Here is a 43,737-nt window from a genome sequence, read left to right on the forward strand (position 1 = left end):
CGGGCAGATGGGCCGGCCGCAGCGGACGCAGGAGACCCCGGTGGCCCGGTCGGGGTGCCGGTAGCAGGTGGCCGGGGGGGGGGGGGGGGGGGGGGGGGCGGGCCGCCCCCCCCCCCCCCCCCCCCCCCACTCCACCTAGGGCTGCACGTGGCGCAGCGCGAAGTCCAGCGCCAGCTCGACCTGCCGGATCGTCTCCTCGATGACCAGCGACCCGTGGCCGGCGTCGAACCGGTACACCTCGTGCGGCTTCCCCAGCCGGTCCAGCTCGCCCAGGTAGTTCTCGATCTGCCGGATCGGGCAGCGTGGGTCGTTGGCGCCGGCCACCACGAGCACCGGGGCGCGGACCTCCTCGACGTAGGTGATCGGCGAGGAGCGGACGTAGCGGTCGCGCACCTCCTCGGGTGACCCGCCGAACAGCGCGCGGTCGTAGGCCCGCAGGCCCTCCATCTCGTCCTCGTAGGCGGCCAGGTAGTCGGCCACCGGCACCTCGGCGATGCCGGCCGCCCAGCGCTCCGGCTGCGTGCCCAGCCCCAGCAGGGTGAGGAACCCGCCCCACGAGCCACCGGTCAGCAGGGCGCGCGACGGGTCGAGGAAGCCCTCGGCGACGAGCGCGTCGTAGACGGCGGCGACGTCCTCGAGCTCGGTCGGGCCCGGCCGCCCGGTGAGGGCGTCCCGCCAGGCGCTGCCGTACCCGGTGGACCCCCGGTAGTTGACGTGCACGACCGCGTAGCCGGCGTCGACGTACGCCGCCCGCCGGGCGCGGTAGGAGTCGTCGTCGGCGGCCTCGGGCCCGCCGTGCACCAGGAAGGCGGTCGCGTACGGCGGCTCGCCGGCCGGCCGCACCAGCAGCGCGTGGACGTCGCCGCCGGGCCCGGGCACCCAGCGGTCCTCGACCGGGTAGGCCGCCGGTGGCTCCTCGCCGGGCGCGGCCAGCACGACCGGCCCGTCGGCCCGCCGGATCACCGGGGGCCGCTCCGCGGAGGACCAGGCGAGCTCCACGGTGCCGTCCGGCCGCGCCGTGGCCCCGCGGACGACGCCGCGCGGGGTGTCCAGCTGCTCCAGCGCCCCGGTGGCCAGGTCGTAGCGGTACAGCTCGCTGCGGGCGGCGTGGTCGTGGCCGACCAGCAGCGCCGACCCGTCGGGGTACCAGCCGGCCGTCACGTCGCCGGGCAGGTCGAGCACGACCTCGGTCTCGGTGTCGGTGCCGACGTCCCAGACCAGCAGCTCCTCGCGCCCGCGCCGCTCGTGCCCGACCAGCAGCCGCCGGTCCCCGGCCAGCGGCGCGAACTCCAGGGCGTGCAGGCCGCGGCCCTCGCCGTCCCACTTCTCCGCGACGACCGCCGGCTCCTCGAGGGTGGTGTCGGCGGTCCGCAGCACCCTCAGCGCCGGGTAGCGGGGGTCGCCGTGCTCGGAGTGCGACACGACCAGCAGGTCCTCGTCGTAGGTCAGCGCGTCGACCGAGGCGGGGTCGGGGTGCCGGTAGACGACGCGGGCCGGACCGTCCGCCGGGGCCAGCCACAGCTCGCTGCCGTCGTCGGTCGACCGGCCGACCGCCACGACGGTGTCGCCGATCTCCAGCCCCGCGGGGTAGGCCGGGCCGACGTCGGGCAGCGCCACCCGGTCCTCGCCGCCGGTGAAGGGCTGCACCATCCAGACGCCGAACTCGTCGCCGTCGGTGTCGGCGAACCACCAGATCGTCTCGCCGTCGGGGGAGAGGGTCGCGATCAGCGTGCCGTTGGGCCGGTCGGTCACCTGCCGGTGGACGTCGGTGGTGCGGTCCCACGCGTACTGCTCGACGACCCCGCTGACGTCGGAGGAGTACAGGCTGCGGTGCGGTGCCTCCAGGGCCCAGTCGGGCAGGCTCACCCGCGGCGCGCGGAAGCGGGCCTGCCAGCGGGCGGTGACCTCCGGCGGGAGGGCGGACGCGGAGGGAGACGACGGCGAGGGGGACGACGGCGAGGGGGACGGCGAGGCGGGGGACGCCGGGGAGGCACTCACCCGGTCATCTTCCCCCGGCACCGGCCCCCGTCCCGGCGCCGGCCCGGGGTGCCGCGGTGGACGCGAGGTCGGCCGCGGCGTCCCGGACGTCGCCGATCAGCAGCTCGAGCACGTCCTCCAGCGCCACGATGCCCACCGGCGCCCCGGGCGGGCCGACGACGCCCAGGTGCGCCCCCTGCGTGCGCATCTCGGAGAGCACGTCGGGCAGCCCGCTCCCCGGCGCCAGCGGCACCAGCGGGACCACGTCGGCGTCGGGCACCGGCCGGTCCCGGGCGTCCCCGGTGACGTCGAGGACGTCCTTGACGTGCACGAAGCCGGCCAGGGCGCCGTCGGCACCGCGCACCGGGTAGCGGCTGAAGCCGTGCTCGGCGACGACCTCCTCGAGCTGCCGCGGCGTCGTCGTCCGCGGGACGGTCACCACCTCGGAGATCGGCAGGAGCACGTCCTCGACCGCGTGCTGCTCGAACGTCAGCGCGCCGGCGGCCAGCTCGCCGACCTCCCGGCCGAGCCGGCCCTCGCGCCGCGACTGGGTGATCATCGAGCGGATCTCGGCCTCGTCGAAGCTGGCCGCGACCTCGTCCCGGGGCGTCACGCCGAACAGCCGCACGAAGCCGTTCGCCGTCGTGTTGAAGAACCAGATGACCGGGGTGAGCAGCCGGGCGAAGGCAGCCAGCGGCGGGCCGAGGACGAGCGCGGCCCGGTCGGGCCCGGCGATGGTGATGTTCTTGGGCACCATCTCGCCGAGCACCATGTGCAGGACCGTCACCAGCGACAGGGCGATCACCAGCGCGATCGGGTGCAGCAGCCCCTCGGGGACGTGCAGGGCGTGCAGCGGCTTCTCGATCAGGTGCGCCACGGCCGGCTCGCCGACGGCGCCCAGGCCCAGCGAGCACAGCGTGATGCCCAGCTGCGCGGCGGCCATCATCTTGGAGACGTTGCGCAGCGCGGCGAGCGCCTTGGCCGCCCGCGGGGAGCCGGCCTCGGCCCGGGGCTCGAGCTGGTCGGCGCGGACGGAGACCAGCGCGAACTCCGCGGCCACGAAGAACGCGTTGCCCAGCAGCAGCGCCACCAGGACCAGCAGGCTGATGACGTCGCTCATGCCGCGACCTCCTCGGTCTCGGCGGCCTCGGGCACCCGCTCGGCGCGCACGCGGGCGACCCGCCGTCCGTCCAGCGTCTCCACGGTGAGGCAGGCGCCGGGGACCTCCACCCGGTCGCCGACCGCCGGCAGCCGCTGCAGCTGCTCGGTGAGGAACCCGGCGAGCGTCTCGTAGCGGCCCTCGGGGATGCCGATGCCGGTGCGGTCCAGGACCTCGTCGGGGCGCAGCAGGCCCGACAGCAGCCAGTGGTCCTCGTCGATGCGGCGCAGGGTGCGCAGCGGCCGGTCGGTCTCGTCGGTGATCTCGCCGACCAGCTCCTCGACGATGTCCTCGAGGGTGACCAGGCCGTGCGTGGCGCCCCACTCGTCGACGACCAGCGCCACCTGCAGCCCCTGCTCGCGCAGCATGTCCAGCAGGCGCTCCAAGTGCAGGGAGGAGGGGACCGCCAGCAGCGGGACGGCGAGCTCGCCCGCCGTCCGCCGGTCCCGCTCGGCCTCGGGGACGGCGACGGCGTGCTTGACGTGCACGATGCCGGTGACCTCGTCGAGGTCGGAGCCGTAGACGGGGAAGCGGGAGTTGCCCGACTCGGTCGCCGCGCGGATGACGTCGGCCGCGGTGGCGTCCGAGCTGACCGTCCACAGCCGGGTCCGCGGGGTCATGACGTCGGTGGCGTACTTGTCGCGCAGGCCCAGCGAGCGGGTGAGCAGCCGGGCGGCGACAGGGGAGAGGTCGCCCTCGGCGGCCGAGCGGCGGGCGACGGCGGCGAGCTCGTCGGCGCCGCGGGCGGAGTCGAGCTCCTCGCGCGGCTCGAAGCCCAGCCGGCGCACGATCGCGTTGGCCAGCCGCTGCAGCGCGTGCACGAGCCAGCCGGTGGCCGTGGTGAAGGCGCGCATGCCCGGCGCCACGGCGGCGGCGACCCGCAGCGGGTTGGCGATGGCCAGGTTCTTCGGGCCGAGCTCGCCCAGCCACATCTGCAGCGCGGTCGCCAGCGCGATGGCCAGGCCGTAGGACACCCCGGTCACCGCGCCCTCGGGCAGCCCGAGCGACTCCAGCGGGCCGTGCAGCAGCCGGCCGAGGGCGGGCTCGGCCAGGTAGCCGACGACCAGCGTGGTGATCGTGATGCCCAGCTGCGCGGCCGACAGCTGGGTCGACAGCGTGCGCAGCGCGGTGACCACGCCTCCGGCGCCGCGGTCCCCGGCCTGCGCGGCCTCCTCGGCCCGCCCCCGGTCCACGGTGGTGAGGGAGAACTCGGCGGCGACGAAGAAGCCGGTGGCCAGGGTCAGCAGCACGGCGGCGAGGAGGAGCAACCACTCGGTCATCGGGCTCCCCGGTGCCCGCCCGGAGGCCGTGCCAACCGGAACCGTCTCGGAAACCGGCCCGGGAACGAGTCAGGGGCCGCCTTCCGGCGGCCCCTGAACTGGTCGGGGTGACAGGATTTGAACCTGCGGCCTCGTCGTCCCGAACGACGCGCGCTACCAAGCTGCGCCACACCCCGAGGCGTGCGGCGACCACTCTACCTTCCGTCTGCTGCGGCCCCCCTGCAGGGTCCCCGCCGTCGGCCCCGTCCGGAGACCCGTCCCGAGCGGGCGAGGGACGAGGAGGACGGGGTCCTTCCTCAGGCCGGGCGCGCGGTCAGGGTCAGCAGCGTCGCCTCCGGCGGGCAGGCGAACCGCACGGGCGCGTACGGGCTGGTCCCGAGACCGGCGGAGACGTGCAGCCACGTGCCGTTGGGCCGCTGCGGCGTCGGCTCGGTCCAGCGGCTCACCCAGCGGACCCGGGCACGGTCCAGCCCGCAGTTGGTCACCAGCGCGCCGAAGCCGGGCACCCGCAGCTGCCCGCCGTGGGTGTGGCCGCACAGCAGCAGGTCGTAGCCGTCGGCGGCGAACCGGTCGAGCACCCGCGGCTCGGGGGCGTGCACCACCCCGATGCGCAGGTCGGCGGTCGGGTCGGCCGGCCCGGCCACCTCGTCGTAGCGGTCGCGCTTCAGGTGCGGGTCGTCCAGCCCGGCGAACACGATCCGCCGGCCGTCGACGGTGAGCTCGCCGCGGCGGTTGGTGAGGTCCAGCCAGCCGCGCCGGGTGAAGCCGTCGCGCAGGTCGCGCCACGGGAGCGGGTCGCCCAGCACCCGCTTGTGCTTCTTCTTGAAGTACTTGAGCGGGTTCTTCGGCTTGGGCGCGTAGTAGTCGTTGGACGACGTCACGAAGGCCCCGGGGACGTCGAGCAGCCCGTCCAGCGCCCGCAGCGTCGGGGGGACGGCGTCCTGCCCGGCGAGGTTGTCGCCGGTGTCCACGACGAGGTCCGGGCGCAGGCCCGCGAGGCCGGCCAGCCACTCCTGCTTGGAGTGCTGGCCCGCGGTCATGTGGACGTCGGAGACGTGCAGCAGCCGCAGCGGCGCGGAGCCGGGGGCCAGCACCGGGACGTCGAAGCGGCGCAGCGTCCAGCGGGTCCGCTCGTAGAGGCCGGCGTAGGCCAGCGTGGCCGCTCCGGAGCCCAGGGCCACGGCGGGGGCGGCGGTGTACCAGCGCATGTCCGACCAGGGTACGGGCCCCGCCGCACTCGGGCGTGTGACGGAGGGCGGGGCCGGCCGTGTCAGGCTGGTGACGTGTCCGACGCCGCAACCGACCTGAAGAACCGGCTCCGTGCCGACCTCACGAGCGCCATGAAGGCCCGCGACGAGCTGCGCACCGCCACGCTGCGGATGGTGCTCGCCGCGGTCAGCGCGGAGGAGGTCAGCGGCAAGGAGGCGCGGGAGCTCTCCGACGCCGAGGTCCAGGCCGTCGTCCGCCGGGAGGCGAAGAAGCGCCGGGAGGCGGCCGAGGCGTTCGCCGGGGCGGGCCGCGACCAGCAGGCCGAGCGGGAGCGGGCCGAGGAGGGCGTGCTGGCCGACTACCTGCCCGCGCAGCTCGACGACGCCGACCTGGCCGCCCTGGTCGCCGACGTCATCACGACGACCGGCGCCGGTGGCATGAAGGACATGGGCCGGGTCATGGGCGCCGCCACCGCGGCGGTCGCGGGCCGGGCCGAGGGCTCGCGGGTGGTCGCCGAGGTCCGTCGGCAGCTCGCCTGAACGACCGCGCGCCCCGCCGGGATCCGGCGGGGCGCGCGAGGTCGGGGGACGGGCAGCGGCGTCAGCCGCCGCCCCCGCCCGGGCCGCTGTTCCCGTTGCCCCCGCCGTTGCCGGGCCCGCCGTTGCCGCCGTTGCCGTTGCCACCGCCGTTCGCGGTGCCGCCCCCGCCGTCCGCGGGTGGAGCCGTGGTCGGGGTGGTCGTGGTCGGCTCCGGCGCCGGCTCGACGTAGGCCGAGCCGTTGCTCACCTGGATGGTCACGACCTGGTCCTCGACCGCGCGCGAGCCGGCCGACGGGCTGGTGCCGACCACGGTGCCCTCGGCCCGGTCGCTGTCGACCTCCTCGACCTGGAACCGGAACCCGGCCGAGGTCAGCGCCGACTGGCAGCCGCTCACCGTCGAGCAGCTCGGCACCGCGCGGGTGTTGCCGTTCTGCACCACCGGGTCGGCCGCCGGGAACGGCACCATCGGCTGGTTGCTGAGGATGGGCTGCATCGCGTCGTGCCAGATGGTCGCGCCCTTGCCGCCACCGAAGCCGCCGACGTTCTGGTTCCGCTTGGGGTTCAGCACCATGACGCTGGCGGTGTACTGCGGCGTGTAGCCCACGAAGGCCACGGAGAAGTTGCTCTGCGACGTCCCGGTCTTGCCCGCGATCTGGTGCCCCGGGACGTAGGCGCGGGCGCCGGTCTGGCCGCTGTGGCCCGGCTCGACGTCCTTGCGCAGCATCTGGTTCAGCGTGGTGGCGACGCCCGGCGGGATGGCCTGGGCGGTGCAGTTGTCGTTGCGCACCACCGGCTGGTCGTCGTCGTCGAGCAGCGGCTCGCCGTTGCGGTCGAGCACCTGCTCCACCGGTCGCGGGTCGCACTGGGTGCCGTTGGCGGCCAGCGTCGAGTACGCGCTGGCCAGGTCGAGCGGGCTGGTCGCCTCGGCGCCGAGGGTGAACGAGCCGCGGTTCTCCTCGATGATCTGGTCGGCCGGCGTCGCCAGGAAGTTCATGCCCATGCGCTCGGCCATCCGCACCGGGGCCTCCACGCTGCCCAGCGCGTCCTCGAGGGCGAGGAAGTAGGTGTTCGAGGACATGTAGAGCGCCCGCTCCATGTCCAGCGTGTTCGGGTAGTTGCCCGCGTTGCCGACCGAGTACGGCCGGCCGCCGTTGCGGTACACCCGCGAGACGTAGGGGTCGCTCGTGGTGATCGTGTAGTACTGCGAGTACCCCTGCTCCAGCGCGGCGGCCGCGGTGAAGGTCTTGTACGTCGAGCCCGCGCCCTGGCTGTAGGCGGTGTTGAGCACCACCGACTCGCACTCGGGCTGGTCGCAGCCGAACCGCCGGTTCACGCTCATCGCCAGCACCCGGCCGGTGCCCGGCTCGACGGCGGTGTACATGCCCGCCAGCTCGTCGCCCATCGGCAGCGTGTTGAGCACGGCCTGGTCGCCGGCGGCCTGCATGTCCGGCCGCAGCGTCGTCTGGATCGTCAGGCCGCCGTTCTGCAGCTGGTCCTGGCTGATGCCCAGCGTGTTGGTCAGGTACTGCTCGAGGTAGGCGCAGAAGAAGCCGCCGATCGCGGCGTCGATGCAGCCGTTGGGCGGCGACTGGCCGGGCACCACGGCGACCGGGGTGCCGGCGATCGCGTCGTGGTCGGCCTGCTGGATCAGCCCCTGGTCGAGCATCCGGTCGAGCACCTGGTCGCGGCGGACCTGGGCGTTCTCCGGGTTGTTGATCGGGTCGTCGTTCGTGGGGCTCTGCACCAGCCCGGCCAGCATCGCCGCCTGGGGGAGGGTGAGGTCGGCGGCGTTGACGCTGAAGTAGCGCTGGGCGGCGGCCTGGATGCCGTAGGCGCCGTTGCCGAAGTACACGATGTTCAGGTAGCGGGTGAGGATCTCGTCCTTGGAGTAGGTCTCCTCCAGGGCGAGCGCCAGGCGGGCCTCGCGCAGCTTGCGGGAGACGCCGGCGGTGCCGTCCTGCTCCTGGGCGGCGGCGATCTCCTCGGCGCTCTCGGCCGTCTCGATGAGCGTCTGCTTGACCAGCTGCTGGGTGATCGTCGAGCCGCCCTCGCGCACGTCCCCGGCGGCGACGTTGGTCACCAGCGCGCGCAGGGTGCCCTGCACGTCCAGGCCGTTGTGCTCGTAGAAGCGCGAGTCCTCGATCGCGACCAGCGCCTGCTTCATCACGGGCGCGATCTGGTCGTGGGTGACCACGGTCCGGTCGTGCTCGTAGAACATCGTGATCAGCGAGCCGTCCGCGGCCAGCACGCGGCTGTTGCCGGCCGGGGTGGCGTCGGTGAGCTCGACCGGCAGGGCGTCCAGCAGCGACGCGGAGTTGCGCGCCACGAGACCGGTTCCGCCCACGAAGGGCAGCAGCATGCCGGCCAGCAGGGCGCCGGCCAGGACGATGGACCCCGCGAGCTTCGCCAGGACGACGGAGCGCTGGGGGGCGGCAGTAGTCGACATCGCCGACGAATGTACGGTGCCGCGCCGCGGCGACGCCCGGATCAGCCGCGGCGCGCGGGCAGCACCCTCGTCCTCGGCACACCGGTCGGCGTGTCGCCGTCCGGCCCGGTCAGCTCGGCGGCCATCACCCGCAGCCCGCCGAGGTCGTGGACGTCGCCGGCGGCGGCCGGGACGGTGCGCACGGGCACCTCGGGGTGGGCGCTGGTGAAGCGGTCGGCCAGCCGCTGCTCGCGGGTGGCCAGCTGCATCCGCTCAGCGTGCACGCGCAGCGCGCCGGCGGCGAGCTCGGCGCCCTCCCCGCCGGCCTCGGCGACCTCCTCGGCCGCCGCCTCGGCGCGGGTGGCGCTCAGCGCGGTGCTGGCCGGCGGGTGCGTGCGGTTGAGCACGAGCCCGGCCAGCGGCATGCCCTCGGCCGACAGCCGGTCGACGAAGTAGGAGGCCTCGCGCAGCGCGTCGGGCTCCGGGGTCGCGACGACCACGAAGTAGGTGCCCGGCCGGCGCAGCAGCTCGTAGGTGGCGGTCGCCCGCTCGCGGAAGCCGCCGAACATCGTGTCGAGCGCGGAGACGAACGCGGAGATGTCGCGCAGCAGCTGCCCGCCGAGGATCTTGCTGATGATCCGGCTGAACACCATGAAGCCCGCGCCGACCAGCCGGATGCCCGCCCGCCCGCCGGCCCGGGCCGGGGCGGTGAGCAGCCGGATCATCGTGCCGTCGAGGAAGCGGCCCATCCGGTTGGGCGCGTCGAGGAAGTCCAGCGCCGACCGCGACGGCGGGGTGTCGACGACGATGAGGTCCCACTTGTCGGTGGCCCGCAGCTGACCCAGCTTCTCCATGGCCATGTACTCCTGCGTCCCGGCGAACGAGGACGACAGCGACTGGTAGAAGGGGTTGGCCAGGATCTGCTCCGCCCGCTCGGGCGTCGAGTGGGCGGCGACGACGTCGTCGAACGTCCGCTTCATGTCCAGCATCATCGCGTGGAGCTCGCCCTCGGCCCCGGGGACGTCGACCCGCCGCGGCTCGTTGTCCAGCTCCTGCAGCCCCAGGGACTGGGCCAGCCGGCGGGCCGGGTCGATGGTGAGGACGACGACGGTGCGGCCGGCCTCGGTCGCGGCCAGGGCCAGCGCCGCCGACGTCGTCGTCTTGCCCACGCCGCCCGCGCCGCAGCACACGAGGATCCGGGTGTCGCGGTCCTCGATGAGGGCGGCGAGGTCCATCGGCAGGGCGGGCCGCAGCGGGGCCTGCCGCCCGCCGGTCCGCCGCGCCGGCTCCGCGGCCTCCGTCGGCTCGGCGCTCACGCCGCCACCTCGGCGCCCAGGTGCTCCTCCAGCCGCTCGGCCAGCTCGTAGAGGCAGGACAGGTCGATCGGCCCGGTCAGCAGCGGCAGCTCCACGGTCGGGCGGCCGAGCGCGGCGACCTGGCCGCGCAGCGCGTCCTGCGCGGCCCACCGCTGCGCGTGCTCGACGGCCTCCGCCGCCAGCGCGTCGGCCAGGGCGGCGCCGTCGGGGAGGTGGGCGGCGGCCAGGGCCGGCGCGAGGTCGGCGCCGGTCAGCCGTCCGGCGGCGGCCGCGGCGAGGCTCCCGGCGGGCAGGACGGGCTCGGTCGCCATGTTCACGATCACCGAGCCGACCGGGAGCCCGGCGGCGGTGAGGTCGGCGATGGCGTCGGCGGTCTCCTGCACCGGCATGTCCTCCAGGAGCGTCACCAGGTGCACCGCCGTCTGCGGCGACTTCAGCACCGCCATCACGCCGTCGCTCTGGGTCTTGATCGGGCCGGAGCGGGCCAGGTCGGCCATCTCGCCGGTGACGCCCAGGAAGCGGGTGATCCGCCCGGTGGGCGGTGCATCGACCACGACGGCGTCGTACACGCGGTGGCCGTCTTTGCGGCGGGTGACCGCCTCCTTGATCTTCCCGGTGAGCAGCACGTCCCGCAGGCCCGGGGCGATCGTGGTGGCGAAGTCGATGGCGCCCATCTTCCGCAGCGCCCGTCCCGCGCGGCGGAGGTTGTAGAACATCTCCAGGTACTCGAGGAGGGCCTCCTCGACGTCGATGGCCAGCGCCTTCACCTCGCCGCCGCCGCGCGCCACCGCGACCCGGCGCTCCTCGTAGGGCAGCGGCGCGGTGTCGAACAGCTGCGCGATGCCCTGCCGCCCCTCGGTCTCGACGAGCAGCACGTGCCGGCCGTCGGCGGCCAGGGCGAGGGCGAGTGCGGCGGCCACGGTCGTCTTGCCGGTCCCGCCCTTGCCGGACACCACGTGGCAGCGCACGGGGAAGGGGTCGGTGGTCACCTGGGCAAGGGTAAGGACCCCCGTGCCCCCCAGCACTCGCGCGCTCGTGCCGGGCCCCTGCACCGGGGCCGGGGCCGGGGCCGGGGCAGAGTCGTGCGACTGCGCTAGCGTCGCGTCCCATGAGCGAAGCCCGGCAGCGGTGGGAGTACGCCACCATCCCCCTGCTGATCCACAACACCAAGGCGATCCTGGACTCGTGGGGGGTCGACGGCTGGGAACTGGTCACCGTGCTGCCCGGCCCGGGCGGTGCCGAGCAGCTCGTGGCCTACCTCAAGCGCCCGGTGAGCTGAGCCCGCCGTGACCGCCCCTCAGACCCGGAGCTGGACCGCGCGGCTGGCCGAGCTCGGCGTCCGGCTGCCCCCGGTGGCCGCGCCCGTCGCGTCCTACGTGCCCGCGGTCCGCAGCGGCCAGCTGGTCTTCACCTCCGGCCAGCTGCCGTTCGTCGACGGCGGCCTGCGGCGCACCGGCAAGGTCGGCGGGTCCGTCGACGTCGAGGACGCCGCCCACGACGCCAAGGTCTGCGCGCTCAACGCGCTGGCCGCCATCGACGAGCTGGTGGGGCTCGACTCGATCGTCCGCGTGGTCCGGGTCGTCGGCTACGTCGCCAGCGCCGAGGGCTTCACCGGCCAGCCCCGCGTCGTCAACGGCGCCAGCGAGCTGCTGGGCAAGGTGTTCGGGCCGGCCGGCCAGCACGCCCGCAGCGCCGTCGGCGTCGCCGAGCTGCCCCTCGGGGCGCCCGTCGAGGTCGAGCTCACCGTCGAGATCCGGTGACCGGGACGCCGACGCAGCCGGCGACACCGCGGCAGGCCGCCACCGTCCTGCTGGTGCGCGACGGCACCGCCGGGCTCGAGGTCTACCTGCTGCGCCGGACACGGGGCATGCCCTTCGCCGGCGGCATGACCGCCTACCCCGGCGGCGGCGTCGACCCGCGCGACGGCGACGTGGAGGTGGCGTGGGCCGGGCCCTCGCCGGCGGCGTGGGGCACCGCCCTGGGCTGCGACGAGCGGCTGGCCCGGGAGCTGGTCTGCGCCGCGGTGCGCGAGACGTTCGAGGAGGCCGGCGTCCTGCTCGCGGGGACGGCGGACGCCGTCGTCCCGGACGTGGCGGGCGACGACTGGGAGGCGCAGCGGCAGGCCCTGCTGGCCCGGGAGCTCTCCCTGGCCGAGCTGCTCTCCTCGCGCGGGCTGGTGCTGCGGTCGGACCTCCTGCGGCCCTACGCCCACTGGATCGCCCCGCCGAGCGAGCCGCGGCGCTACGACACCAAGTTCTTCGCCGCCGCGCTGCCGGAGGGGCAGGTCGCCCGCCACGTGTCCGGCGAGGCCGACGAGGCGGTCTGGCTGACGCCGTCGGCGGCGCTGCACGAGGCGTCGGCGGGCCTGCGGCCGATGCTCCCGCCGACCCTGCACACCCTCGGCCAGCTGGAGCGCTACCCCGACGTCGCCGCGGTCCTGGCCGGCGCCCCGCCGGAGCCGCTGCACCCGATCACCCCGCGGTTCGACAAGACCGCCGACGGCACCTGGGCCGTGCTCCCCGACGGGACACGCCTGCGCCTGGTGGTGCCACTGCCTTCGTGATCCTCCGGATCACACCGCGGCCAGGGGCCGTCCCCGGCCTGCGCTGAGCCCTGCGCGGCGTCCCGATCGGGAGCCCTCCGGGCCCCGCGATCGGTCCGCCGGGTCGAGCCCCTGTCTACCGGGCGCGGCGGCGCAGGCGGTCCTCGTCGAGGACGACGACCGACTTGCCCTGCAGCTGGATCCAGCCGCGGTGCACGAAGTCGGCCAGCGCCTTGTTCACGGTCTCGCGGGAGGCGCCGACCAGCTGGGCCAGCTCCTCCTGGGTCAGGTCGTGCTTGACCCGCAGCCCGTCGCTCTCGCGGCTGCCGAACCGGTCGGCCATCTGCAGCAGCGCCTTGGCCACGCGGCCGGGGACGTCGGTGAAGATCAGGTCGGCGACCGAGTCGTTCGTGCGGCGCAGGCGGCGGGCCAGGACCTGGAGCAGCTTCTCGCCGATCTCCGGGTGGCTGTCGATCCACGGCCGCAGCACCGTCTGCGGCATGCGGGCCAGCTTGACGTCGGTCACCGCGGTCGCCGTAGCGGTGCGCGGGCCGGGGTCGAACACGGACAGCTCACCGAACTGGTCGGACGGGCCCATCACGGCCAGCACGTTCTCGCGACCGTCGGGGGACCGCTTGGACAGCTTGATCTTGCCCGAGATGACGATGTACAGGCTGTCGCCCGGCTCGCCCTCGTTGAAGACGACCCGGCCCCGGGGCAGGGTGATCGTCTCCAGCCGGCTGATGACCGGTGTCACGGCCTCCTCCGACAGCCCCTGGAAGAGCCCGGACTGGGCCAGCACCTCGTCCACTACGCGTCCTCTCGACCGATCGCTCGGCACACACGGCGTTCCGCACCGGCGAGGGCCGCACACGGGCAGCGGTCGCCGATCTCGGGGCGAGTCTAGTGGGGCTGTGCGCGCGGTCACCCGATCGGGCACGGAGGCCCACCCCGGAGGGGTGAGCCAGGCCCCGTCCCGAGGCTCGCCCCGAGCTCGCGAGGGGTGAGGAGGACGAAGTCCTTCGTCAGACCAGCGGGGGAGTGGCGCGCTTCACGCGGCGGCGACGCCGCCAGCGGCCCATCGCCCGGCCCACGCCGGAGTTGGTCAGCGTCTCCACCTCGCCGGGCGTGGCGGTGTCGACGAAGTCCGCGACCTCGCGCGGGCTCGTCGGGCGCCGCAGCGGTTCCTCCACGCGCTCCATCACCAGCAGGAAGGCGATGAGCAGCGGCGGGAACAGGATCACGACGAGGGCGACCACCGGTACCTCCTCTTCCGGTCCGGGAACGACGACGCCTGTGACGCCCGTCCATTCCGTTACCCCCGTGTCGGGCCTCCATGCCCGGGGCGGTGCCGTCGGCGATGATCGCACGTCCGCGCCGTCAGCCCCGCCGCATACCCTCGATCGCGTGTCCTCGCCGGCCTACGCACGCCCCGTCCCGCCCCGATCCGCGCCGGCGCGCCGCACCGCGGCCCGCGGCGGCGTGCCGTACGACCCCGACGAGACGCCGCTGGCGCGCACCCGGCGGGCCCGGCGGATGGCCCGCGAGCTGGCCGTCATCCACCCCGACGCGCACTGCGAGCTCGACTTCACCAACGCCTTCGAGCTGCTGGTCGCGACCGTGCTGTCGGCGCAGACCACCGACAAGATGGTGAACAAGGTGACGCCGCGGCTGTTCGCCCGGTACCCGGACCCGGTCGCGCTCGCCGGCGCCGACCGCGCGGAGCTGGAGGAGATCCTCAAGCCCACCGGCTTCTTCCGGGCCAAGGCGAACTCGGTGCTCGGGCTGGCGCAGGCGCTGGTCGAGCGGTTCGACGGCGAGGTCCCCGGCCGCATGGCCGACCTGGTCACCCTGCCCGGGGTGGGCCGCAAGACGGCGAACGTCGTCCTCGGCAACGCCTTCGACGTCCCCGGCCTGACCGTCGACACCCACTTCGGCCGGCTGGTCCGTCGCTTCGGGTGGACGGCGGAGGAGGACCCGGTGAAGGTCGAGGCCGAGATCGCCGAGCTGATCCCCAAGCGCGAGTGGACCACGTTCAGCCACCGCGTGATCTTCCACGGGCGGCGGGTCTGCCACGCGAAGAAGGCGGCGTGCGGCGCGTGCGGGCTGGCCCGCTGGTGCCCCTCGTACGGCATCGGCCCGACCGACCCGGAGAAGGCGGTCGAGCTGGTGAAGACCCCGGCCGCCTCGGACACCGAGTGAGGCGCGCCCTCGCCGGGGCGGCGCTGGCCGCCGTCGCCGTCCTCGCCGGGTGCACGGCGGACGACGACGGCGGCGACACCCCACCCGAGCCGGCCTTCGCGGACACGGTGATGGCGGCGTGCGCCGAGCAGCCCGAGCGGCCGGCCCAGGGCGAGGAGACCCTCCCCGCCCTGGAGTTCGACTGCCCCGGCGGCGGCACCCTCGACCTCGCCCGCGCGCCCGGCGTCCCGACCGTGGTCAACCTCTGGGCCAGCTGGTGCGGCCCCTGCCGCGAGGAGCTCCCGCTCGTGCAGGGGCTGGCCGACCGGGCCGGCGACCGGCTCGGCGTGGTCGGCGTGATCAGCCGCGACGGCGCGCCGCAGGCCGAGTCCTTCGCCGAGGAGGCCGACGCCACCTTCCCCTCCGCCTTCGACGGCGACGGCGACCTGATGGCCGAGCTGGGCATCGGCGCGCTGCCCTACACCTACTTCCTCGACGCCGACGGCGGCGTGGCCTTCGTGCAGGTCGGTCCGGTCGACTCGGTCGACGAGCTGGCCGCACTGGTCGCCGAGCACCTCGGGATCCAGCTGTGAGCCACGGTGCGGGCGACGCGGTGAGCGACCCGGACGGCGACCTGCCGGAGTTCCTGCGGCGGCTGATGGCCTCGGCCCGGGACCTGCCGCTGCGCCACCGCATGCAGGAGCGCACCGCCACCGCCCGCCGCTCCGCGGTGCTGGTGCTCTTCGGCGAGGGCCCGCACGGCCCCGACGTCCTGCTCATCGAGAAGTCCGCGCACCTGCGCACCCACGCCGGGCAGCCGGCGTTCCCCGGCGGCGGCGCCGACCCCGGCGACGACTACCCGGTGGGCACCGCGCTGCGCGAGGCGGAGGAGGAGGCCGGGGTGGACCCGGCCGGCGTCCGGGTGCTGGGCACGCTGCCCGAGCTGTTCCTGGGCCCCTCGGACAACCTCGTCGTCCCGGTCGTCGCCTGGTGGGACGAGCCCTCGGAGGTCGTCGTCGGCGACCCCCGGGAGGTCGCCCGCGTGGCGCGCGTGCCGCTGGCCGAGCTCGCCGACCCGGCCAACCGCTACCGGCTCAAGCACCCCGCCGGGTTCCTGGGGCCGGCGTTCGCCGTGGCGGACATGGAGGTCTGGGGGTTCACCGCCGGGGTGCTCGAGGCGATCCTCGAGGCCTCGGGGCTCGCCCGCCCGTGGGACGTCACCGACGTCCGGCCGATCGACCCGGAGAAGATCCGGCCCGGCCGGGTGCCGGGCTCGGTGGAGCAGGGCGGGACCGAGGACGCCGCCGCGCCGACGGTCGCCGATCACGGGCAGGGCGACGCCGCGGCGCGTACGGTTCCCGGGCGATGAGCGAAGCCGGCCTGCTGCGGCGGCGCACGGCCCGGCGGGGGGCGGTGCTGGCCGCCGGCCTCGTGCTGTCCACGGTCGCGCTCGCCGGGTGCGGCGGGGACGACGACGGCGGCGGGGGAGCGGCGTCCTCCTCGGGCGCGGCGGCGCCGGGCTCGGTGACCACCGCCCCCGACGGGGTCCAGGAGATCACCCTCGAGACCCCCGACGACTACGTCTTCGTGCCCGACGCCTTCACCGTCTCCCCCGGGCGGGTGCGCGTCACCGTGCGCAACACCGCCGAGCAGATGGTGCACAACTTCCGCTTCACGCCCGGCGCCGGCGTCGCCGAGATCGACGAGGAGATCCCGCTGCTGCAGCCGGGGGAGAGCGACACGATCGAGTTCGAGGTCACCGCGGTCGGCGACTACCCCTTCGACTGCAGCTTCCACATCCAGCTCGGGCAGGTCGGCACCATGACGGTCGCGGGGTGACCTGAGGCCGTGTCCTTCGTCGACCTCGTCGTCATCGTCCTGGCGCTGGCGTTCGCGTTCTCCGGCTTCCGGCAGGGGCTGCTGGTCTCGGCCGCGTCCTTCCTCGGGTTCTTCGGCGGGGCGGTCGTCGGCGCCCAGCTGTCCGGGGCCGTGGCCGACAGCGTCGACGCCTCCCCGGTGGCGCGGGTGTTCGCCGCGCTCGTCGTCGTCCTCGCCGGGGCGCTGCTCGGGCAGCTGCTGGCCGGCGCGATCGGGCGGGCGGTGCGCAGCCGGGTGACGTGGGAGCCGGCCAAGGTCGTCGACTCCGTCGCCGGGGCGGCGCTGTCGGCGGTCGCGGTGCTGCTCGTGGCGTGGATGGTGGCCACCCCGCTGGCCACCGCCCCGTTCCCCGAGGTGGCCAACCAGGTGCGGCAGTCGGCGCTGGTCAAGGCGGTCGACGCGAGCGTCCCCGACGGGGTGCGGGCGGTCTACGACCAGCTGCGGGAGGCGATCGAGCGGCGCGGGCTGCCCGACGTCCTCGACCCGCTGACCCCCACCGAGGTGCGCGACGTGCCCGCCCCCGACCCGGCGCTGCGCGACAGCACGGTCGTGGCGGACGTGCAGGGGTCGGTGGTGCAGATCCGCGGCGTGGCCGGCTCCTGCTCGCGGCAGATCGACGGCTCCGGCTTCGTCTACGCGCCCGAGCGGGTCATGACCAACGCGCACGTGCTGGCCGGCGTGAGCGAGCCGGTGGTCACGGCCGAGGGCGAGGAGTACGAGGCCATCCCGGTGTTCGTGGACCCGGAGGTCGACGTCGCCGTCCTCGCCGTGCCGGACCTGCCGCAGGTGCCGCTGACCTGGGCCCCCGACCCGGTCGACTTCGGCGCCGACGCGATCATCATGGGCTACCCCGGCGGCGGCGGGCTGTTCGTCGGGCCGGCGCGGGTGCGGGACCGCGGCGAGATCAGCGGGCCGGACTTCCGGGACGAGCGGACCGTGCAGCGCGACGTCTACGCCCTCTACGGCGAGGTGCGGGCCGGCAACTCCGGCGGACCGCTGTTCGACAGCAGCGGCCGGGTCCTCGGCGTGGTGTTCGCCTCGGCGATCACCGACCCGACCACCGGCTACGCGCTGACCGCCCAGCAGGTCGCCGAGGCCCGGCGGATCGGCCAGACGGCGACCGCGGCGGTCGACACCGGCCCCTGCGAATGAAGGACCCCCTCGCCCCCCACCACTCGCTCCGCTCGCGGCGGGGCCCTGCGAGGGGGCCGTTCCGTCCCCTCAGGTGGCCCAGGAGAGCAGGGCGCGGGTGACCGTGTCCGGGTCCTCCTCCTGCGGGAAGTGGCCGATCCCGGTCAGCTCCCGCAGCTCGTAGGCGCCGGCCACGTACCGGCCGGAGCCCGCGACGGTCGAGCCCAGCACGCAGGTGTCGACCTCCCCGTGCAGCTGCAGGGTCGGCGCGGTGATCGGCGCGGACATCCGCCGGGCGTAGCGCAGCCCGTCGGGGCGCAGCTGCGAGCGCCCGGCCCACCGGAAGTACTCCATCGAGCCGTACGCGGCCTGCGGGATGCGGGCGGCCGACCGGTACCGGTCCACCGCCTCGGCGAAGTCCGCCGTGTGCGTCCACGCCGGCCCCGACCAGCGGCGCAGGAGGTCGGCCACCGGGTCGTCGTCGGCGCGGGTGAGCCGCCGCTCGGGCAGCCGCGGCAGCTGGGCGCCGAGGAAGTAGCGGAACGCCCGCCGCTGCGCGGGGTCGGCCATGCCGGCGCGCAGCCGCCGCGGGTGGGCCATGGAGAGGACGACGAGGCGGCGGACGCTGCGCGGGTGCAGCGCGGCCACGGTCCAGGCGACGAGCGCGCCCCAGTCGTGGCCCACCAGCACGGCGTCCCGCTCACCGAGGGCGCGGATCAGCGCGGCGACGTCCGCGGCCGCCGTCGGCAGGTCGTAGCCGCGGGGCGGCTTGTCGCTGGCGCCGTAGCCGCGCAGGTCGGGCGCGACGGCGTGCAGCCCGGCGTCGGCCAGCGCGGGCAGCTGGGCGCGCCAGGTCCACCAGAACTGCGGGAAGCCGTGCAGGAGCACCACGAGCGGGCCGCTGCCGGCCTCGGCGACGTGCAGGCGCACGCCGTTGGCCGAGAGGTCCCGGTGCGACCACGGGCCCGGGAGCAGGACGCTGGTGGCGTCCGGCAGCTCCTCGGCGGGAGGGGTCACGTGCCGGCGCGCGTCAGACCAGGTAGGTGTCGGGGTCGCGGCGCGTGACCTGCCCGCCGGGGGCGATCGTCGGCAGGTCGCGGCGGCGCTGGCCCGGGGCCTCCCGGTGCATCACGTCGGGCAGCTCCTTGAGCGACTCGAGCGTCCGCTCCGGCTTGTCGATCTTCTTCAGCATCCGGAGGCCGACGAACGCGGCCAACCCGGCCAGCAGCGCCAGGAACACGGTCACGATCAGGTAGGACAGCCAGCGCGGCAGCCCCTCGGCGATCGCCTCGGCGATGGCGACGAACAGGTAGATGCCGGCGAAGGCCAGCAGGACGCCGGCCACCGCGAACAGCGCGACGCCCACGCCGGCCTTCTTCGCCGACCGCCCGATCTCGGCCTTGGCCAGCTCGATCTCGCTGCGGATCAGCGTGGAGACGTCGGCCATCGCGCTCTGCACGAGGGTGCCGATCGAGGGCTCCTCGGCGCCGGCGGGCCGCCCTCCGGGCGGGGTCGTGGATGCGCTGTGGGCCACGAGTGGCTCCTCCTCGGTCGGGCGGCGGCCGGCCGGCCACCACGGTCTCTCTGCGTGATCGTGCCGGATCCCCCGGCTGCTCGCGCTCCGCGTCCCCCGAACGAGCCCGCGGCGGCCCCCGGCAGGGGCCGGCCGCGAGCTCGCGAGCGGTGGGGCAGGGGGCCTTCGTCAGTCCTCCGAGGACGACGCGGGGAGCTTCTCCTTGATGAGGTTCATGACCGAGGAGTCGGTCAGCGTGGTGACGTCACCCAGCTCCCGGTTCTCGGCCACGTCCCGCAGCAGGCGGCGCATGATCTTGCCCGAGCGGGTCTTGGGCAGCTCCTGGACGACCATGATCTGCCGCGGCTTGGCGATCGGGCCGATGTCGCGGGCGACGTGGTTGCGCAGCGTCTGCACCAGGTCCTCGCCGGAGTCCTCGGCGCCGCCGCGCAGGATCACGAAGGCGACGATGCCCTGGCCGGTCGTCGGGTCGCTGGCGCCCACGACCGCGGCCTCGGCCACCGTCGGGTGCGCCACCAGCGAGGACTCGACCTCGGTGGTGGAGATGCGGTGGCCGGAGACGTTCATGACGTCGTCGACCCGGCCCAGCAGCCAGATGTCGCCGTCGGCGTCCTTCTTGGCGCCGTCCCCGGCGAAGTAGACCTCCTTGCCGAAGCGCGACCAGTAGGTGTCGACGTAGCGGTCGTCGTCGCCCCAGATGGTGCGCAGCATCGACGGCCACGGGGCCGTGAGCACCAGCAGGCCGGTGGAGTCGTCGCCGAGCTCGTTGCCCTCGTCGTCGACGACCTTCGCGCTGATCCCGGGGAAGGGCGTCTGCGCCGAGCCGGGCTTCAGGTCGGTCACGCCGGGCAGCGGCGTGATCATGTGCGCGCCGGTCTCCGTCTGCCACCAGGTGTCGACGATCGGGCAGCGGCCGCCGCCGATGTGCTCGTGGTACCAGAGCCAGGCCTCGGGGTTGATCGGCTCGCCGACCGAGCCCAGCAGCCGCAGCGAGGTGAGGTCGAAGCCGGCGGGGATGTCCTCGCCCCACTTCATGAAGGTCCGGATGACCGTGGGCGCGGTGTAGAGGATCGAGACCCGGTACTTCTCGACGAGCTCGAACCAGCGGCCGCGGTGCGGGGTCTCCGGCGTCCCCTCGTACATCACGCTGGTGGCCCGGTTGGCCAGCGGCCCGTAGACGATGTAGCTGTGGCCGGTCACCCAGCCGACGTCGGCCGCCGTCCAGTAGACGTCGCTGTCGGGCTTCAGGTCGAAGGTCGCCCAGTGCGTGTAGGCGACCTGGGTGAGGTAGCCGCCGGAGGTGTGCAGGATGCCCTTCGGCTTCGCCGTCGTCCCCGACGTGTACATGATGTAGAGCGGGTGCTCGGCGTCGAACGCCTCGGGCGTGTGCTGGTCGGACTGCCGGTCGACGACGTCGTGCCACCACAGGTCGCGGCCCTCGGTCCACTCGACGTCCTGCTCGGTGCGGCGGACGACGAGCACGTTGCGCACGCCGGGGCTGCGGCCGACGGCGTCGTCGACCGCGGGCTTGAGCGCGCTGGGCGCGCCGCGGCGGTACCCGCCGTCGGCGGTGACGACGAGGACGGCGCCGGCGTCGTCGAGCCGGCTGGCCAGCGCGTCGGCGGAGAAGCCGCCGAAGACGACCATGTGGACGGCGCCGATCCGGGCGCAGGCCAGCATCGCGACGATCGTCTCCGGGATCATCGGCATGTAGATGGCCACCCGGTCGCCGGCCTCGACGCCCAGCTCGACCAGCGCGTTCGCCGCCTTGCAGACCTCGCGGGTGAGCTCGGCGTAGGTGATGGTCCGGGTGTCGCCGGGCTCGCCCTCCCAGTGGTAGGCGACCTGGTCGCCGTGGCCGGCCTCGACGTGCCGGTCCAGGCAGTTGTAGGCGACGTTCAGCTTCCCGCCGACGAACCACTTGGCGAAGGGCGGGTTGCTCCAGTCGAGCACCTCGTCCCACTCCTGCGCCCACGTCAGCCGGCGCGCCTGGGTGGCCCAGAACGCCAGCCGGTCGCGCTCGGCCTCGGCGTAGACGTCCGGCCCCACGTTGGCCTGCGCGGCCAGCTGCTCGGGCACCGGGAAGCGGCGGCCCTCCACCTCGGTCGACTCGGTCATCGATCCCTCCCAGAGAGGACCTCGCTGCCGCCCACACCTCGCACGCTCGGCGCGGGCCCCTGCAGCGAGGCCGGTTGACGGTGCTCCGGACCACACCGTATGGCTCCGGGCCGTGCGGCGTCTCCCCGCTGCAGCGGTGCTGCGACGGCGCCGGTCAGACTGGGCCCGTGACGGAGGGCGGGCAGGCGGCGGTGGCCGCCCGGGTGCCCGGCGCGGGCGCGCTCGGGCTGGTCGCCCCGCCGGTGGGCACCGTCGTCCCCGGGCCGCTGCTCGCCGACCCCGGGTGGACGGCGGAGCGGGTCGCCGAGCTCGGGCTGCGGTACCGCAGCGACGACCGGCGGGTCCTCGCCACCGTGTGGTGGTACTCGCTGTCCGCCGTCCTCGTGACACCGCCGCTGGCGGGGCTCGCCGCCGGCGTCCCGCTGTCGGCGCGGCTGCCCGACCTCTCGGTGACGCTGCTCGCCGGCGGCACCCCGGTGGCCGCCGTGTCGGCCGGACCGGGGGACGACGTCGCGGCCGACCTGCGGGAGACGCTGGGCGCGGTCGTCGGCGCGGTGGCGGAGGCCGGCGGCGTGCGGCCGGCGCCGCTGTGGGCGGTGGCCACCGACTCGATCGCCAACCGCCTGCTGGCGCTCGGGCGGGCGCTGGGCGACGTCGGCGCGGTCACCGCGCTGGCCGGTCCGCTGGCGGCGGCGGTCGGGGCGCCGCTGCCGCCGCCGCGCTACGTCGACGTCGGCCCGCGGTCGGTGCGCTTCACCCGCCGGGCGTCGTGCTGCCTGCTCTACCGGCTGCCGCACGAGGCCACCTGCACCTCCTGCCCGCGGCGGACGCCGTTCGAGCGTGCGGTGCTCCTCGAGGACGCCGCCGAGCGCATCGCGTAGGTGCGGAGGGGGTCCGTGGCGCCCACGGAGCTCCGCCGGGTCAGCCCAGCGCGGAGCCGATGGCCCGGCGCAGGTCGTCGATGCCCTCGCCGGTCACCGCAGAGACCGGGACGGCGTCCGGGTACGCCGCCCGCAGCGCCCGCAGCCACCCCTCGGGTGCGACGTCGACCTCGTTGAGGGCGAGCAGCTCCCGGTTGTCCCGCGCGCCGATCTCGTAGAGGACGCCGCGGACCGCGGTCACCTGCGCCATCGCGTCCGGGGCGCTCGCGTCGACGACGTGCAGCACCAGGTCGGCGTCGACGACCTCCTCGAGCGTGGAGCGGAACGCGTCGACCAGCTGGTGGGGCAGGTGTCGGACGAAGCCGACGGTGTCGGCGAGGGTGTAGGCGCGGCCGTCCGGGGTCCGGGCCTGCCGGACCGTCGGGTCGAGCGTGGCGAACAGGGCGTCCTGGACCAGCACGTCGGCCCCGGTCAGCCGGTTCAGCAGCGCCGACTTGCCGGCGTTGGTGTAGCCGGTCAGCGCCACCGAGGGCACCCGCTGCGCCCGGCGCCGGCCGCGGGTCCGTTCCCGGCGGCGGGCCGTCTCGGCGACCTGCCGGCGGAGCAGCGTCATCCGCCGGCGCAGGTGCCGGCGCTGGGTCTCCAGCCGCTGCTCACCGGGTCCGCGGACGCCCGCGCCCGCCCCACCGGCCACCCGCCCGCCGCCGACCCGGGACAGCTCGGTGCCGTGCCCACGCAGGCGCGGCAGCTGGTAGGCCAGCTGGGCCAGCTCCACCTGCGCCTTGCCCTCGCTGCTGCGCGCGTGCTGGGCGAAGATGTCGAGGATGAGCGCGGTGCGGTCGACGACCCGCGCGCCGAGGCGGTCCTCCAGCGTGCGGACCTGACCGGGGGAGAGGTCGCCGTCGGCGATCACCAGCGCGGCGTCCCTCTCCCGGACCAAGCCGGCCAGCTCGTCGACCTTGCCGCTGCCCAGGTAGGTGGCCGGGTCGGGGTGGTCGCGCACCTGCACCATCCGCCCGACGACGTCGACGCCGTCGGTCTCGGCCAGCCGGGCCAGCTCCTCGAGCGGATCGGTCGCCGGCCCGTCCGTGCTGCCGTCGCCGGTCCGGAGGCCGAGCAGGACAGCGCGCGCACCGTCGTCGCGCCCGTCGCCGTCGGTCCGCGCACCGGTGAGCCACGTGCCTGGCATGGGGACCTCCGAGCCGGTCGTGGGGGCCGGCGTGTCCGGCGCGCGCGAGGGGCCGTCCTGGCCCGCGCGCCGGTGCCTCCAGCCTGCCGGGCAGCCCGTGCCGCTGCCACCGGTGCGGAGTCGCTCGAGCGCGGTTCCTGCACTCGAGCGACTCCGCTCACGGCAGGAAGAGCATCGAGTCGCCGTACTCGTGCCAGAGGTAGCGCTCGGCGACGGCGGCCGCGTAGGCCTGCCCGACCAGCTCCGCGCCCGCCACCGCCTCGAGCAGCCGCAGGTGCGAGGCCTCCGGCGCGTGCAGCCCGGTGACCAGGCAGGTGACCGCCCGCGCCGGCCGGTCCGGGCCGAGCACGAGGTCGGTCCAGCCGGCGGCCGCGCGGACGACGCCGTCCTCGCCGGTCGCCGACTCCAGCGCCCGCGTCACGGTGGTGCCGACGGCGACCACCCGCCCGCCGGCCCGCCGGGTGGCCGTGACCAGCCGGGCGGTGACCTCCGGGACGGCGAAGCGCTCCGGAGCGGGCGGCTCGTGCAGCTCCGGGCTGGACACCCCGGCGTGCAGCACGACCGGCACCACCGGCACGCCGCGGGCCATCAGCCGCACCAGCAGCCGGTCGGTGAACGGCCGGCCGGCGCTGGCGTTCTCCGCGCTGCCGGGCTCGGTGGCGTAGACGTTCTGCGCGTCGGCCAGCCGCACCGGCGCGCGCAGGTAGCCGTAGGCCACCGGCCGTCCGTGTGCGGCCAGCACGGTCCGGGCCGGGACCGGCGGCTCGGGGCGGGCCCGCCACAGCCGGGAGCCGCGGCCGGGGTGCGGGTGGCCCGCCAGCAGGCGCAGCACGCCGCCGCCGGGCAGGTCCACGGTGCTGCCGGGCTCCACGCCCGGGTCGGGACCGTCGTTGCCGGGCCGGCGCAGCTCGACGACCCAGTCGCCGTCGTCCAGCGTGGTGGAGACGTGCAGCGGCGCCACGACCCCGTCGCGCCGCCGGACGTCGAGCCGGGCCGGCAGCGTCGCCGAGGTGTTGACCACCAGCAGGTCACCCGGTGCCAGCAGGTCGGGGAGGTCGCGGAAGACGTGGTGCGTGACGCCGCCGGGACGCACCGCCATCAGCCGGACGCCGTCGCGGGGCACGCCGCGCCGCTCGGGCGGGGCGGTCGCCTCGGCGCCGGGCGGCAGGGCGAAGCCGGCGGTCACCGGGCCACCGCCAGCAGGTCCGCCGCCCGGTGGCGCCCGCCGGGCAGGTCGTCGTCGACCAGCCGCAGCAGCGCCGGGACGACGGTCTCCGGCGCGGGCAGGCCGTCGTCGTCGGGCGCGGCGGCGCGGTGCATGTCGGTGGCCATGTCGCCGGGGTCGACCGCGTACACCCGCAGCGCCGGCTCCTCGACCGCCAGGACGGCGGTCAGCTGGTCGAGGGCGGCCTTGCTCGCGCCGTAGCCGCCCCAGCCCGGGTAGGCCTCGACCGCGGCGTCGCTGCTGACGTCGAGCACCCGGCCGCGGGCGGCGCGCAGCGCGGGCAGCACCGCCTGGACCAGGGCCACCGGTGCCACGGTGTTGACCTCGAGCACCCGCCGCAGGGCGTCGGCCGGCAGGTCGGCGAGGCGGGGGAGGGGGGTCGGGCCGAGGTCGCTGGCGTTGTTGACCAGCAGGTCGAGGCGGGCCCCGGCGGCGGCCGCGAGCGCGGCCCGGTGGCCGGGGTCGGTCACGTCCCCGGCGAGGGCGGTGACCCGGTCGGGGTGCGGCAGGGCGGCGACGGCGGCGGCGAGCCGGGCCGGGTCCCGGCCGTCGACGACGAGCCGCCAGCCCCGGTCGGCGAGGGCGGTGGCCAGCGCGCGGCCGAGGCCGCGGGAGGCGCCGGTGATCAAGGCGGTACGGGTGTCCATGGCGGGTACCGTCTTGCCTCAAGTCCACTCGAGGTCAAGAGGATGCCGGCGTGGAGCTCATGACGATCGGCGAGGTCGCGGCGCGGTCCGGGCTGGCGGTCTCGGCGCTGCGCTACTACGAGGCCGAGGGGCTGGTCAGCTGCGAGCGCACGCCGGGCGGCGCCCGCCGGTTCCCGCGCTCGGTGCTGCGCCGACTGGCGTTCATCCGCGCGGCGCAGAACGTGGGCCTGACCCTGCCGGAGATCCGCGCCGCGCTGGCCACCCTCCCGGAGGGACGGACGCCGACGGCGCGCGACTGGGCCCGGCTGTCGCAGGCCTGGCGGGCGCGGCTGGACGAGCAGATCGCCGCGCTGACCCAGCTGCGCGACGGGCTGACCGCCTGCATCGGCTGCGGGTGCCTGTCGATGTCGCGCTGCGCGCTGTCCAACCCCGGCGACGCCGCGGCGGCGTACGGCACCGGGGCGCGCTGGCTCTCCCCGGCGCTGCGCCGCGTGCCGCCGACGTCGAACACCGGCCGGGCCCGCGGGGAGGTGCGGGCGGCGGGCGGGGCGGGGTAGGACTGGGGGACGGACGCACGAGGGGAGGCGCCATGACCCTGATGCCCGCCGCGTTCATCGGGCACGGCAACCCGATGAACGCCCTGGAGCGCAACCGGTACACCGAGGCCTGGCGGACCTTCGGCCGCTCGGTGCCGCGGCCCCGGGCGGTGCTGGTGGTCTCCGCCCACTGGTACGTGCACGCCACCGCGGTGACCGCGATGCCGCGGCCGCGCACCATCCACGACTTCTTCGGCTTCCCGCCCGAGCTCTTCGACCTCGAGTACCCCGCGCCCGGCCTCCCGGAGCTGTACGAGCAGGTCGCCGACGTCGTCAAGCCCACCTGGGTGGGCGCCGACCTCGACAGCTGGGGCATCGACCACGGCGCCTGGTCGGTCCTGCGGCACGTCTTCCCCGACGCCGACGTGCCGGTCGTGCAGCTGTCGATCAACGCCCTCAAGAGCGCCGACTACCACCTGCAGCTCGGTGCCGACCTCGCGCCGCTCCGGGAGGACGGCGTGCTGGTGGTCGGCAGCGGCAACGTGGTGCACAACCTCGGCGGCGTGAGCCGGGCGATGCCCGACGCCGGCTTCGACTGGGCACGGCGCTTCGACGAGGCCGCGCGCGAGCTCATGCTCGGCGACCCGTCCGCGGTCGGCCGGCTCGACGGGCACCGCGACTTCGACCTCGCCGTCCCGACGCCCGACCACTTCCTGCCGCTGCTCTACGTCGCCGGCATGGCCGGCGCGACGGGGACCACGGCGGAGGTGCTCGTCGACGGCTACGCGTACGGCTCGCTGTCGATGACGTCGTACACCGTCGGCGCGAGCGTGCCCGCGACGGAGGGCAGCGGCTTCGCCGCCCCCCTGCCGGAGGACCCGCCGGCCGACGGCGCCAACATCTGAGGCGTCAGCGGGCGGTCGCGCCGTCCCGCGCCGCCTCGGTCGTCGCCGACCGGGGACGGGGGACCTCCGCCCTGGGGCGGCGGTGGCCGTTGCCGCCCGACGCCTCGCCGGGGTCCTTCGTCGACGGCACCGAGGCGCCGGCGGCGAGCCGGTAGGCCTCGGCGAGGTCCCGGAGGAGCTGGGCCTTCTCCGCGGGCCGCAGCGCGGCCTTCATGTTGTGCTGTGCCTGGTCCTCGATCGCGGCGAACAGCGCTTCCTGCGCTCGACGCTTGGCCTCGTTGCGCACGGACGTCTCCCTCATCCCGGGGACAGGAGTACCCACGCTGGCCCTGTTCGTGGTCCGGCGCAACGGGAGCGTGCGCGGCGGTCGTCCCCGGAGGGTCAGCCGGCGGCGGCCGGGGGGTCGGTGGACGGCTGCGCGGAGTCGCTGATCCGGGGGAACGGCCGGGTGGAGAAGACGACCTCCACGGGCAGCCCGAAGAACTCGGCGATCCGCAGCGCGAGGTGCAGGCTCGGGTTGTACTCGCCGCGCTCCAGGTAGCCGACGGTCTGGTAGTGCACCCCGAGCGCGTCGGCGAGGTCCCGCCGGCTGACCCCCTGCTCGGCCCGCAGCAGGGCGATCCGGTTGTAGACCGCGTCGCCGCCGCGGTCGGTGCTCACCGGACCCACTGCAGCGCCGCCTCCCGTGCCGACTGCACCTGCGAGCCGGACTGGCGCCGGGCCATCCGGCGCAGCACCCGCGGGGCCACCAGGAGCCCGAGGACGGCCCAGGCGGCGAGCACGGCCACCGTCGCGCCGGTCCGCCAGGTGCCGCCGAGCTCGGCGGCCGCCGCGGGATCGGGCAGGAAGGCCGAGCGCATGCCCAGGCCGATCCAGTAGGTGGGGAAGACCTGGGCCACCGCCTGCAGCCACCCCCACAGCGCCTGGACCGGGGCGAAGACGCCGGAGATCCCCGTGAGGACCAGGACCGGGAGCATCCCCCAGGTGCCCACCTTCTGGGTGCTCGGCACGACCGCGCCCAGCACCATGCCCCACGGCAGGGTGGCCGCCAGGCCGAGGACGACGACCCAGCCCAGCGTCAGCCAGCCGCCGGCCCCGCCGGACATCAGCCCGTCGAAGAGCAGGAACCCGGGCACGAGGATGGTCAGCAGCGACGGCACCAGCCCGAGGGAGTGGTAGACGAGCTGGCCGGTCACGTAGCCCTGCATCCCGTGCGGCAGGGCCTTGTGGCGCAGCAGCGTGCCGTCCTCGCGCTCCATCGCCAGCGCGTAGGCGGGGCCGATGACGACGCCGAAGGCCAGCAGCGCGCCGAGGATGCCCGGCAGGGCGACGGTGGGGTACAGCAGGGAGGTCCCCTCGACCTCGTCCTGGCGGTTGATCCACAGGTACACCAGCGTGCCGAGCGCGGTGACGAGGTAGAACGCCTGGTCCTGCGGGCTGCGCAGGCTCTGGACGAACTCCGTCCACCCGCGCCGGACCCCGAGCCGGACGGCGTGGGCGGTGCCGGGGGCCGGGCGGGTGCCGGTCGGCGCGCTCACCGTGCCGCTCCGGTCAGCTCGCGCCGGCCGCCCTCGGCCTGCTCGTGCCGGGCGACGAGGGCGATGTAGGTGTCCTCCAGGCTCGCCCGGTGCACCTCGAGGTCGGCGACGTCGTCCCCGTGCTGCTCGAACAGCCGGCGGACGAACGGGGTCGGCTCGGGTGTCGCGTGCACGAAGCGCTCGCCGCGGACGCTCCAGCGCACCTCGCTGGAACCGGCCACCTGCCGGGTGAGCTCCGCGGCGCTCCCGTCGGCGACGATCCGCCCCCCGGCGAGGATGAGGATGCGGTCGGCGAGCTTCTCGGCCTCGGCGAGGTCGTGCGTGGTCAGCAGGATCGTCGTCCCGTCGAGGTCGGCGAGCCGGTGCACCAGGTCGTGGAAGTCGCGGCGGGCCTGCGGGTCGAACCCGGCGGTCGGCTCGTCGAGGAAGAGCAGCTCGGGGCGGCCGATGATGCCCACGGCGACGTCCAGCCGGCGGCGCTGGCCGCCGGACAGGGTGAGGACCTTGCGGTCGGCGTGCTCGGTGAGGCCGACGACGGACAGCAGGTCGTCGACCGGCCACGGCCGCGGGCGCTGCGCGGTGGCGTAGGGCGCGTAGTAGCCGCCGAGCTGGGTGAGGAGCCGGCGCGGCGTCCACCGCGCGTGGTCCCGCCAGGACTGGAGGACGACGCCCACCCGCGCCCGCCAGGCCTCGTCCGCGTCCTCCGGGTCCTGCCCCAGCACGCGCACGTCCCCGGCCGAGCGGAGCCGGAAGCCCTCCAGCACCTCGATCGTGGTGGTCTTCCCGGCGCCGTTGGGGCCCAGCAGGCAGACCACCTCACCGGCCCGGACGTCGAAGTCGACGCCCGACAGGACCTCGTGGTCGCCGTAGGCCATCCGCAGGTCGCGGACCTCGACCACGGCGTCGGGGGACGGGGGAGCGGGCAGGGCCATGCGGACCTCCGCGGGTCGCCGGTGCATTGCCGTGATAGTAGGACTGCTACATCCGCAGCACCAGTGCTCCATACGACGGCGTGCGGACGTCAGCCCGCCCGCCGGTCGCGGACGAGGACGCGCAGTCCGTCGCGTCTCACCTCGAAGAGCCCGGTGGCCTCGACCAGGTCGCTGAGCCGGCGGTGGCCGTGCGCCCGTGGGTCGACGCCGCCGCGGTCGCGCAGGCGGGAGCCGACGGCACTCAGCGCGGCCCAGCCGTCGTCCCCGCGCGCGGCCTCGACGGCGGCGCGGACGTGAGCGGCCAGGCCCGCGTCGCTGCGCGTCGCCGGGACGACGGTGAACCGCGTGCAGGCGCGGGCGAAGGGGGTGGGGGTCTTGGCCTCGCCGAAGCCGTACACCGGGGCGCCGTCCCCCACGAGACGCAGCACGAGCGGGGTGAAGTCCGCGTCGCTGGAGACCAACGCGAAGGCGTCGACCGACCGTGCGTGGAGCAGGTCCATGGCGTCGACGACGACCGCCATGTCGACGGCGTTCTTGCCCGTGCTGTACGGGAACTGCTGCACCGGGCGGATGGCGTGGGGGTGCAGCGCCGCCGTCCACGGGCCCAGTGCCGGGTTCGTCCAGTCGCCGTAGGCGCGGCGGACGGTCGGCGAGCCGTGCCGCGCCACCTCGGCGAGGATCCCCTCGATCGCCCGCGCGGGCGCGTTCTCGGCATCGACGAGCAGGGCGATGCGGTGCTCGCGGCCGGTCACCGGGTGAGGGTCGGGCGCGGATCCGCACCGCGGCAACGGTGCCCCGGCCGGCCTGCCCCGCCCGTGCACGGCGCTCACGAGGACGGGGCACGCGGACCGGGGTTCGTCACGCCGCGTGAGCGTCAGGAGCCGAGCGCGACGACCTCGCCCACGACCCACACCGCCGGCGGCCGGATCTCCTCGTCCGCCAGCGTCTGCCCGAGGCCGGCCAGCGTGGTGCGCACGACCCGCTGGCCGGGTGTCGAGCCGTCGGCGACGACGGCGACCGGGGTGCCCGGGGCGCGGCCGTGCTCGACGAGCGCCGCGGCGATCCGCTCCGCGGTGTCCACGCCCATGAGGACGACGAGCGTGCCGCGCAGCCGCCCGAGCGCCGCCCAGTCGACCAGCGAGGCGGGGTGGCCCGGCGGCACGTGCCCGGAGACCACGACGAACTCGTGGGTCAGCCCGCGGTGGGTGACCGGGATGCCGGCCAGCGCCGGGACGCCGATGGCCGAGGTCACGCCCGGCACGACCTCCACGGGCACGCCGGCGGCGACGCAGGCCTCGACCTCCTCCATGCCGCGGCCGAACACGAACGGGTCGCCGCCCTTGAGCCGCACCACCCGCTTGCCGGCCAGCGCGCGCTCGACCAGCAGGTCGTTGATCTGCTCCTGCGCCATGTACCGGCCGCGGGGCAGCTTGGAGGCGTCGATGACCTCGACGTCGGGCGGCAGCGAGGCCAGCAGCGACTGCGGGGCCAGGTGGTCGGCGACGACGACGTCGGCCTGCGCGACCGCGTGCTGCCCGCGGACGGTGATCAGCTCCGGGTCGCCCGGGCCGCCGCCGACCAGCACCACGGTGCCGGCGGGCTGCGCGTCGGACGGGCGGCCGGCGGTGTCGCGGATGCTCCCGTCGGCCAGCCCGGCGAGGACGGCGTCCCGCACGCCCACGGCCCGCTGCGGGTCCCCGCCGCCGTGCACGCCGATCACCAGGTCGCCGTGCCGGCCGACGGCCGGGGTCCACACGCTGGACGCGGCCCGGTCGTCGGCGCGGGCGCAGAAGACGCGCAGGGACTCGGCCTCGGCGGCCACCGCCGCGTTGACCTCGCGGTCGTCGGTCGCCGCGACCGCGTACCAGGCGCCGGCCAGGTCTCCGGGCTCGTAGCGGCGGGGCAGCCAGGTCACCTGGCCCGGGGCGACCAGCGCCTCCAGCGCCGGGGTCACCTCCGGGCTGACGAGGACGACGTCGGCGCGGGCCTCCAGCAGCCCGGCCACGCGGCGGTGGGCCACCTGGCCGCCGCCGACGACGACGACGCGGCGGCCCAGCAGCCGCAGGCCGATCGGGTAGACGACCCCGGTGCGGGGGTCGACGGGGGTCTCGGGCATCAGCTCTTCTCCGTGACCCCGGCGGAGTCGAAGGTGGCCACGTCCCGCAGCGCCCGCGCGGCGGAGGTCACCAGCGGCAGCGACAGCAGCGCGCCGGTGCCCTCGCCCAGCCGCAGGTCGAGGCCGAGCAGCGGCCGCAGGCCCAGCGCCTCCAGCGCCAGGACGTGCCCCGGCTCGGCGGAGGTGTGCCCGGCCAGCGCGAACCCCAGCGCCGTCGGGCACAGGGCGGCCGCGACCAGCGCGGCGGAGCCGGCGATGACGCCGTCCAGCAGCACCGGCACGCGGGCCGCCGCGGCGCCGAGCACGAAGCCGGCGATCGCCGCGTGCTCCAGCCCGCCGACCTCGGCGAGCGCGGCCAGGGCCTCCTCCGGGGTGCCGGGGCGGCCGGGCAGCCGGCCGACCGCCCGCTCGACGACGGCGACCTTGCGGGCCAGGGTCAGGTCGTCGACGCCGGTGCCGCGGCCGGTCGCCGCGGCCGCCGGGGCACCGGTGAACGCGCAGACCAGCGCCGCCGACGCGGTGGTGTTGGCGATGCCCATGTCGCCGGTGACCAGGCAGGCGTGCTCGGCGGCCATCACGGTGGCCACGTGGATGCCGGTCTCGACGGCGGCGCGCGCCTCCTCGAGCGTCATGGCGGGGCCGACGGCGAGGTCGGCGGTGCCCGGGCGGACCTTGCGCGCGACCAGCCCGTCGGCGGGCTCCAGCGGCGCGGCAACCCCGACGTCCACCACGACGACGTCGGCGCCCAGCTGCGCGGCGAACGCGTTGACCACGGCCCCGCCGGCCAGGAAGTTGGCGACCATCTGCGCGGTCACCTCCTGCGGCCACGGGGTGACGCCCTGGGCGTGCACGCCGTGGTCGGCGGCGAAGACGGCGACCCCGGCCGGCTCCGGCAGCGGGGCGGGGCAGGCGCCGGCGATCCCGGCGAGCTGGGCGGCGACGTCCTCGAGCACCCCGAGCGAGCCCGGCGGCTTGGTCATGCGGTCCAGCCGCTCGCGGGCGGCGCGCTCGGCGGCGGCGTCACGCGGTGCGACGGCGGCGATCGTCTCGCCCAGCAGCGTGCCGGCGAACGGGGTCGGGTCGGTGCTCAGCGGATCTCCTCCGGGACGGGGGGTGCGGTCCGCGGCGTCGATGACGTGGACGCTGTCGAGGGCACGGCGTCAAGGATCGCAGCGAGGTCGGCGGCGAACGCACGGGAGGTCGCCGGATCGCGGACGGCGACCCGCAGGTGGTCGCCGTCCAGGCCGGGGAAGGTGTCGCCGCGGCGCACCGCCCAGCCGCGCGCCCGCAGCTGCGCGCGCACCCGCGGGCCGTCGGGCACGCGCAGCAGCACGAACGACGAGCGGGGCGTGGCGACCACCTCGGCGCCGGCCGGGAGGGCGGCCAGCAGCCCGGCCCGGTGCGCGGTCAGCTCCACCGCGGCCGCGCGGGCCTCGGCGCGGGCGGCGGGCGTGCTGCAGGCGGCCAGCGCGGCCAGGGCGGGGGTGGACACCGGCCAGTGCGGCTGCGCGGCGGCGAGCGCGGTGACCAGGCCGGCCGCGCCCAGCGCGTAGCCGACCCGCAGGCCGGCCAGCCCCCAGGTCTTGGTGAGGCTGCGGACGACGAGCAGCCCGGGCAGGTCGCGGCGGCCGGCCAGCGACTCCGGCTCGCCCGGCACGGTGTCGGCGAACGCCTCGTCGACCAGCAGCACCCGGCCGGGGCGGGCCAGGGCGGCGACGTCCGCTGCCGGGTGCAGCACCGACGTCGGGTTGGTCGGGTTGCCCAGCACCACGAGGTCGGCGTCGGCGGGGACGGCGGCCGGGTCGAGCCGGTACGCCGGGGCGTCGAGGACCAGCCGCTCGACCGGGTGCCCGGCGGCCCGCAGCGCCGCCTCGGGCTCGGTGAACGAGGGGTGAACGACGACCACCCGCCGCGGCGCGAGCGCCCGCGCGACCAGCACGAACACCTCCGCGGCGCCCGCGGCCAGCAGCACCTCCTCCGGCGGCCGGCCGTGCGCGGCGGCCACCGCGGCGCGGGCCGGCCCGGCGTCGGGGTAGGCGGCGGCGTCGTCGAGCGCCCGGTGCAGCACGTCGCGCAGCCACGCCGGCGGGGTGCCGGCGCGGACGTTGACCGCCAGGTCGGTCAGCCCCGGCGCGAGCTCGGCGTCCCCGTGGTGGTCCAGGTCGTACGTCACGGAGCCACCGCCACCGCCACCGTGACCCGGCCGGACACCGTGCGGCCGACCAGCAGCCGGCCGCCCCCGAGCAGCGCCGCCGCCTCGGCCACCGACGGCGTCCCGACCGCCGCGGCGACCCGGGCGGAGACGGTCTCGACCGGCACGCGGGCGAGCTCCTCGGCCGGGTGGCCGGTCAGCGGCCAGCCGCGGGCGGCCGCGGCGGCGGCGATCCCCGGCTCGGCCGCCCGGGCGTCGAGGGTGGCCAGCCGGACGTCGCCGGCGTCCGGCGGCAGCACCGCGTCGACGGCGGCCAGCACCTCTTCGGCGGTGACGCCCGGCCGGGCGCCGATGCCGACCCTGCAGGGCCCTCCGCGTGGCCTCGCGTGCCCGGTCACGTGACCACCCCGGGCCGGTCGGGCAGCGCGGCCAGCAGCTCGGCGGCGTCGCGGGGGAGGGCGCCGCCGGGCAGCAGGCCCAGCTCGCGCAGCCGCGCGCCGACGGTCAGCGCCCAAGGGCGGTCGAGCCGGGCGCGGGCCAGCAGGTCGTCGTCGCCCAGCACCGTCGCCGGGTCGCCCTGCACCACCCGCCGGTCGACGACCACGGCGACCTCGTCGGCCCAGCGCAGCGCGAGGTCGACGTCGTGGGTGCTCATGACGACCGTCGTCCCGGTGGCCTGCAGCCGGGCCAGCGCCGCCAGGGCCTCGGCGACCGCGGAGGGGTCCAGGCCGGCGGTGGGCTCGTCGAGCAGCAGCACGCACGGCCGCATCGCGACCGCGCCCGCGATGGCCACCCGCTTCCGCTCGCCGTAGGAGAGCTGGTGGGTCGGGCGGGCGGCGAGCCCGTCGACGGCGAGCAGCGCCAGCGCCTCGGCGACCCGCTCGCGCACCGCGTCCTCGGCCAGCCCGAGGTTGAGCGGGCCGAAGGAGACGTCCTGGGCGACCGAGGCGCTGAACAGCTGGTCGTCGGGGTCCTGCAGGACCAGCTGCACCTCCTGCCGGTGCTCGCGCAGCCCGCGGCGGGTGTGCCTCAGCTCGTGGCCGTCCACGGAGACGGTGCCGGCGGTGGGCTCGAGCGCGCCGGACAGGCAGCGCAGCAGCGTCGTCTTCCCCGAGCCGTTGGCGCCCAGCAGCGCCAGCCGGCGGCCGGCGGGCACGGTCAGGGAGGCGCCGTCGAGCACCCGGCGGCCGCGCTCGTACCCGACGACCAGCCCGTCGGCGGCCAGGGACCGGTGGCTCATGCCACCGCCAGAGACGCCGCGGCGATGCCGGCCAGGCCGAGCACCGAGCAGGCGAGGAACGCCCGCGACGAGGGGAGCACCTCGGGCAGCACCCGCAGCCCCGTCTCCAGGCCGCGGCCGGCCAGGCCGTCCTGCATGCGGCGGGCGCGGTCCCAGGAGCGGGTGAGCACGGCGGCGGCGAGCAGCCCCGACGAGCGCCAGGACCGCCGCCACGTCGAGTAGCCCATCCGGGCGGTCTGCGCCTCGCGGATGGTGCCCAGGCTCTCCAGCAGCACGAACAGCAGCCGGTAGGTCACCGACGCGACCTCGACCACGGCGGCCGGCACGCGCAGCCGGCGCAGCGCGGGCAGCAGGTCGGCCATCGGGGTGGTGGTGGCCAGCAGCAGCACCGCGGCGCCGCCGGCCAGCGCGTGCCCGACCAGGGAGCCGGCGCGGGCGGCGGCGTCGGGTGCCCAGCCCAGGCCGCCGTCCAGGGACACCACGGTGGTCAGCGCGCCGACCGCGACGAAGGCCAGCGGCCAGCGCACCGCGCGGCCGAAGGTGCGTGCCGGCACCCGGGCCGGGCCCAGCGCCAGGACGACGGCGACCGCGGCCACCAGCACGCTGCCCGGCCAGGCCGGCAGGACCAGCGCGCAGACCACCAGCCCGACGCAGAGCAGCAGCTTGTCGCCGGGGGAGCGGCGCCGCCACGCGCTGGCCCAGGCGGCGTCGTCGACGGCCAGCCCGGTCATGGGGTGTCGGCCGGCTCCACGGTCGGCGGTGCGGTCCGCTCGGCCGCCCGGCGGCCGCGCAGCCGGCCCACCACGTAGCCGAGGACGGCGCCGCCGAGGCCGGCCTGGAGCGCGAACAGCCCGGACTCGACCTCCGACGACGAGGGCGCGAACAGCGAGTCGAACCACGGCGTGTAGCCGGTGTCCTCGACGACCTCGGTCGCCTGGCTGTCGGCGCCGGCGTAGTCGGAGCTGCCGCCGTCGAGCAGCAGCGGGACGGCGAACAGCGCCACGACGCCCAGGACCAGCGCGACGGTGACCAGCGTGCGGCGGCTCATCGGACCTCCTCCCGCGCCTGCTCCGCGCCCTCGGGACGCAGCAGGCCCAGCCGCTCCAGCTCAGGGCGGGCGTTCGTGGTGAGCACCCGGAACAGCAGCACGCCCAGCAGCCCCTCGCCGATGGCCAGCGGGACCTGGGTGAGCGCGAAGACGCCGAGGAACTTGGCCACCGACCCCACGAGGCCGCTGCCGGCGTCGGGGTGGGCCAGCGCCAGCTGCAGCGCGGTGGTGACGTAGGTGGACAGGTCGGCGACCACCATCGCGACGAACACACCGGGCAGCAGCCCGCCGCCCAGCGAGCGGGTCAGCCGGTAGGCGGCGTAGCCGGCCCACGGCCCGACCACCGCCATGGAGAAGGCGTTGGCGCCCAGGGTGGTCAGCCCGCCGTGGGCCAGCAGCAGCGCCTGGAACAGCAGCACCACCGTGCCCAGCAGCGCCATCACCGGTGGGCGGAACAGCACCGCCCCGGCGCCGGTGCCGGTCGGGTGGCTGGAGCTGCCGGTGACCGAGGGCAGCTTGATCGCGCTCAGCACGAACGTGAACGCGCCGGCCGCGCCGAGCAGCAGCGTGTTCTCCGGGCGCTCGCGCACCTCCTTGACCACGGCCCGGGCGCCGTGGACGACGAACGGGGCGGCGGCCACGGTCCAGCCCACCGCGTGCAGCGGCGGCAGGAACCCCTCAGCGATGTGCATGGTGCTCCGTCCGGTCGGCGCGGGCGGCCGCGCAGGAGGCGACGAACCGGGCGGCGAGCTGGGGGCTGCCGGCCCAGTGCAGGTGCAGGTAGGAGGCGTGCACGGAGCCCGCCGTGAACCCCTCGGCGGTCGCGCCGGTGGGGCCCGACCACTGCCAGGCGGGGGTCGCGCCGGCGCCGGGCGTCGCCGTCGTCCGGTGGAACTCGTGGCCGCGCACCCGGGTGCCGGCGGCGGCCAGCACCGAGTCGGCCGGGGCGACGGCCGCCCGGTAGCCCAGGGCCAGCCGCGGCGACATCGACGTCGCGACGTCCAGGACGCCGCACATCGGGTGCCCGTCCAGCTCCCGGGCCAGGTACAGCAGGCCGGCGCACTCGGCCGCGACGGGGCCGCCGCGGGCGGCGAGCGCGGCGACGTCGGCGCGCAGGGAGGCGTTGGCCGACAGCTCCGCGGCGTAGACCTCGGGGAAGCCGCCGCCGACCACGAGGCCGGCGGTGCCCTCGGGCAGCGCCTGGTCCCGGAGCGGGTCGACGGTCACCACCTCGGCGCCGGCCGCGGCCAGCAGCTCGGCGTTCTCGGCGTAGCCGAAGGTGAAGGCCGGGCCGCCGGCCACCGCGATGCGCGGCCGGCCCGGCACGGGGTCGACCTCGGCGGCCGGGTCCCAGGGCGCGGCGTCCAGGTCCGGGGTCGCGCGGGCGAGCGCCAGGACGGCGTCCAGGTCCACCCCGGCCGCCACGACCTCCCCGAGCCGGCGGACGGTGTCCAGCGCCTCGGCCGCCCGCTCGGCGGCGGGCACGAGCCCGAGGTGCCGGGACGGCGTGCCGACGGCGTCGGTGCGCGGTACCGCGCCGAGCACCGGCACGCCCGCGGCGTCGAGGGCCTCGCGCAGGATCGCCTCGTGCCGCGGGCTGCCCACCCGGTTGAGCACGACGCCGCCCAGCCGCACGGTGGGGTCGAAGGTGGCGAAGCCGTGCACCAGCGCCGCCACGCTCTGCGCCTGCGCGCTCGCGTCGACCACGAGGACGACCGGCGCCCGCAGCAGCCGGGCCACGTGCGCGGTCGAGCCGAAGCCCGCGGGCACGTGCGGGTGGCTCGCGCCGTCGAACAGCCCCATCACGCCCTCGACGACGGCGACGTCGGCCCCGCGCGAGCCGTGCAGGAACAGCGGCGCGATCCGCTCCTCGCCGGCCAGCCAGGGGTCGAGGTTGCGGCCGGGGCGCCCGGCGGCCAGGCCGGCGTAGCCCGGGTCGATGTAGTCGGGGCCGACCTTGTGCGGGCTCACCACCAGCCCGCGCGCGGTGAGCGCGGCGACCAGGCCGGTGGTGACCGAGGTCTTGCCCGCGCCGCTGGTGGGTGCGGCGACCACGACCCGCGGCGTGCTCACCACGCCGCCGTCCCCGCGATCACGGGCGTGTTGCCGTCGACACGCGCGGACCCGCCGCCGCGAGCGGCCAGATGCCCATGATCACGGCCGGGCGCGCCGGGGACCCCGCTCACCACTCGATCCCCCGCTGGCCCTTCTGGCCGGCGTCCATCGGGTGCTTGACCTTGGTCATCTGCACGACCAGGTCGGCTGCCTCGACCAGGGCGGGGTGCGCGTCCCGCCCGGTGACCACCACGTGCTGGGTGCCGGGGCGGTCGGTCAGCGTCGCGACCACGTCGTCGACGTCCACCCAGCCCCACTTCATCGGGTAGGTGAACTCGTCGAGCACGTAGAACCGGTGGGCCTCGGCGGCCAGGTCGCGCTTGATCTGCGCCCAGCCCTCGGCGGCGTCGGCGGCGTGGTCGACCTCGGTGCCCTGGCGGCGCGACCAGCTCCAGCCGCTGCCCATCTTGTGCCAGACGACCGGGCCGCCCTCGCCGGTCTGCTCGTGCAGCCGGCCCAGCGCCGTGAGCGCGTTCTCCTCGCCGACCCGCCACTTCGCGCTCTTGACGAACTGGTAGACCGCGACCGACCAGCCCTGGTTCCACGCCCGCATGGCCATGCCGAACGCGGCGGTGGACTTGCCCTTCATCTCGCCGGTGTGCACGACCAGCAGCGGCCGGTTGCGGCGCTGCCTCGTCGTCAGCCCGTCCTGCGGGACCACCTCGACCTTGCCCTGGGGCACCTCAGGCCGCCTCTCGCACCGCGCGGACGGTGCCGGCCAGGGTCTCGGCGGCCAGCTCCTCCAGCCGCAGGGTCTGCGCGCCCAGGTGGACGCCGAGCTGCGCCGCCAGCCCGAGCCGCACCGGCCCGGACTCGCAGTCGACGACCACGCTCGCCGTCCCCGCCGCGGCCAGCAGCCCGGCCGCGCGGTGGGCCTGCCCGACGGCGTCGGTGCCCCGCGCCCCGGTGGCCCGCCCGTCGGTGACGACGACGAGCAGCGGACGGCGCTGCGGCTCCCGCACCCGCTCGACCCGCAGCACCTCGTGCGCCCGCAGCAGCCCGGCGGCCAGCGGCGTGCGCCCGCCGGTGGGCAGGTCCCGCAGCCGGGCGGCGGCGGCCTCGACCGACCAGGTGGGCGGCAGGGCGAGCTCGGCGTCCCCGCCGCGGAAGGTGACCAGCCCGACCTTGTCCCGCCGCTGGTAGGCGTCGAGCAGGAGGGAGAGGACGGCGCCCTTGACCGCGCCCATCCGCTGCCGCGACCCCATCGAGCCGCTGGCGTCGACGACGAAGAGCACGAGGTTGCCCTCGCGGCCCTCGAGGGTGGCCTGGCGCAGGTCCTCGCGGGCCAGCCGCAGCCCGGGGCCGCTGCGACCGCGGGCGGTCTGGTGCGGAGCGGCGGCGAGCACGGTGTCGACCAGGTGCAGGCGGCTGACCGTGCCGGCGGGCCGGGTGGAGCCGACGACGCGGCCGCGCTCGGACCGCGCCCGCGACCGGCGGCCGGCCGCGCCCGCGCCGATGCCCGGCACCTCCAGCCGGCGGGTGCGGAACGGGTCGGCCGGCGCGACGGCGGCCCGCTCGGGAGCCGGCGCGGGAGCGGAGTCGCTCGACGACGGTTCCTGCGCTCCAGCGACTCCGTTCCCGCTGTCGTCGCCGCCGGGGGGTGGAGCGCCCCCGCCGCCGTCCGCGCCGGGACCGGCGCCGCCGGGTGGGGGGGTCCCCCCGCCGTCGCCGTCGGGGCCGCCGCCGTCGTCCGGGGCCGGTCCGTCGGGCTCGGGGCCGCCGTCCGGGTCGGGCTCGGGGTCGTCGGGGCGGGCGTCGGAGAGCGCCTGCTCCAGCGTCTCCTCGTCCAGGCCGGGGGCGTCGAAGGGGTTGCGGCGGCGCCGGTGCGGGAGGGCGAGGCGGGCGGCGACGCGGACGTCGTCCTCGGTGACGGCGTCCCGGCCGCTCCACGCGGCGTGCGCGATCGCGGCGCGGGCGGTGACCAGGTCGGCGCGCAGCCCGTCGACGTCGAAGGCGGCGCAGACCGCGGTCACCTGGCGCAGCGCGTCGTCGCCGAGGACGACGTGCGGCAGCCGGGCGCGGGCCTCGGCGATCCGCGTCGCGAGCCCCGCCTCGTCGGCGGCCCAGGCGGCGGCGAAGCCGGCCGGGTCGGCGTCGGCGGCGAACCGCCGGCGGACCACCTCGGCCCGCTCGGCCGGGTCGCGCGGCGCGGCGACCTCGACGGTCAGCCCGAACCGGTCGAGCAGCTGCGGGCGGAGCTCGCCCTCCTCGGGGTTCATCGTGCCGACCAGCAGGAACCGGGCCGCGTGCCGCACCGACACGCCCTCGCGCTCGACGTAGGCGGTGCCCATCGCGGCGGCGTCGAGCAGCAGGTCCACGAGGTGGTCGTGCAGCAGGTTGACCTCGTCGACGTAGAGCACGCCGCGGTGGGCGGCGGCGAGCAGCCCCGGCTCGAAGGCCTTCACGCCCTCGGTGAGCGCCCGCTCGAGGTCCAGCGAGCCGACCACGCGGTCCTCGGAGGCGCCGACCGGCAGCTCGACCAGCCGCGCCGGGCGCGTCGTCGCGGGCGCGCCGGGGTCGTGCGGGCCGTCGGGGCAGCCCGGGTCGGGGGCGGCGGGGTCGCAGGCGAACCGGCAGCCGGCGACGACGGCGACCGGCGGCAGCACCGCGGTCAGCGCGCGCACCGCCGTCGACTTCGCCGTCCCCTTCTCGCCGCGCACGAGCACCCCGCCGACGGCGGGGGAGACGGCGTTGAGCAGCAGCGCCAGCCGCATGTCGGCCATGCCGACGACGGCGCTGAACGGGAAGGTCATGACGCGGGTGCCCGCATCGCACTCGTCCTCTCCCCGGGTGTCCACGCCCGGAGGTGGCAGGGACGACGGCGGGAGTCTCCTGGCTCCCGGATCAGCGCCCGGCCCCGGCCTTCCCGCCCCGGAGGGCAGTGGCACACGAGGGGGTCGGACTCCCCGGTCACAGTGGCGGGACCGCGCCGGAGTCGCACCGGGCTTCCTCCACTGCCGTCGCTGTGGCGCGGCCATCACACCACGGGGGCACGCCGCGCCGACAGTCAGGCCGTCACTTGACGAAGTGGAAAGTGACTGTGCACTCTTTCCGACATGGAAAGCAACGAGATCGACCGGGACACCGCCGCCGCCCAGCTGGCCGCCCTCCGGGCCGACCGGGCGGCGCTCGCCGACCGGGTGGCCGCGCCGTGGTGGTACGACGTGACGCTCGGGCTGCTGCTGTTCGGCTTCCTGGCGTCCTACGCGTTCGACTCGCTGTGGGTGACGTTCCCGGCGCTGGTCGTCTTCGCGGCCGGGCTCGGTGCCCTCGTGGCGGCCTACAAGCGCACCACCGGCATCTGGGTCAACGTCACCGCGCCCGTGATGGCCGTGTGGACCGGCCTCGTCCTGCTGGTCCTGGTGCCGGCGTTCGTGCTCGCCGAGGGGTTCGACCAGCACTGGGCGATGGTCGTCGCGGGCGCCGTGCTGGGGGTCGCCGTGGTGGTGTTCGGCCGCTACTGGAGCCGCCGGTTCGTCGCCGAACTGCGGACGTCGCTGTGACGGGCGCGCACGCGGGCACGGCGCCCCGGTTCGACGCGGTCATCCACCCGCCGCCGCGGCTGCAGATCTGCGGGCTCCTCGCGGCGGTCGACACGATGGAGTTCGCCGCGGTCCGCGACGCCGTCGGGGTCAGCGACTCGGTGCTGTCCAAGCACGTCCGGCAGCTCGAGGAGGCCGGCTACGTCCGGGTGTCCAAGGCGACCATCGCCTCCCGGCAGCGCACCAGCCTGTCGCTCACCAAGGACGGCCGGCGCGCCTTCGACGCCCACGTGGCCGAGCTGCGCCGCATCACCGGGGTGTGAAGGAGGACCCCGCCGCCCCCCACCGCGCGCGAGCTCGCGGCGGGCCCCTGCGGCGGGGCCGGCGGTGCCCGGCAGAGTGGTCGTGGTGAGTGGCGGGCGGCGGTGGGGGGACGTCCTCCTCGTCGTCGCCGCCGCGGTGGCCGCCGCCGTCGTCCTCGGGCTGCTGGGGCTGCCCTCGGCGGCGCTCTTCGGTGGCCTGCTGGCGGGGCTGGCGCGGGGTCTGGCCGGCCGGCGGCGGCTGGTCCTCCCGCGGCCGGCGGTCATGGCCGCGCAGGCCACCCTCGGCGTCTCGATCGGCTCGCTGGTCGACCTGGACACCCTCGCTGCGCTCGGCCAGGACTGGCTGCCGGTCCTGCTCGTGGTGCTCGGGACGCTGACGCTGAGCCTGGTCGCCGGCCTGCTGCTGCGCCTGCAGCCCGGGATCAGCCCGGTGACCGGAGCCTTCGCCATGATCGCCGGCGGCGCCTCGGGCATCACCGCGATGGCCCGCGACCTCGGCGCCGACGACCGGATGGTCGCCGTCCTGCAGTACCTGCGGGTGCTCCTGATCGTCCTGCTCATGCCGGTGGTGGCGACGGCGGTCTACGGCGCCTCGTCCGGGCCGGGTGACCCGGCGGCCGACGGCGGCGGCCCGGGCTGGCCGCTCGGGCTGCTGTTCACCGCCGGCTGCGCGCTCGCCGGGGTGCTGCTGGCCCGGCTGCTGCACGTGCCGGTGCCCGCGCTGCTCGGCCCGCTGCTGGTGGCCGCGGCGCTCGACCTGTCGGGCCTCTCCGGCGGGGCGGAGGTGCCGGCGCTGCTGGGCTCGGCCGCCTTCGTGGCGATCGGCCTCAACGTCGGCGTCAGCTTCGACCGGGCCAGCCTGCGCACCATCGGCCGGGCGCTGCCGCTGGCGCTGGCCGTCATCGCCGGCGTGGTCGTGGCCAGCGCGGGGCTCGGTGCGGTGCTGGCCGCGGTCACCGGCGCCAGCCCGCTCGACGCCTACCTCGCCACCACGCCCGGCGGGCTGTACGCCGTCCTGGCGACGGCGACCGAGGGCGGCGCGGACGCGACGTTCGTGCTGGCCGTCCAGGTGCTGCGGCTGTTCGTGATGCTCGGCACGGCGCCGCTGGTCGCCCGCTGGCTGCGCCGGCGACCCGTGTGAGCCCGCGACCCGATCGTGTGGACGGCGGTCCGGTGTCGCTCCTGGCGCCTACCCTCGACCGGGTGTCCGACGAGCGGAGGGGGAGCGAGCTGTCCGAGCAGGTGGAGGCCGACGACACCGTGCTGCTGTTCGTCGGCGGCCCGCTGGACGGTCGCGTCGAGGTGCGCCCGGCGCGGCACGGCGACCCGCTGCCCACGGTGACCCACGTGCACCTGCACGACGGGCCCAAGGTCGTCAGCCGCTACGACCTGCAGGAGCTGCCCGGCGCGGCCGGCGTCTACCACCTGCGCCCGCCGGCCCGCCCCCGCACCCGGGACGACGCCACGCGCAGCCGCGAGGACTCCGCCGGCTGACGGCGAGCGGGCCGGCCGGCGGCAGGCCCGGCGTCCCCCCGGCCGACGCCGGACGGTTCACCAGCCCTGCGTGCGGCGGGCGGCGGCGACGACCTCCTCGAAGAGCGCACGGCCCAGCGCGGCGCCCTCGCGGCGGACGTCGGCCGGCTCGAGCAGCAGCAGGCGGTCCAGCCGCACCTCGCTGGGCCGGCCGCGGCTGTCCCAGCCCCCGGTGCCGACGTCCATCCACACCCGGCCGTGGCGGGCCTCGTCGGCGGCGTCGCGGTCGTGGTCCTTGCTGGTCAGCATGAGCCCGAGCAGCGACCGGCCGCGGCGGCCGAGGACCAGCACCGGGCGGTCCTTGCCCCGGCCGTCGCCCTCGTCGTAGGGCACCCAGGCCCACACCACCTCGCCGGGGTCCGGCCGGCCGTCGTCGCGCGGGCGGTAGTCGAGGTCGACGTCCCCCGGGTCGCCGGTCAGGTCGCGCACCCGCCCGGCGGCGACGCCGCCGGCGGGAGCGGGGCGGGGGGGGGGGGGGGGGGGGGGGGGGGGGGGGGGGGGGGGGGGGGGGGGGGGGGGGGGGGGGGGGGGGGGGGGGGGGGGGGGGGGGGGGGGGGGGGGGGGGGGGGGGGGGGGGGGGGGGGGG

At 76.4% G+C, this 43,737-nt stretch carries 48 protein-coding genes, 1 tRNA gene and 1 riboswitch; of the genes, 16 read left to right on the top strand and 33 right to left on the bottom strand.

Annotation, left to right across the window (positions count from 1 at the left end):
- Positions 1–135 precede the first annotated feature (135 nt).
- From ACI8AX_RS19405 to ACI8AX_RS19425, 5 genes are all read right to left on the bottom strand, one after another.
- Positions 136–1,998, bottom strand: coding sequence for a prolyl oligopeptidase family serine peptidase (locus ACI8AX_RS19405; RefSeq protein WP_456551494.1), 1,863 nt, complete (start codon positions 1,996–1,998; stop codon positions 136–138).
- Between the two features lie 4 nt (positions 1,999–2,002).
- Complete coding sequence (locus ACI8AX_RS19410; RefSeq protein WP_456551495.1) at positions 2,003–3,097, bottom strand: hemolysin family protein; 1,095 nt, start codon at positions 3,095–3,097, stop codon at positions 2,003–2,005.
- Positions 3,094–4,416, bottom strand: coding sequence for a hemolysin family protein (locus ACI8AX_RS19415; RefSeq protein ID WP_456551496.1), 1,323 nt, complete (start codon positions 4,414–4,416; stop codon positions 3,094–3,096). Before ACI8AX_RS19415 ends, ACI8AX_RS19410 begins: the two co-directional genes overlap by 4 nt.
- A gap of 99 nt (positions 4,417–4,515) precedes the next feature.
- Positions 4,516–4,592: transfer RNA gene (locus ACI8AX_RS19420), tRNA-Pro, on the bottom strand.
- Positions 4,593–4,712: 120 nt separating this feature from the next.
- Positions 4,713–5,624: a metallophosphoesterase gene (locus ACI8AX_RS19425; protein ID WP_456551497.1), complete on the bottom strand. Its 912-nt coding sequence runs from the start codon at positions 5,622–5,624 to the stop codon at positions 4,713–4,715.
- A 75-nt stretch (positions 5,625–5,699) separates the two neighbouring features.
- Here ACI8AX_RS19425 and ACI8AX_RS19430 point away from each other — a divergent pair, with 75 nt between their 5' ends.
- The gene (locus ACI8AX_RS19430; protein ID WP_456551498.1) at positions 5,700–6,164 is read left to right on the top strand and encodes a GatB/YqeY domain-containing protein; all 465 of its coding nucleotides are present in this window, start codon (positions 5,700–5,702) and stop codon (positions 6,162–6,164) included.
- A gap of 61 nt (positions 6,165–6,225) precedes the next feature.
- On the opposite strand, the gene ACI8AX_RS19435 is transcribed toward ACI8AX_RS19430, so the two are convergent.
- From ACI8AX_RS19435 to ACI8AX_RS19445, 3 genes are read right to left on the bottom strand one after another with little or no spacing between them, the layout of a single operon-like run.
- Complete coding sequence (locus tag ACI8AX_RS19435) at positions 6,226–8,610, bottom strand: penicillin-binding protein (protein ID WP_456551499.1); 2,385 nt, start codon at positions 8,608–8,610, stop codon at positions 6,226–6,228.
- Positions 8,611–8,651: 41 nt separating this feature from the next.
- Positions 8,652–9,905, bottom strand: a complete 1,254-nt coding sequence (locus tag ACI8AX_RS19440; protein ID WP_456551500.1) for an ArsA family ATPase — start codon at positions 9,903–9,905, stop codon at positions 8,652–8,654.
- Positions 9,902–10,894: an ArsA-related P-loop ATPase gene (locus tag ACI8AX_RS19445; protein WP_456551501.1), complete on the bottom strand. Its 993-nt coding sequence runs from the start codon at positions 10,892–10,894 to the stop codon at positions 9,902–9,904. The genes ACI8AX_RS19440 and ACI8AX_RS19445 overlap by 4 nt, the downstream gene beginning before the upstream one ends.
- A gap of 119 nt (positions 10,895–11,013) precedes the next feature.
- Between ACI8AX_RS19445 and ACI8AX_RS19450 the strand changes: the two genes are divergently transcribed.
- From ACI8AX_RS19450 to ACI8AX_RS19460, 3 genes are read left to right on the top strand one after another with little or no spacing between them, the layout of a single operon-like run.
- A complete protein-coding gene (locus ACI8AX_RS19450; protein WP_456551502.1) occupies positions 11,014–11,184 on the top strand; it encodes a hypothetical protein in 171 nt (56 codons plus the stop codon).
- Positions 11,185–11,191: 7 nt separating this feature from the next.
- Complete coding sequence (locus tag ACI8AX_RS19455; protein ID WP_456551503.1) at positions 11,192–11,665, top strand: RidA family protein; 474 nt, start codon at positions 11,192–11,194, stop codon at positions 11,663–11,665.
- Positions 11,662–12,468 (top strand): NUDIX hydrolase, encoded by an 807-nt coding sequence (locus tag ACI8AX_RS19460; protein WP_456551504.1) that lies wholly within the window; start codon positions 11,662–11,664, stop codon positions 12,466–12,468. The genes ACI8AX_RS19455 and ACI8AX_RS19460 overlap by 4 nt, the downstream gene beginning before the upstream one ends.
- Before the next feature lie 115 nt (positions 12,469–12,583).
- On the opposite strand, the gene ACI8AX_RS19465 is transcribed toward ACI8AX_RS19460, so the two are convergent.
- Both ACI8AX_RS19465 and ACI8AX_RS19470 read right to left on the bottom strand, forming a co-directional pair.
- On the bottom strand, positions 12,584–13,258 hold the full coding sequence (locus tag ACI8AX_RS19465) for a Crp/Fnr family transcriptional regulator (RefSeq protein WP_456551505.1): 675 nt from the start codon (positions 13,256–13,258) through the stop codon (positions 12,584–12,586).
- 214 nt (positions 13,259–13,472) lie between these two features.
- A complete protein-coding gene (locus ACI8AX_RS19470) occupies positions 13,473–13,706 on the bottom strand; it encodes a hypothetical protein (protein ID WP_456551506.1) in 234 nt (77 codons plus the stop codon).
- A 148-nt stretch (positions 13,707–13,854) separates the two neighbouring features.
- Here ACI8AX_RS19470 and nth point away from each other — a divergent pair, with 148 nt between their 5' ends.
- Genes nth through ACI8AX_RS19495 form a run of 5 tightly spaced genes read left to right on the top strand, consistent with a single transcriptional unit; the run spans position 13,855 to position 17,658 of the window.
- Complete coding sequence (gene nth / locus ACI8AX_RS19475) at positions 13,855–14,649, top strand: endonuclease III (RefSeq protein WP_456551507.1); 795 nt, start codon at positions 13,855–13,857, stop codon at positions 14,647–14,649.
- Positions 14,646–15,221: a TlpA family protein disulfide reductase gene (locus ACI8AX_RS19480; RefSeq protein ID WP_456551508.1), complete on the top strand. Its 576-nt coding sequence runs from the start codon at positions 14,646–14,648 to the stop codon at positions 15,219–15,221. Before nth ends, ACI8AX_RS19480 begins: the two co-directional genes overlap by 4 nt.
- On the top strand, positions 15,218–15,997 hold the full coding sequence (locus tag ACI8AX_RS19485; protein WP_456551509.1) for an NUDIX hydrolase: 780 nt from the start codon (positions 15,218–15,220) through the stop codon (positions 15,995–15,997). The genes ACI8AX_RS19480 and ACI8AX_RS19485 overlap by 4 nt, the downstream gene beginning before the upstream one ends.
- Positions 15,994–16,467, top strand: coding sequence for a plastocyanin/azurin family copper-binding protein (locus ACI8AX_RS19490; protein WP_456551510.1), 474 nt, complete (start codon positions 15,994–15,996; stop codon positions 16,465–16,467). The genes ACI8AX_RS19485 and ACI8AX_RS19490 overlap by 4 nt, the downstream gene beginning before the upstream one ends.
- Positions 16,468–16,476: 9 nt before the next feature.
- Positions 16,477–17,658 (top strand): MarP family serine protease, encoded by a 1,182-nt coding sequence (locus tag ACI8AX_RS19495; protein ID WP_456551511.1) that lies wholly within the window; start codon positions 16,477–16,479, stop codon positions 17,656–17,658.
- Between the two features lie 69 nt (positions 17,659–17,727).
- On the opposite strand, the gene ACI8AX_RS19500 is transcribed toward ACI8AX_RS19495, so the two are convergent.
- From ACI8AX_RS19500 to acs, 3 genes are all read right to left on the bottom strand, one after another.
- A complete protein-coding gene (locus ACI8AX_RS19500) occupies positions 17,728–18,654 on the bottom strand; it encodes an alpha/beta fold hydrolase (RefSeq protein WP_456551512.1) in 927 nt (308 codons plus the stop codon).
- Positions 18,655–18,667: 13 nt separating this feature from the next.
- Positions 18,668–19,171, bottom strand: coding sequence for a phage holin family protein (locus tag ACI8AX_RS19505; RefSeq protein WP_456551513.1), 504 nt, complete (start codon positions 19,169–19,171; stop codon positions 18,668–18,670).
- A gap of 168 nt (positions 19,172–19,339) precedes the next feature.
- Positions 19,340–21,289 (bottom strand): acetate--CoA ligase, encoded by a 1,950-nt coding sequence (gene acs / locus ACI8AX_RS19510; protein WP_456551514.1) that lies wholly within the window; start codon positions 21,287–21,289, stop codon positions 19,340–19,342.
- Between the two features lie 167 nt (positions 21,290–21,456).
- Between acs and ACI8AX_RS19515 the strand changes: the two genes are divergently transcribed.
- The gene (locus ACI8AX_RS19515) at positions 21,457–22,170 is read left to right on the top strand and encodes a (2Fe-2S)-binding protein (protein ID WP_456551515.1); all 714 of its coding nucleotides are present in this window, start codon (positions 21,457–21,459) and stop codon (positions 22,168–22,170) included.
- Positions 22,171–22,210: 40 nt separating this feature from the next.
- On the opposite strand, the gene hflX is transcribed toward ACI8AX_RS19515, so the two are convergent.
- The 3 genes from hflX to ACI8AX_RS19530 all read right to left on the bottom strand — a co-directional run bounded on the left by hflX (position 22,211) and on the right by ACI8AX_RS19530 (position 25,231).
- Complete coding sequence (gene hflX / locus ACI8AX_RS19520; protein WP_456551516.1) at positions 22,211–23,359, bottom strand: GTPase HflX; 1,149 nt, start codon at positions 23,357–23,359, stop codon at positions 22,211–22,213.
- Between the two features lie 157 nt (positions 23,360–23,516).
- On the bottom strand, positions 23,517–24,545 hold the full coding sequence (locus ACI8AX_RS19525) for an S-adenosylmethionine:tRNA ribosyltransferase-isomerase (protein ID WP_456551517.1): 1,029 nt from the start codon (positions 24,543–24,545) through the stop codon (positions 23,517–23,519).
- Entirely contained in the window at positions 24,542–25,231 is a 690-nt protein-coding gene (locus ACI8AX_RS19530) for an SDR family NAD(P)-dependent oxidoreductase (RefSeq protein WP_456551518.1), read from the bottom strand. Before ACI8AX_RS19530 ends, ACI8AX_RS19525 begins: the two co-directional genes overlap by 4 nt.
- A gap of 59 nt (positions 25,232–25,290) precedes the next feature.
- Between ACI8AX_RS19530 and soxR the strand changes: the two genes are divergently transcribed.
- Both soxR and ygiD read left to right on the top strand, forming a co-directional pair.
- Positions 25,291–25,788, top strand: coding sequence for a redox-sensitive transcriptional activator SoxR (soxR, locus tag ACI8AX_RS19535; RefSeq protein ID WP_456551540.1), 498 nt, complete (start codon positions 25,291–25,293; stop codon positions 25,786–25,788).
- Positions 25,789–25,820: 32 nt separating this feature from the next.
- Complete coding sequence (gene ygiD / locus ACI8AX_RS19540) at positions 25,821–26,672, top strand: 4,5-DOPA-extradiol-dioxygenase (protein WP_456551519.1); 852 nt, start codon at positions 25,821–25,823, stop codon at positions 26,670–26,672.
- Between the two features lie 4 nt (positions 26,673–26,676).
- Here the strand turns inward: ygiD and ACI8AX_RS19545 are convergent, their stop codons facing one another.
- From ACI8AX_RS19545 to ACI8AX_RS19620, 16 genes are all read right to left on the bottom strand, one after another.
- Entirely contained in the window at positions 26,677–26,973 is a 297-nt protein-coding gene (locus ACI8AX_RS19545) for a hypothetical protein (protein ID WP_456551520.1), read from the bottom strand.
- An 80-nt stretch (positions 26,974–27,053) separates the two neighbouring features.
- Complete coding sequence (locus tag ACI8AX_RS19550) at positions 27,054–27,332, bottom strand: helix-turn-helix transcriptional regulator (protein WP_456551521.1); 279 nt, start codon at positions 27,330–27,332, stop codon at positions 27,054–27,056.
- Positions 27,329–28,210, bottom strand: coding sequence for an ABC transporter permease (locus ACI8AX_RS19555; protein ID WP_456551522.1), 882 nt, complete (start codon positions 28,208–28,210; stop codon positions 27,329–27,331). Before ACI8AX_RS19555 ends, ACI8AX_RS19550 begins: the two co-directional genes overlap by 4 nt.
- Positions 28,207–29,169 (bottom strand): ABC transporter ATP-binding protein, encoded by a 963-nt coding sequence (locus tag ACI8AX_RS19560; RefSeq protein WP_456551523.1) that lies wholly within the window; start codon positions 29,167–29,169, stop codon positions 28,207–28,209. The genes ACI8AX_RS19555 and ACI8AX_RS19560 overlap by 4 nt, the downstream gene beginning before the upstream one ends.
- Positions 29,170–29,231: 62 nt before the next feature.
- Entirely contained in the window at positions 29,232–29,894 is a 663-nt protein-coding gene (locus ACI8AX_RS19565) for an NYN domain-containing protein (protein ID WP_456551524.1), read from the bottom strand.
- A 122-nt stretch (positions 29,895–30,016) separates the two neighbouring features.
- Positions 30,017–31,258: a uroporphyrinogen-III C-methyltransferase gene (cobA, locus tag ACI8AX_RS19570; protein WP_456551525.1), complete on the bottom strand. Its 1,242-nt coding sequence runs from the start codon at positions 31,256–31,258 to the stop codon at positions 30,017–30,019.
- A complete protein-coding gene (gene cobT, locus ACI8AX_RS19575) occupies positions 31,258–32,349 on the bottom strand; it encodes a nicotinate-nucleotide--dimethylbenzimidazole phosphoribosyltransferase (protein ID WP_456551541.1) in 1,092 nt (363 codons plus the stop codon). The genes cobA and cobT overlap by 1 nt, the downstream gene beginning before the upstream one ends.
- Positions 32,346–33,431, bottom strand: a complete 1,086-nt coding sequence (gene cobC, locus ACI8AX_RS19580; RefSeq protein ID WP_456551526.1) for an Rv2231c family pyridoxal phosphate-dependent protein CobC — start codon at positions 33,429–33,431, stop codon at positions 32,346–32,348. The genes cobT and cobC overlap by 4 nt, the downstream gene beginning before the upstream one ends.
- Entirely contained in the window at positions 33,428–33,808 is a 381-nt protein-coding gene (locus ACI8AX_RS19585) for a cobalamin biosynthesis protein (protein ID WP_456551527.1), read from the bottom strand. Before ACI8AX_RS19585 ends, cobC begins: the two co-directional genes overlap by 4 nt.
- Positions 33,805–34,650 (bottom strand): energy-coupling factor ABC transporter ATP-binding protein, encoded by an 846-nt coding sequence (locus ACI8AX_RS19590; protein ID WP_456551528.1) that lies wholly within the window; start codon positions 34,648–34,650, stop codon positions 33,805–33,807. The genes ACI8AX_RS19585 and ACI8AX_RS19590 overlap by 4 nt, the downstream gene beginning before the upstream one ends.
- Positions 34,647–35,381, bottom strand: a complete 735-nt coding sequence (cbiQ, locus tag ACI8AX_RS19595; RefSeq protein WP_456551529.1) for a cobalt ECF transporter T component CbiQ — start codon at positions 35,379–35,381, stop codon at positions 34,647–34,649. Before cbiQ ends, ACI8AX_RS19590 begins: the two co-directional genes overlap by 4 nt.
- Positions 35,378–35,698, bottom strand: a complete 321-nt coding sequence (locus ACI8AX_RS19600) for an energy-coupling factor ABC transporter substrate-binding protein (protein WP_456551530.1) — start codon at positions 35,696–35,698, stop codon at positions 35,378–35,380. The genes cbiQ and ACI8AX_RS19600 overlap by 4 nt, the downstream gene beginning before the upstream one ends.
- The gene (locus ACI8AX_RS19605; protein WP_456551531.1) at positions 35,695–36,390 is read right to left on the bottom strand and encodes an energy-coupling factor ABC transporter permease; all 696 of its coding nucleotides are present in this window, start codon (positions 36,388–36,390) and stop codon (positions 35,695–35,697) included. Before ACI8AX_RS19605 ends, ACI8AX_RS19600 begins: the two co-directional genes overlap by 4 nt.
- Positions 36,377–37,774 (bottom strand): cobyrinate a,c-diamide synthase, encoded by a 1,398-nt coding sequence (locus ACI8AX_RS19610; protein WP_456551532.1) that lies wholly within the window; start codon positions 37,772–37,774, stop codon positions 36,377–36,379. Before ACI8AX_RS19610 ends, ACI8AX_RS19605 begins: the two co-directional genes overlap by 14 nt.
- A 106-nt stretch (positions 37,775–37,880) precedes the next feature.
- Positions 37,881–38,495, bottom strand: coding sequence for a cob(I)yrinic acid a,c-diamide adenosyltransferase (cobO, locus tag ACI8AX_RS19615; RefSeq protein WP_456551533.1), 615 nt, complete (start codon positions 38,493–38,495; stop codon positions 37,881–37,883).
- 1 nt (position 38,496) lies between these two features.
- Complete coding sequence (locus tag ACI8AX_RS19620) at positions 38,497–40,611, bottom strand: putative cobaltochelatase (protein WP_456551534.1); 2,115 nt, start codon at positions 40,609–40,611, stop codon at positions 38,497–38,499.
- Positions 40,612–40,639: 28 nt separating this feature from the next.
- Positions 40,640–40,764: riboswitch (cobalamin riboswitch) on the bottom strand.
- A gap of 105 nt (positions 40,765–40,869) precedes the next feature.
- Here ACI8AX_RS19620 and ACI8AX_RS19625 point away from each other — a divergent pair.
- The 4 genes from ACI8AX_RS19625 to ACI8AX_RS19640 all read left to right on the top strand — a co-directional run bounded on the left by ACI8AX_RS19625 (position 40,870) and on the right by ACI8AX_RS19640 (position 43,112).
- Entirely contained in the window at positions 40,870–41,316 is a 447-nt protein-coding gene (locus ACI8AX_RS19625) for a hypothetical protein (RefSeq protein ID WP_456551535.1), read from the top strand.
- Positions 41,313–41,618, top strand: coding sequence for a transcriptional regulator (locus ACI8AX_RS19630; RefSeq protein WP_456551536.1), 306 nt, complete (start codon positions 41,313–41,315; stop codon positions 41,616–41,618). The genes ACI8AX_RS19625 and ACI8AX_RS19630 overlap by 4 nt, the downstream gene beginning before the upstream one ends.
- Positions 41,619–41,703: 85 nt before the next feature.
- Positions 41,704–42,759 carry an AbrB family transcriptional regulator gene (locus ACI8AX_RS19635; RefSeq protein WP_456551537.1) on the top strand — a complete coding sequence of 352 codons (1,056 nt, stop codon included), beginning with the start codon at positions 41,704–41,706 and terminating at the stop codon, positions 42,757–42,759.
- Positions 42,760–42,821: 62 nt separating this feature from the next.
- A complete protein-coding gene (locus ACI8AX_RS19640; RefSeq protein WP_456551538.1) occupies positions 42,822–43,112 on the top strand; it encodes a hypothetical protein in 291 nt (96 codons plus the stop codon).
- 57 nt (positions 43,113–43,169) lie between these two features.
- Here ACI8AX_RS19640 and ACI8AX_RS19645 read toward each other — a convergent pair whose 3' ends face one another.
- The gene (locus tag ACI8AX_RS19645) at positions 43,170–43,580 is read right to left on the bottom strand and encodes a type II toxin-antitoxin system PemK/MazF family toxin (protein ID WP_456551539.1); all 411 of its coding nucleotides are present in this window, start codon (positions 43,578–43,580) and stop codon (positions 43,170–43,172) included.
- Positions 43,581–43,737: the final 157 nt, after the last annotated feature.

Source organism: Blastococcus sp. SYSU D00813, from assembly GCF_054050735.1.

What these genes read in the sequence shown, in the direction of transcription:
- ACI8AX_RS19590 (WP_456551528.1), bottom strand. Translation starts at nt 34,650, where the DNA reads ATGAGCCACCGGTCCCTGGCCGCCGACGGGCTGGTCGTCGGGTACGAG.
- cobA (WP_456551525.1), bottom strand. Translation starts at nt 31,258, where the DNA reads ATGCCCGAGACCCCCGTCGACCCCCGCACCGGGGTCGTCTACCCGATC.
- ACI8AX_RS19625 (WP_456551535.1), top strand. Translation starts at nt 40,870, where the DNA reads ATGGAAAGCAACGAGATCGACCGGGACACCGCCGCCGCCCAGCTGGCC.
- acs (WP_456551514.1), bottom strand. Translation starts at nt 21,289, where the DNA reads ATGACCGAGTCGACCGAGGTGGAGGGCCGCCGCTTCCCGGTGCCCGAG.
- ACI8AX_RS19415 (WP_456551496.1), bottom strand. Translation starts at nt 4,416, where the DNA reads ATGACCGAGTGGTTGCTCCTCCTCGCCGCCGTGCTGCTGACCCTGGCC.
- ACI8AX_RS19560 (WP_456551523.1), bottom strand. Translation starts at nt 29,169, where the DNA reads ATGCACCGGCGACCCGCGGAGGTCCGCATGGCCCTGCCCGCTCCCCCG.
- ACI8AX_RS19605 (WP_456551531.1), bottom strand. Translation starts at nt 36,390, where the DNA reads ATGCACATCGCTGAGGGGTTCCTGCCGCCGCTGCACGCGGTGGGCTGG.
- ygiD (WP_456551519.1), top strand. Translation starts at nt 25,821, where the DNA reads ATGACCCTGATGCCCGCCGCGTTCATCGGGCACGGCAACCCGATGAAC.
- ACI8AX_RS19490 (WP_456551510.1), top strand. Translation starts at nt 15,994, where the DNA reads ATGAGCGAAGCCGGCCTGCTGCGGCGGCGCACGGCCCGGCGGGGGGCG.
- ACI8AX_RS19435 (WP_456551499.1), bottom strand. Translation starts at nt 8,610, where the DNA reads ATGTCGACTACTGCCGCCCCCCAGCGCTCCGTCGTCCTGGCGAAGCTC.
- hflX (WP_456551516.1), bottom strand. Translation starts at nt 23,359, where the DNA reads ATGCCAGGCACGTGGCTCACCGGTGCGCGGACCGACGGCGACGGGCGC.
- ACI8AX_RS19545 (WP_456551520.1), bottom strand. Translation starts at nt 26,973, where the DNA reads ATGAGGGAGACGTCCGTGCGCAACGAGGCCAAGCGTCGAGCGCAGGAA.
- ACI8AX_RS19410 (WP_456551495.1), bottom strand. Translation starts at nt 3,097, where the DNA reads ATGAGCGACGTCATCAGCCTGCTGGTCCTGGTGGCGCTGCTGCTGGGC.
- soxR (WP_456551540.1), top strand. Translation starts at nt 25,291, where the DNA reads ATGACGATCGGCGAGGTCGCGGCGCGGTCCGGGCTGGCGGTCTCGGCG.
- ACI8AX_RS19600 (WP_456551530.1), bottom strand. Translation starts at nt 35,698, where the DNA reads ATGAGCCGCCGCACGCTGGTCACCGTCGCGCTGGTCCTGGGCGTCGTG.
- ACI8AX_RS19425 (WP_456551497.1), bottom strand. Translation starts at nt 5,624, where the DNA reads ATGCGCTGGTACACCGCCGCCCCCGCCGTGGCCCTGGGCTCCGGAGCG.
- ACI8AX_RS19450 (WP_456551502.1), top strand. Translation starts at nt 11,014, where the DNA reads ATGAGCGAAGCCCGGCAGCGGTGGGAGTACGCCACCATCCCCCTGCTG.
- ACI8AX_RS19530 (WP_456551518.1), bottom strand. Translation starts at nt 25,231, where the DNA reads ATGGACACCCGTACCGCCTTGATCACCGGCGCCTCCCGCGGCCTCGGC.
- cbiQ (WP_456551529.1), bottom strand. Translation starts at nt 35,381, where the DNA reads ATGACCGGGCTGGCCGTCGACGACGCCGCCTGGGCCAGCGCGTGGCGG.